Source organism: Roseomonas gilardii (genome assembly GCF_001941945.1).
Classification (GTDB): Bacteria; Pseudomonadota; Alphaproteobacteria; order Acetobacterales; family Acetobacteraceae; genus Roseomonas.
On record NZ_CP015583.1, the window covers coordinates 628,968 to 686,223 of the forward strand.

General features: G+C 72.6%; 44 protein-coding genes (2 of these 44 only partly in view). 14 read left to right on the plus strand and 30 right to left on the minus strand.

Going from position 1 to position 57,256, the window contains the following annotated elements; translation table 11 throughout:
- Together RGI145_RS02745 and RGI145_RS02750 are read right to left on the minus strand one after the other, a co-directional pair.
- Positions 1-1,057, minus strand: partial view of an anthranilate synthase component I gene (locus RGI145_RS02745; protein WP_075799772.1) — the 5' end (the start) only. Its footprint begins 1,127 nt before the window's first position; the window shows 1,057 of its 2,184 coding nt (coding positions 1-1,057); its start codon is at positions 1,055-1,057; the stop codon falls past the left edge of the window.
- A gap of 305 nt (positions 1,058-1,362) precedes the next feature.
- The gene (locus tag RGI145_RS02750; protein WP_075797140.1) at positions 1,363-2,358 is read right to left on the minus strand and encodes a Bug family tripartite tricarboxylate transporter substrate binding protein; all 996 of its coding nucleotides are present in this window, start codon (positions 2,356-2,358) and stop codon (positions 1,363-1,365) included.
- 142 nt (positions 2,359-2,500) lie between these two features.
- Between RGI145_RS02750 and RGI145_RS02755 the strand changes: the two genes are divergently transcribed.
- Entirely contained in the window at positions 2,501-3,301 is an 801-nt protein-coding gene (locus tag RGI145_RS02755) for an IclR family transcriptional regulator (RefSeq protein ID WP_075797141.1), read from the plus strand.
- A 10-nt stretch (positions 3,302-3,311) separates the two neighbouring features.
- Positions 3,312-4,187, plus strand: coding sequence for a sugar phosphate isomerase/epimerase family protein (locus RGI145_RS02760; protein ID WP_075797142.1), 876 nt, complete (start codon positions 3,312-3,314; stop codon positions 4,185-4,187).
- Positions 4,188-4,223: 36 nt separating this feature from the next.
- Here the strand turns inward: RGI145_RS02760 and RGI145_RS02765 are convergent, their stop codons facing one another.
- The 3 genes from RGI145_RS02765 to proV all read right to left on the minus strand — a co-directional run bounded on the left by RGI145_RS02765 (position 4,224) and on the right by proV (position 7,430).
- A complete protein-coding gene (locus RGI145_RS02765; RefSeq protein ID WP_075797143.1) occupies positions 4,224-5,111 on the minus strand; it encodes a glycine betaine ABC transporter substrate-binding protein in 888 nt (295 codons plus the stop codon).
- Between the two features lie 35 nt (positions 5,112-5,146).
- A complete protein-coding gene (locus RGI145_RS02770) occupies positions 5,147-6,076 on the minus strand; it encodes an ABC transporter permease (RefSeq protein WP_075797144.1) in 930 nt (309 codons plus the stop codon).
- 73 nt (positions 6,077-6,149) lie between these two features.
- Positions 6,150-7,430 carry a glycine betaine/L-proline ABC transporter ATP-binding protein ProV gene (gene proV, locus RGI145_RS02775; RefSeq protein ID WP_418314492.1) on the minus strand — a complete coding sequence of 427 codons (1,281 nt, stop codon included), beginning with the start codon at positions 7,428-7,430 and terminating at the stop codon, positions 6,150-6,152.
- Positions 7,431-8,163: 733 nt separating this feature from the next.
- On the opposite strand from proV, the gene RGI145_RS02780 reads away from it, so the two are divergent.
- Positions 8,164-8,958, plus strand: coding sequence for a DUF2189 domain-containing protein (locus tag RGI145_RS02780; protein ID WP_237183178.1), 795 nt, complete (start codon positions 8,164-8,166; stop codon positions 8,956-8,958).
- A 36-nt stretch (positions 8,959-8,994) separates the two neighbouring features.
- Here the strand turns inward: RGI145_RS02780 and RGI145_RS02785 are convergent, their stop codons facing one another.
- Positions 8,995-10,050 (minus strand): NAD(P)-dependent alcohol dehydrogenase, encoded by a 1,056-nt coding sequence (locus tag RGI145_RS02785; protein ID WP_075797146.1) that lies wholly within the window; start codon positions 10,048-10,050, stop codon positions 8,995-8,997.
- Between the two features lie 325 nt (positions 10,051-10,375).
- Between RGI145_RS02785 and RGI145_RS02790 the strand changes: the two genes are divergently transcribed.
- Complete coding sequence (locus RGI145_RS02790; RefSeq protein WP_208863914.1) at positions 10,376-11,287, plus strand: dienelactone hydrolase family protein; 912 nt, start codon at positions 10,376-10,378, stop codon at positions 11,285-11,287.
- Between the two features lie 94 nt (positions 11,288-11,381).
- Here the strand turns inward: RGI145_RS02790 and RGI145_RS02795 are convergent, their stop codons facing one another.
- The 6 genes from RGI145_RS02795 to phnC form a co-directional block, all read right to left on the minus strand.
- Entirely contained in the window at positions 11,382-13,040 is a 1,659-nt protein-coding gene (locus RGI145_RS02795; RefSeq protein ID WP_208863915.1) for an isocitrate lyase, read from the minus strand.
- 57 nt (positions 13,041-13,097) lie between these two features.
- Positions 13,098-13,352: a hypothetical protein gene (locus RGI145_RS02800; protein WP_075797147.1), complete on the minus strand. Its 255-nt coding sequence runs from the start codon at positions 13,350-13,352 to the stop codon at positions 13,098-13,100.
- A gap of 169 nt (positions 13,353-13,521) precedes the next feature.
- Positions 13,522-14,367 carry a phosphonate ABC transporter, permease protein PhnE gene (gene phnE / locus RGI145_RS02805; protein ID WP_075797148.1) on the minus strand — a complete coding sequence of 282 codons (846 nt, stop codon included), beginning with the start codon at positions 14,365-14,367 and terminating at the stop codon, positions 13,522-13,524.
- Positions 14,364-15,245, minus strand: coding sequence for a phosphonate ABC transporter, permease protein PhnE (gene phnE / locus RGI145_RS02810; protein WP_075797149.1), 882 nt, complete (start codon positions 15,243-15,245; stop codon positions 14,364-14,366). The genes phnE (RGI145_RS02805) and phnE (RGI145_RS02810) overlap by 4 nt, the downstream gene beginning before the upstream one ends.
- A gap of 46 nt (positions 15,246-15,291) precedes the next feature.
- The gene (phnD, locus tag RGI145_RS02815; protein ID WP_075797150.1) at positions 15,292-16,290 is read right to left on the minus strand and encodes a phosphate/phosphite/phosphonate ABC transporter substrate-binding protein; all 999 of its coding nucleotides are present in this window, start codon (positions 16,288-16,290) and stop codon (positions 15,292-15,294) included.
- Positions 16,291-16,306: 16 nt separating this feature from the next.
- Complete coding sequence (gene phnC / locus RGI145_RS02820; protein WP_075797151.1) at positions 16,307-17,083, minus strand: phosphonate ABC transporter ATP-binding protein; 777 nt, start codon at positions 17,081-17,083, stop codon at positions 16,307-16,309.
- A 378-nt stretch (positions 17,084-17,461) separates the two neighbouring features.
- On the opposite strand from phnC, the gene RGI145_RS02825 reads away from it, so the two are divergent.
- On the plus strand, positions 17,462-18,109 hold the full coding sequence (locus tag RGI145_RS02825; protein ID WP_075799776.1) for a LysE family translocator: 648 nt from the start codon (positions 17,462-17,464) through the stop codon (positions 18,107-18,109).
- Positions 18,110-18,363: 254 nt separating this feature from the next.
- On the opposite strand, the gene RGI145_RS02830 is transcribed toward RGI145_RS02825, so the two are convergent.
- From RGI145_RS02830 to RGI145_RS02880, 11 genes are all read right to left on the minus strand, one after another.
- On the minus strand, positions 18,364-19,518 hold the full coding sequence (locus tag RGI145_RS02830; protein ID WP_075797152.1) for a DegT/DnrJ/EryC1/StrS family aminotransferase: 1,155 nt from the start codon (positions 19,516-19,518) through the stop codon (positions 18,364-18,366).
- Between the two features lie 102 nt (positions 19,519-19,620).
- Positions 19,621-21,111 (minus strand): nucleotide sugar dehydrogenase, encoded by a 1,491-nt coding sequence (locus RGI145_RS02835; protein ID WP_075797153.1) that lies wholly within the window; start codon positions 21,109-21,111, stop codon positions 19,621-19,623.
- 61 nt (positions 21,112-21,172) lie between these two features.
- A complete protein-coding gene (locus RGI145_RS02840; RefSeq protein WP_237183179.1) occupies positions 21,173-23,068 on the minus strand; it encodes a polysaccharide biosynthesis protein in 1,896 nt (631 codons plus the stop codon).
- A gap of 84 nt (positions 23,069-23,152) precedes the next feature.
- Entirely contained in the window at positions 23,153-24,358 is a 1,206-nt protein-coding gene (locus tag RGI145_RS02845; protein WP_075797154.1) for a glycosyltransferase, read from the minus strand.
- Positions 24,355-25,581 (minus strand): non-hydrolyzing UDP-N-acetylglucosamine 2-epimerase, encoded by a 1,227-nt coding sequence (gene wecB, locus RGI145_RS02850; RefSeq protein ID WP_075797155.1) that lies wholly within the window; start codon positions 25,579-25,581, stop codon positions 24,355-24,357. Before wecB ends, RGI145_RS02845 begins: the two co-directional genes overlap by 4 nt.
- A gap of 4 nt (positions 25,582-25,585) precedes the next feature.
- Positions 25,586-26,845 carry a glycosyltransferase family 4 protein gene (locus tag RGI145_RS02855; RefSeq protein WP_237183180.1) on the minus strand — a complete coding sequence of 420 codons (1,260 nt, stop codon included), beginning with the start codon at positions 26,843-26,845 and terminating at the stop codon, positions 25,586-25,588.
- Positions 26,842-28,071, minus strand: a complete 1,230-nt coding sequence (locus RGI145_RS02860; RefSeq protein WP_237183181.1) for a DegT/DnrJ/EryC1/StrS family aminotransferase — start codon at positions 28,069-28,071, stop codon at positions 26,842-26,844. The genes RGI145_RS02855 and RGI145_RS02860 overlap by 4 nt, the downstream gene beginning before the upstream one ends.
- Before the next feature lie 141 nt (positions 28,072-28,212).
- Positions 28,213-28,878, minus strand: a complete 666-nt coding sequence (locus RGI145_RS02865) for a sugar transferase (protein ID WP_237183182.1) — start codon at positions 28,876-28,878, stop codon at positions 28,213-28,215.
- Positions 28,879-28,885: 7 nt separating this feature from the next.
- Positions 28,886-30,106, minus strand: coding sequence for an O-antigen polymerase (locus tag RGI145_RS02870; RefSeq protein WP_075797156.1), 1,221 nt, complete (start codon positions 30,104-30,106; stop codon positions 28,886-28,888).
- A gap of 4 nt (positions 30,107-30,110) precedes the next feature.
- Positions 30,111-31,304, minus strand: coding sequence for a hypothetical protein (locus RGI145_RS02875; protein ID WP_075797157.1), 1,194 nt, complete (start codon positions 31,302-31,304; stop codon positions 30,111-30,113).
- Positions 31,305-31,419: 115 nt separating this feature from the next.
- Complete coding sequence (locus RGI145_RS02880; protein WP_075797158.1) at positions 31,420-33,189, minus strand: heparinase II/III domain-containing protein; 1,770 nt, start codon at positions 33,187-33,189, stop codon at positions 31,420-31,422.
- A gap of 128 nt (positions 33,190-33,317) precedes the next feature.
- Between RGI145_RS02880 and RGI145_RS02885 the strand changes: the two genes are divergently transcribed.
- Positions 33,318-36,173: an SLBB domain-containing protein gene (locus tag RGI145_RS02885; RefSeq protein ID WP_075797159.1), complete on the plus strand. Its 2,856-nt coding sequence runs from the start codon at positions 33,318-33,320 to the stop codon at positions 36,171-36,173.
- A gap of 99 nt (positions 36,174-36,272) precedes the next feature.
- Here the strand turns inward: RGI145_RS02885 and RGI145_RS02890 are convergent, their stop codons facing one another.
- Complete coding sequence (locus RGI145_RS02890; protein WP_075797160.1) at positions 36,273-36,494, minus strand: DUF4170 domain-containing protein; 222 nt, start codon at positions 36,492-36,494, stop codon at positions 36,273-36,275.
- 191 nt (positions 36,495-36,685) lie between these two features.
- Here RGI145_RS02890 and RGI145_RS02895 point away from each other — a divergent pair, with 191 nt between their 5' ends.
- The 3 genes from RGI145_RS02895 to RGI145_RS02905 all read left to right on the plus strand — a co-directional run bounded on the left by RGI145_RS02895 (position 36,686) and on the right by RGI145_RS02905 (position 39,630).
- Entirely contained in the window at positions 36,686-37,237 is a 552-nt protein-coding gene (locus RGI145_RS02895; protein ID WP_075797161.1) for an MOSC domain-containing protein, read from the plus strand.
- An 85-nt stretch (positions 37,238-37,322) separates the two neighbouring features.
- Positions 37,323-38,501 (plus strand): DUF808 domain-containing protein, encoded by a 1,179-nt coding sequence (locus RGI145_RS02900; RefSeq protein ID WP_075797162.1) that lies wholly within the window; start codon positions 37,323-37,325, stop codon positions 38,499-38,501.
- A 145-nt stretch (positions 38,502-38,646) separates the two neighbouring features.
- Complete coding sequence (locus tag RGI145_RS02905) at positions 38,647-39,630, plus strand: ABC transporter substrate-binding protein (protein ID WP_075797163.1); 984 nt, start codon at positions 38,647-38,649, stop codon at positions 39,628-39,630.
- A gap of 24 nt (positions 39,631-39,654) precedes the next feature.
- Here RGI145_RS02905 and RGI145_RS02910 read toward each other — a convergent pair whose 3' ends face one another.
- Both RGI145_RS02910 and tcuC read right to left on the minus strand, forming a co-directional pair.
- A complete protein-coding gene (locus RGI145_RS02910) occupies positions 39,655-41,238 on the minus strand; it encodes an ABC transporter substrate-binding protein (protein WP_075797164.1) in 1,584 nt (527 codons plus the stop codon).
- A 376-nt stretch (positions 41,239-41,614) separates the two neighbouring features.
- Positions 41,615-42,919: an MFS transporter gene (gene tcuC / locus RGI145_RS02915; protein ID WP_075797165.1), complete on the minus strand. Its 1,305-nt coding sequence runs from the start codon at positions 42,917-42,919 to the stop codon at positions 41,615-41,617.
- Between the two features lie 192 nt (positions 42,920-43,111).
- On the opposite strand from tcuC, the gene RGI145_RS02920 reads away from it, so the two are divergent.
- Both RGI145_RS02920 and RGI145_RS02925 read left to right on the plus strand, forming a co-directional pair.
- Positions 43,112-44,476: a putative DNA modification/repair radical SAM protein gene (locus RGI145_RS02920; RefSeq protein ID WP_237183183.1), complete on the plus strand. Its 1,365-nt coding sequence runs from the start codon at positions 43,112-43,114 to the stop codon at positions 44,474-44,476.
- Positions 44,469-46,040 (plus strand): UdgX family uracil-DNA binding protein, encoded by a 1,572-nt coding sequence (locus RGI145_RS02925; RefSeq protein ID WP_075799781.1) that lies wholly within the window; start codon positions 44,469-44,471, stop codon positions 46,038-46,040. The genes RGI145_RS02920 and RGI145_RS02925 overlap by 8 nt, the downstream gene beginning before the upstream one ends.
- Before the next feature lie 338 nt (positions 46,041-46,378).
- Here the strand turns inward: RGI145_RS02925 and RGI145_RS02930 are convergent, their stop codons facing one another.
- Both RGI145_RS02930 and RGI145_RS02935 read right to left on the minus strand, forming a co-directional pair.
- Entirely contained in the window at positions 46,379-47,218 is an 840-nt protein-coding gene (locus RGI145_RS02930; protein WP_083670329.1) for an OmpA family protein, read from the minus strand.
- Positions 47,218-48,486, minus strand: coding sequence for a cupin domain-containing protein (locus RGI145_RS02935; protein ID WP_237183184.1), 1,269 nt, complete (start codon positions 48,484-48,486; stop codon positions 47,218-47,220). Before RGI145_RS02935 ends, RGI145_RS02930 begins: the two co-directional genes overlap by 1 nt.
- Positions 48,487-48,761: 275 nt before the next feature.
- Here RGI145_RS02935 and RGI145_RS02940 point away from each other — a divergent pair, with 275 nt between their 5' ends.
- From RGI145_RS02940 to RGI145_RS02950, 3 genes are all read left to right on the plus strand, one after another.
- Positions 48,762-53,471: an NAD-glutamate dehydrogenase gene (locus RGI145_RS02940; protein WP_075797167.1), complete on the plus strand. Its 4,710-nt coding sequence runs from the start codon at positions 48,762-48,764 to the stop codon at positions 53,469-53,471.
- A gap of 77 nt (positions 53,472-53,548) precedes the next feature.
- The gene (locus RGI145_RS02945; protein ID WP_075797168.1) at positions 53,549-54,805 is read left to right on the plus strand and encodes an MFS transporter; all 1,257 of its coding nucleotides are present in this window, start codon (positions 53,549-53,551) and stop codon (positions 54,803-54,805) included.
- A 71-nt stretch (positions 54,806-54,876) separates the two neighbouring features.
- Positions 54,877-55,521, plus strand: a complete 645-nt coding sequence (locus RGI145_RS02950) for a YjbF family lipoprotein (protein ID WP_237183185.1) — start codon at positions 54,877-54,879, stop codon at positions 55,519-55,521.
- Here RGI145_RS02950 and RGI145_RS02955 read toward each other — a convergent pair.
- The gene (locus RGI145_RS02955) at positions 55,502-56,560 is read right to left on the minus strand and encodes a glycosyltransferase family 4 protein (RefSeq protein WP_075797170.1); all 1,059 of its coding nucleotides are present in this window, start codon (positions 56,558-56,560) and stop codon (positions 55,502-55,504) included. The two genes, RGI145_RS02950 and RGI145_RS02955, sit on opposite strands and share 20 nt — an antisense overlap.
- Positions 56,561-56,573: 13 nt before the next feature.
- Positions 56,574-57,256 carry the 3' portion of an FkbM family methyltransferase gene (locus RGI145_RS02960; RefSeq protein WP_075797171.1) on the minus strand. 73 nt of this gene lie beyond the right edge of the window, so 683 of the gene's 756 nt are visible here — the last part of the coding sequence; the start codon falls outside the window, past its right edge; it ends in the stop codon at positions 56,574-56,576.

Below are 57,256 nucleotides of genomic sequence, written 5' to 3' on the forward strand. Positions count from 1 at the left end.
CGCTCTCCTCCTTGCGGGAGTTGAGCAAGGTGCGGATGTTCTCGGCATCCTCCAGCGCGTCGCGGCCGCGCCTGATCGTGCCGCTGATCGGGCAGGTCTCGATGCGCCGTCCCTCGACGCGCACGAACATCTCGGGGCTGGCGGCGACCAGGAACTCGCCCTCGCCGAGATTCATCAGCGCGCCATAGGGGGCGGGATTCACGCGGCGCAGCCGGTCGAAGAGCTCGCTCGGCGCATCGGCGCAGGGGGTGGCGAAGGTCTGGCCGAGCACGACCTCGAACAGGTCGCCGCGGGCGAAGGCCTCGCGCGCGCGCTCGACCATCGCGGCGTATTCGCCGGGGCCGTAGTCGCTGCGGATCTCGCCGTCCTTCTGCGTGCCGGGGCGATAGGGATCGGCGGGCGTCCCGCGCGGCAGGCCCTCGGTGGCGGCGCCGTCCAGGGTGAACTCGTAGCGGTGGCGCTCGGCGGTGCCGCGCATGTGGTCCACCACCAGCACCTCGTCCGGCAGGAAGAGGACGAGGTCGCGCTGGTCCGCGGCGCGGGGCAGGCGGAGGTTCATCGGCTCGAACTGGAAGACCAAGTCGTAGCCGAAGGCGCCGTAGAGGCCGAGATGCTCGTCCTCGCGCGAGCGGAACAGCTCGCCCAGGCGGCGCAGCACGGAGAAGACGGAGGGCTGGCGGGAGCGCTGCTCCTCCGGGAAGCGGCCTTCCGGCTGGCGCAGGCGGGCGAAGAGCCGGGTCGCGGAGGCTTCCGACTCCCCGACCTCGGCCATGCCGCGCAGGGCGGGGGCGATGGCGCGCAGCAGGATCTCGCCGCGCTCGTTGAGCGCCGTGACGGTGACCTCGCGACCCCGGGCGGTGAGCATCACCGGCGGGTCGGAAAAGCCCATGTCGAGGCGGGTGTAGCGGCCGGGGAACTCGAAGGAGGAGGAGAGCAGCACGCCGCGCTGGCGATCGAGGCGCTTCGCCAGATCCGGCATCAGCGTCGCGGCATCGGCGGCGAGGGTCTCCCGCCGGACGGTCAATCCGCCTTCGGTGCGGTAGCTGGTCTGGGACATCGTGGACGCCTGCATCTCGACTCCGGGGTGGCTGGGCGGCCTCGGGGTCCGGGAAGGCTGGCAGGGGATATGAGAAAGGCCGCCCGGATCTCCGAGGCGGCCTTGAAACGTGGGAACGCGCGGGCCGCCTGTTCTACAGGGGCCACCACCAGCGGCTGGAGGGTTTGCGCGTGATCATGGCGGATTAGGTAGCCCGTGGCGCGGGGCGGTGCAAGGGGGCACTCGTTGCATCGCGTCCTCGCCGATAATCACCGGCTGGGGGCAAGGCATAGCCTGGCTCGCGGACCTCACTCCGCCCGAACGCTTCATTCCAGCGTAATGCCACGGGTACGGATGACATCACCCCACTTCGCGGATTCCGTGGCGAGATAGGCGGGCCATTCCTCCGGCGTGCCGGGCTGGAGCACGTAGCCGTTGGCGAGCAGCTTGTCGCGCACGGCGGGGGCCTGGAGGGCGGCGGCGACGCCGGCGTTGAGGCGGCGGATGATGGTTTCCGGGGTCTGAGCGGGAGCGAAGAGGGCGTAGTCGGTGTTGCACTCGAAGCCGACGACGCCGGCCTCGGCGACGGTAGGGATCTCAGGCGTGAGGGCGAGGCGGTCGCGGCTGCCGATGGCCAGGGCGCGCATCTCGCCGGAGCGGAGATAGGGGAGCACGGTGACCACGTCGAGGAAGGCCATGTCCACTTCTCTCGCCAGCATGGCCTGGAGCATCGGAGCGCCGCCGCGATAGGTGATGTTCTCCACCTGGATGCCTGCCATCTTGAGGAAGAGCTCGGGGGCGAGGTGGCCGGAACTGCCGGCGCCGGGCGAGGCATAGGTCATCTTGCCGGGAGCGGCTTTGGCCGCCGCGATCAGATCGGCGACGGAGCGGATCGGCGAGTCCCTGTGGACGCAGAGGTAGGCGGCGATGGTGGCGATCCTGCCGACCGGGGCGAAGCTGCGCTCGTCGTCGTAGCCGCGGTTGGGGAAGAGGTGGCGCGCCATCGCATAGGTGGAGTTTACGCCCATCAGCAGCGTGTAGCCGTCCGGCCGGGCGCGGGCGACGCTGGCATGGCCGATGGTTCCGCTGGCGCCGGCGCGATTCTCCACCACGAAGCTCTGACCGAATTCCTTGGAAAACTGCTCGGCCAGGAGGCGGGCAACATAGTCCGTGCCACCGCCGGGCGCCCAGGCAACGACCGTGGTGACGGGACGTGCGGGATAGGTGTCCGTCTTCTGGCCGAAGGCCGTGCCGGGGGTGACGGCGGCGAGGCCCGCCGCGCCCAGGAAACCCGCGCCGAGGGCGCGCCGCGTCAGGATCATTTGGATCTCTTCTCCCTTTCGGTGCCTATGCCGGCATCTCCGTTTGCCAGACCTATGTTAACTGGAATGATATTCCAAGTGGAATATTGATCCATTTTAAGGAAGAGTGGCAAACTGTTGCGACAAGAGAGGAGGCCCGCCCATGACAGGTGTCCGCGAGCGGCCGCTCGCCATCCTGGAACTGCTCGCTCCACATCCCGGCGGGCTGGCGCTGCATACCGTAGCGGATCGACTGGACATTCCGCGCAGCGCCACGCATCGGCTGCTGGGGGAACTGCGATCCAGCGGCTACGTGCGGCAGGACGAGGAGGGCGGGCCTTACCGGCTGACGGCACGGATCGCCTCGTTGGCCTTCACCTATCTCTCGGCCAACGGGATCACCGACATCGCGCAACCGATCCTGGACGGGCTGGCGGAGCAGGCGGGCGAGCTGGCGCGGCTGGCGGTGATCGATGGTGACCGTCTGACCTGGGTGGGAAAGGCGCAGGGTGCGCGCTACGGGCTGCGCTACGACCCCGACCCGGATACGGGGGCGGAGGTCCTGCTGTCCTGTACCGCGAACGGTCATGCCTGGCTGTCCTGCCTCGAAGACGAGGCGGCGCTGTCCCTGGTGGCACGCCAGGGCTTTGCGCCGGAGCGCCGCGGCCCCGGGGCGCCCGCGACGGTGGCGGCATTGCTGGAGGCGTTGGGCCAGACGCGGGAGCGGGGCTTTGCCCTGGTGCGCGACGCCTACGAGGCCGGGACCTCGGCCATGGCAGCGCCGATCCGCCCACCCGCTGGGGGCGCAACCTGCGGCACAGTGAGCCTCGCCGGGCCGAGCGCGCGGATGACGGAGGCGCGGATGCGTGCGCTGGCGCCGCTCCTGTTGGCAGCAGCGGCGGAGCTGGGAGCTTCGGCAGGCGGCTCGCCGCTTTTCGCCCCGGCGCTGCGGCGTGTGGCGTGAGAGGAGCGCCATGAAGGTCGGGATCGATTCCTACAGCTTCCACCGCTTCTTCGGGGAGCACTACCCCGGGCTGGAGGAGGAGCCGGGCCAGCGGATGGAGGTCTGGGACTTCCTGCGCGTGGCGCGGGAGATGGGAGCGGAGGGCGTGTCGCTGGAGGCCTGCCACCTGCCCTCGGACCCAGCTTTCCTAGAGCGGCTTCGGGCGGCGCTGGACGAGGCGGGCTTCGCCAGGATCTGGGCCTGGGGGCATCCGGACGGGCTGGGATCGGGGCGGAAGCCCGAGGCGGCGGCGGACCTGCTGAAGCACCTGGCCGTGGCGCGCACCCTGGGCGCGCCGGCGATGCGGATCTGCTGCGGCGGGCGGCGCACGCGGCCGGAGCGGTGGGAGGAGCAGCGCGACCTGCTGCTGCCGCTGCTGCGCCAACTGGCCGATGCCGCCGGGGAGCAGGGCGTGGTGCTGGCGATCGAGAACCATCTCGACATGATGGCGGAGGAACTGGCCGAGCTGCTGGAGCGGGTGGATTCGCCCTGGCTCGGTGTCTGCCTCGACACCGCCAACAATGTGCGGCTGGGCGAGGATGCGCTGGCGGTGGTGCGGCGGCTGGCGCCCTGGGCGCGGGCGACGCATGTGAAGGACGTGGCGCCGCAGCCGGGGGCAGAGGGCAGCTTCGCCTCCTGGCCGAGCGTGCCGCTGGGCCAGGGGGTGGTGGATGTCGATGCCGTGGTGCGGGAACTGGCCCGCACCGGCTATGACGGGCTGCTGGCGGTGGAGATCGACTACCTGCACCCGCGCTTCGGGACGGATGAGGCGGCGGCGGTGCGGCAGAGCCTGGAGCGGCTGCGCCAGGCGGTGGAGGGGGCGGTGGACGAGGCGGCGCCGGCCTGAGAAGACGGGGGAGGCGCGGCCTCCCCCGGCGCGTGGTCAGGCCGTCTTCAGCCAGGACTCCACGCGATCCTTGTGGCCGGCGATGTAGTTCTCCACCGCCTTGTCGTAGCTGGTCTCCTGCGCGTCCAGCATGGCCTTCTGCAGCTCGTCCAGCGGCAGGTTCATGCGGGTGAGCAGGTTGGTGACGCCAGGGCTCTGCTCCTTCAGCCCCTTGCGGGCGATGGCATAGACCTGCTCGCTGCCGCCCATCGCCTTCTCCGGATCGGCGAGGTAGCGCAGGTCGTACTTGCCGAACATCCAGTGCGGGCTCCAGGCCGTCGCCACCACCCACTTCTTGCGGCGCATGGAACGCTCGATCATCGAGATCATCGCCGCCTCGCTCGACTCCTGCAGGCGGTAGGTGTCGTCGAGGCCGTAGGTCTTCAGCGCCTCCCGCGACACGCGGGTCAGGCCGGCGCCGGGCTCGATGCCCTGGACGATGCCGCCGAGCTTCTCGCGCACCTCGTCATTCTTGAGGTCGGCGAAGGAGTTCAGCTCCTCCTTCGGCACGTAGTTGGGTACCACCCAGCCCAGCTTGGCATCGGTGTAGAGCACGCCGAGGCGGTCCACCTTGCCCTCGATGCGCTTCCAGTAGTCGGCATGGGTCTCGGGCAGCCAGAGCTGCAGCATGGCGTCCACGTCGCCGCGGGTGATGCCCTGGTAGAGCGGGGCGATGTCGCTCTGCATCAGCGCCGGCTCGACGTTCAGCCGGTCCTTCATCAGCTTCGCCGCCAGCTTGGTGACGAATTCCGCATCGGCCCATGGGGCATAGCCGAGGGTGACCTTCTGGCGCGCCTGGGCCAGGGCCGGACGGGCGAGGCCGCCGGTGAGGAGGGCACCGCCGGTCGTGGCGGCGAGGGTGAGGAGGTTGCGCCGGTTCAGCATGGGGCGTCTTCCTTTCTGCGGTTCGTGTGGGACGGTCAGTGGCTGGCGAGGCGGGCGGCGGTGCTGCCCTGCTTCGCCTCGCCGTCATTCGCCCGCTGGGTGTTGCGCACGAAGAGCGCGCGCAGGCCGGGGAGCAGCGCGGGGCGCTTCTGGCCGAAGCTCTGGGTGATGCGGTCGAGCAGCACGGCGAGGATCACCACGGCGAGGCCGCCCTCGAAGCCGGTGCCGACATCGAGGCGCTGGATGCCGGTGAGCACGGTGTTGCCCAGGCCGCCCGCGCCGATCATCGAGGCGATCACCACCATCGACAGCGACAGCATGATGGTCTGGTTGATGCCGGCCATGATGGAGGGCAGCGCGTTCGGGAGCTGCACCTTCATCAGCAACTGCCCCGGCGTGCAGCCGAAGGCGAGGCCGGCCTCGATGAACTCGCTGTTCACCTGCCGCAGGCCGAGATTGGTCAGGCGCACGACCGGCGGCATGGCGAAGATCACCGTGGCGATGGTGCCGGGCACGGCGCCCAGGCCGAAGAACATGGCGGCCGGGATCAGGTAGACGAAGGCCGGCATGGTCTGCATCAGGTCGAGCACGGGGCGGACGAAGAGCGCCACGGCCTCGCTGCGCGCCATGGCGATGCCGAGCGGCACGCCGACCACGATGGCGATGACGGTGGCGGAGAGGACGAGGGAGAGGGTCTCCATCGTGCGTTCCCACAGATCCATGCCGAGGATCACGAAGAGCGCGGCCACGGCGAAGAGGGCGAACTTCCAGCCCACGCGCCAGAGCGCGAGGAGCACGATCACCGCCACGGCGGCCAGCGGCGGGACGCCGGTCAGGGCCGCCTTGATGGTGTCGGTGACGAAGCCGATCACCATGGCGATGCCGTCGAGGAACGGCATGAAGTGGTCGAGGATGTAGTTGACGACGGTGTCGGCGGCTTCGCCGATGCCGAGATGCATGTTCATGGGATGTGTTCCGGTGCTGTGGGCCAGAGGGGGCGCGGGAAACCCGCGGCACGGGCGCCGCGGGGGCCTCGCCTCAGGCGGCGCGGTCCAGGGTCATCAGCAGGGCGGACTTGCTGATGGAGCCGACATAGCGGCGCTGCGCATCGACCACGGGCACGGGCCAGGGGCTCTGCGCGACGCGGCCGAGCACGTCGGACAGCGTCTGGTCCGCGTCGATCGGCTCGATCTCCGACAGGAAGGCGCGGTGGTACGGGTCCGCCTCGCCGCTGCGCGCGGCACGGGCGAGGGATTCCGCGCTGACCATGCCGTGGTAGCGGCGGTCGCGCCCCACCACGATGGCGACGTCGCGGTCGTGCCGGCGCATGCGCTCCAGCGCGGCCGGGACGGCGAGGCCCTTGCGCTCGATCAGCACGACCTGCGCATCGCGGGCCACGTCGCCGGCGCGGAAGACCTGCGACACGTCCACGTTGCGGAAGAAGGAGCGGACATAGTCGTTGGCCGGGTTGGTCACGATCTCGTCCGGCGTGCCGACCTGCACCACGTTGCCGTGCTGCATGATGGCGATGCGGTCGCCGATGCGCATGGCCTCGTCGAGGTCATGGCTGACGAAGATGATGGTGCGGCTGTGCTCGGACTGCAGGCGCAGCAGCTCGTCCTGCATCTCCGTGCGGATCAGCGGGTCGAGGGCCGAGAAGGCCTCGTCCATCAGCAGCACGGTCGGCTCGCTCGCCAGCGCGCGCGCAAGGCCGACGCGCTGCTTCATGCCGCCGGAAAGCTGGTCGGGGCGGCTCTGGGCATAGGCTGCCAGGCCCACGCCCTCCAGCGCCGCCATGGCCTTGGCATGGCGCTCCGCCTCGCCGACGCCCGCGACCTCCAGCCCGAAGGCGGCGTTGTCGAGCACCGTGCGGTTGGGCAGCAGGGCGAAGGACTGGAAGACCATGCTCATGTCGCGGCGGCGCAGCTCGGTCAGCTCGCGCTTCGACATGCGGGTGATGTCCTGCCCATCCACCAGGATGGCGCCCGAGCTCGGCTCGATCAGGCGGTTGAGCAGGCGCAGAAGGGTGGACTTGCCGGAGCCGGAAAGCCCCATGATCACGAAGATCTCGCCGGCCATGATGTCGAAATTCGCGCCGTTGACGCCCAGCGTGCAGCCCGTCTCGGCATGGATCTCGTCCTTGCCCTTGCCCTGGCGCACCATCTCCATGGCGCGGTCGGGATGGTCGCCGAAGACCTTGTACACGTCGCGCAGGGCGATCTTCACCTGTGCTTCGCTGGCCGTATCGGCGGCGGTCGCCACCGGCAGGGAATCGGTCGCGGACATCCCGGGGGATGTCGCGGTCGTCGCCGTATCCATAATGCGTCTCCCAGTTGGCCATCCGCCCTGGGATGGCACTCACCTCCATGCGAGCGGCCGCCGGCAGGCACGGCCGCTATGAGCACAGAACGGGCGGAAGGTTCCGGATCGGACCTTCCTGCCCCGAAAATGACACAATGATGTGTCGCTGCCGTAAATAACCTTGGCCGCGATGTAGAATGGATGAACTGGATTGTCCACACCTAACGGCACAGACATGCGCTGTGCGGGAAGCAATCCGGAAAGATGATCGCCTGTGCATGGTCAGGAGATATGAGCCGGGACCATCGGAGGCAGGGCGAATTATTCTTGTGGCTTCCAGGGATATGCTCGGCGGATGACCGGTTGGCCTGTCCGGATTTCGCCGGAGAGGAAGGATTGACTGATCCGGTTCTGGGACACCTTATCACGATATTGTAACCCCGTGAAACAGCTTGGGTCACCAGGCGACTCGGGTTCGCCCTTCACTGCGAAATGACCAGCCATTTGCCAGCCCTCCGGCTGGAATCTTCTGGAAAAAGGCCCCGTTTCCGCCCAGATCAGGAGCAGCCGGACCGCCGCCTTCCACGACGGGCCCGGTGGCGGGCAGACCGATCGATGGAGCACGACGCCACAAGCGGCGATGGGTTCCCCGCAAGGGACCCTGACCGACCCGATCACTCTCCGGGCCGCCTCGGCCACGTGCCCCTCCCATGGTTCCCGCCGGGCCCATGCATTCGGGAGGGTAGAGAGAATGGTGACGAATCCGTCCGCGGCCACCGGCGGCATGAGGGTGCCCGCGCGTCCCGCCATCCGCCACATCGGCTATGACGACCTGCGCGCCGCGCTGTCCGACGGATGGCGGGATTTCCGGGAAACACCGACCCAGCTGGTCTTCCTGGGCGTGATCTATCCGCTGGTCGGCCTCATCGCCGCCCGCGCGGCCTTCGGCTACGAGCTGCTGCCGCTGCTGTTCCCCATGCTGGCGGGCATCAGCCTGCTCGGCCCCGTCGCCGCGCTGGGGCTCTACGAGATCAGCCGCCGTCGCGAGCGCGGCGAGCCGGCATCCTGGGTGAACGCCTTCGACGTGCTGCGCTCGCCCTCGCTCTTCTCCATCGCGGCGCTGGGCGTTGTGCTCTTCGCCGTCTTCGTCGCCTGGCTCTTCGTGGCCAAGGCCATCTATGTCGCCACGCTGGGCGCCGCCCCGCCGGACTCGATGGGCGAGTTCCTGCACGACGTGCTGCGGACGCGCGAAGGGCGCAGCATGATCCTGCTCGGCAACGGCGCGGGCTTCTTCTTCGCCCTGCTGGTGCTGAGCATCTCGGCGGTGTCCTTCCCGCTCCTGCTGGACCGTGATGTCGGCGTGGCGGAGGCGGTGCGCGCCTCGATGCAGGCCATGGCCACCAATCCGGGGCCGATGCTCGGCTGGGGCCTGATCGTGGCGGTGCTGCTGGTCCTGGGCTCGCTGCCCTGCTTCGTCGGGCTGGCCGTGGTCATGCCCGTCCTGGGCCATGCCACCTGGCACCTGTACCGGCGCATCGTGGCGTGAGGGGGATCGGCCGGGGCCTCGCGCCCCGGCCGGCCGTCAGGCGGCCTCGGGCAGGGTCGCCATGTCGATCACGAAGCGGTATTTCACGTCGGACCGGATCATGCGCTCATAGGCGGCGTTGATCTCGTCCATGCGGATCATCTCGATGTCCGAGGTGATCCCGTGCTCGCCGCAGAAGTCCAGCATCTCCTGCGTTTCCGCGATGCCGCCGATCAGCGACCCGGCGAAGCTGCGGCGCTTGAAGATCAGGCTGAACACGGCGACCGGCAGGGGCTGCTCCGGCGCGCCGACCTGCACCAGCGTGCCGTCGCGCTTCAGCAGGCCAAGATAGGCGTTGATGTCGTGCTGCGCCGCCACGGCGTCGAGGATGAAGTCGAAGCTGTTGGCCTCCCTGGCCATCGCCGCCTCGTCCCGCGACAGCACCACCTCATGCGCGCCGAGGCGCAGCGCATCCTCGACCTTGCTGGCGGAGGTGGTGAAGAGCACGACATGGGCGCCGAAGGCCCGGGCGAACTTCACCGCCATATGGCCGAGCCCGCCCAGGCCGACGATGCCGACTCGCTGGCCGGGGCCGACCTTCCAGTGCCGCAGCGGCGAATAGGTGGTGATGCCGGCGCAGAGCAGCGGCGCCACGGCGGCGAGGTCCAGGTTCTCCGGCACCTTCAGCACGAAGGCCTGGTCCACCACCACGGCGCGGGAATAGCCGCCGAAGGTATGGCCGCCGCCTTGCCTGTCCTCGCCGTTATAGGTGCCGACGAAGCCGCGCTCGCAGTACTGCTCCAGCCCTTCCTGGCAGCTCGCGCATTCGCGGCAGGAATCGACCATGCAGCCGACGCCGGCGAGGTCGCCCACCCGGAAGCGGGTCACGGCCGCGCCGACCGCCGTGACGCGGCCGACGATCTCGTGGCCTGGCACGCAGGGATAGAGGGTGTTGTGCCACTCGTTGCGGGCCTGGTGCAGGTCGGAATGGCAGACGCCGCAATAGAGGATGTCGATCCGCACATCCATCGGGCCGGGATCGCGGCGCTCGAAGGTGAACGGGGCAAGCGGCGCCGTGGCGGCTTCCGCGGCATAGCCGGTGCAGGTGAACATGCGGATGTCCTCGCACGAAGAAGGCATGGGAAGGCGCCGCGGCCGCCCCGGTGCGGGCGGCGCGAGACGCATGGGCGGCGAAAGAGCGGTCAGCGGGGGATCTGTGCCCGGGCCAGGGATTCGGCCAGGGCTCCGCGAGACCGGTCATGGCGGAAAGCATGGCGATCAATGGAACGTGAAGGCCGGACAGGCCGGCGATCGCTCCTGGCGGCATGGCGGAGGATGGCTAGACTGCCCGGCGCATCCCGGGCCGGATCATGGGCGCCGTTCCCGATCCCGGGCGACGGCCCGGAGGCTGGCCGGGAGCCAGACGAGGAGACGCCCGATGCCCGAGACGATGGAAGCCGGAACGCCGGTTCCGCCGCCACTGACACAGGCGGAGATCGACCAGCGGGTCTTCGACCTCTACGACGAATACTGCCATGGCCGGCTCGATCGCCGCGAATTCCTCGCCCGCGCCGCCATGATCGCGGGCGGGCTGGCAATGGCGCAGGCACTCCTGCCCCGCTACGCGCAGGCGCAGACCGTTTCCTTCACCGATGAGCGCATCCAGGCCCGGTATGTCACCTATCCCTCGCCCGGCGGTACCTCCGGCACGATGCGGGGCTATCTGGTGCGGCCCAGCGGAGCGGGACCTTTCCCGGCGGTGCTGGTGATCCACGAGAACCGGGGGCTGAACCCCTATATCGAGGATGTCGCGCGCCGCCTCGCGGTCGAAGGCTTCCTGGCCCTGGCGCCGGACGGGCTGTTCCCGGTCGGCGGCTATCCCGGCAACGACGATGACGGGCGTGATCTCCAGGCGGGGCTGGACCAGAACAAGCTGCGCAAGGACATGCGCAACAGCGCCATCTGGCTGAAGGCGCATGAACTGTCCTCGGGCAGGCTCGGCATCACCGGCTTCTGCTGGGGCGGCACCACCACCAATGCGCTGGCCGTCGCGCTCGGGGCCGAGGTGAGGGCCGCCGTGCCCTTCTATGGCGCGGCGCCGGAAACCGCCGGTGTCCCCGCCATCAAGGCGCCGCTGCTGATCCACTACGCGGAGAAGGACGAGCGCATCAACGCGATGTGGCCCGGCTACGAGGCGGCGCTGAAGGCGCACGGCATCCCCTACGAGGCCTATGTCTATCCGGGCACGCAGCACGGTTTCCACAACAACTCGACGCCGCGCTACGACGAGGCGGCGGCGAAGCTGGCCTGGGAGCGGACGCTCGCGCATTTCCGTCAGAACCTAGCCTGACGGCGCCGCATCCTGCGTTCCGCACCCGGAAGCCAGCGGACATGCGAAGGGCCGCCCCTCGCGGGACGGCCCCTCCTGCTCCGATGCCGCCTGTTCAGGCGAACTGGTTCATCGTGTTGTGGGCGCCGCCGGCCTTGAGCGCGGCCTCGCCGGCGAAATACTCCTTGTGCTCGTCGCCGACGTCGGAACCCGCCATGTTCTGGTGGCGGACGCAGGCCACGCCGCGCCGGATCTCCTGCCGCTGCACGTCCAGCACGTAGCCCAGCATGCCCTGCTCGCCGAAATACTTCTGCGACAGCGTGTCGGTGGACAGTGCGGCCGTGTGGTAGGTCGGCAGCGTGATCAGGTGGTGGAAGATGCCGGCACGCTTCGAGGCATCGGCCTGGAAACTGCGGATGCGGGCATCCGCCTCCTCCGCCAGATCGGTCCCGTCATAGTCCACGCTCATCAGCTTCGCGCGGTCATAGGTGGAGACGTCGCGGCCTTCCTTCTGCCAGGCATCATAGACCTGCTGGCGGAAGCTCAGCGTCCAGTTGAAGGACGGCGAGTTGTTGTACACCAGCTTGGCGTTCGGCACGACCTCGCGCACCCGGTCCATCATGCTGGCGATCTGCTCGACATGCGGCTTCTCCGTCTCGATCCAGAGCAGGTCGGCGCCGTTCTGGAGCGAGGTGATGCTGTCCAGCACGCAGCGGTCCGCGCCGGTGCCGGGGCGGAACTGGTAGAGGTTGCTCGGCAGGCGCTTCGGGCGCAGCAGCTTGCCCTCGCGGCGGATCAGCACGTCGCCGTCCTTCGCCTGCTCGGCGGTGATCTCCTCGCAGTCGAGGAAGCTGTTGTACTGGTCGCCGATATCGCCCGGCTCGCGGCTATAGGCGATCTGCTTGGTCAGGCCGGCGCCGAGCGAATCCGTGCGGGTGACGATGATCCCATCCGGCACGCCAAGTTCCAGGAAGGCGTAGCGGATGGCGCGGATCTTCTGGATGAAGTCCTCGTGCGGCACCGTCACCTTGCCGTCCTGGTGGCCGCACTGCTTCTCGTCGGAGACCTGGTTCTCGATCTGCAGCGCGCAGGCGCCCGCCTCGATCATCTTCCGGGCGAGAAGATAGGTCGCCTCCGCATTGCCGAAGCCCGCGTCGATATCGGCGATGATCGGCACCACATGGGTCTGGTGCTTCTCCGCCGAGGCCAGCAGCTCCGCCGCCTTCGCATGATCACCCGCCGCCCGGGCCTTGTCATAGGCGCGGAACAGGTCGTTGACCTCGCGCGCATCGGCCTGGCGCAGGAAGGTATAGATCTCCTCGATCAGCGCGGGCACGCTGGTCTTCTCGTGCATCGACTGGTCGGGCAGGGGGCCGAATTCCGAGCGCAGCGCCGCCACCATCCAGCCGGAGAGGTAGATGTAGCGCCGATCCGTGCCGCCGAAATGCTTCTTCACCGCGATCATCTGCTGCTGCGCGATGAAGCCGTGCCAGGCGCCGAGCGACTGGGTGTAGAGCGCCGGGTCGCGGTCATAGGCCGCCATGTCGGCGCGCATGATGCCGGCGGTATAGCGCGCGATGTCGAGGCCGGTGCGGAAGCGGTTCTGCAGGCGCATACGGGCGGCGGATTCGGGACTGATCGCGTCCCAGGTGCCCTGCCGGCTCTCCACCAGCTTGCCGATCTGCTCGACATCGCTGTGATAGGCACTGGCCGCGCCATCGCCGCCGGAGAAGCCGACGTTCAGACCATCCGGGGCGTAGTTGGGGGAAGACATGTCTCGGTTCCTGCTATGCTGTGAAATGCCCGGGGGCGGGAGGCGGGGGCGGTTCGGTCAGCTGTAGTGGAGGTCGTCGTGCACCGCGCTGCTCGGCGTGCGGATGCTGGACGCGTCGGCCACGGTCGCGCCCTGGCGCAGCCCCACGGGGCCGTCCTTCTCGCCCTGCGCATAGGCCCAGCTATGGCCGTGCACGAGGCCGTCGTCATGCTGCTCCGCGGACGGGTCCTGGCTGGCGGCGGGGGTGTTCTGCGGCAGGTCCCGCGACTGCGTCACGGAGGGGATGACCTGGGTCCTGGTGTTGATGAACATGTCTGCGTACTCCCTGATCGGAGGTGAACCTCTCACGGGAGATAGAACGCGCTCATCGGGCCGGAGGAAATACAGGATTTACATGAGGTGCTGTAAAGCTGTGACGAGATTTACTGTAAATCCATTACATCTGTAAAAGATGTAAATCCGCCGGGGCCGCCGGCCCCGCTCAGGCCGTGGCCACCTCGCGCCGGCCGATCAGGCGGCGGCGGATGCGGCCGGAGATGGCGTCGATCGCCGCGACGAGGAGGACCATCACGAGGATGATGAAAGCCACTTCGTCCCAGTTGCGGACCTTGATGCGCTCGGCGATCTGCAGCCCGATGCCGCCGGCGCCGACCACGCCCAGGATCGCGGCGGAACGGGTATTGCTCTCGAAGAAGTAGAGCGCCTGGGCCAGCATCACCGGCAGGACCTGCGGCCAGACGCCCCAGCGCAGCGCCATGAGGCGCGAGCCGCCGGCGGCGACCACGCCCTCGGCCTGCCGCGGCTCGGCATTCTCGATGGCCTCGGCATAGAGCTTGGCGAGCACGGCGGTGTCGGAGGTGACGATGGCCAGCACGCCGGCGAGCGGGCCGAGGCCGACGGCACGCACGAAGGCCAGCGCCCAGATGAGCTGGTCGATGCCGCGCACGCCGTCGAAGATCCGGCGCAGCGAGAAGCGCAGAAGGAAAATGGTGAGCCCGTTGCGCGCCCCGAGGAAGCCGAGCGGGATGGCCAGCGTCCCCGCGATGACGCTGCCGAGGAAGGCCATGGCGAGGCTCTCGCCGATGCCGCGCAGGATGTCCCACCACAGGGCGCCGGGCGAGGGCGGGATCATCAGCCGCACGATCACGCCCAGGCCCCAGAGCCCGTTCCAGAGCCGCTGGGGCGAGATGCCGAACCACCACAGCGCCCAGCCCAGCCAGCCGAGGAAGGCGAGGCCGCCGAGCCAGCGCAGCGCGAGGCCATGCGGGCCGGGGCCGAAGGCGGTGGGCTGCGCGGCTTTCCAGCGGGCGAGGTCGGCGGGGCTCATGCGCGGGGCCCGATCAGGCGGTGGCGCAGGCGCTCGCTGGCGAGATCGATGGCCATCACGGTCAGCACGATCAGCACGACGATGGCGCTGATCTCCTCGTAGTAGTTGGAGAGGATCACGGTGTAGAGTTCCTCGCCGATGCCGCCCGCCCCGACGAAGCCGATGACGCTGGCGCCCCGCACGTTGATCTCGAAGCGCAGCAGCACGTAGGACAGCAGCGACGGCCCGACCTGCGGCAGCACCGCCCAGCGGCAGGCCTGCACCCAGTGGGCGCCGGAGGCGCGCAGCCCTTCCCAGGGGCCCATCTCGGCATTCTCGATGGCCTCGGCGAAGAGCTTGCCCAGCGCGCCCGCCGTGTGCAGCGCGATGGCGATGATGCCCGGCAGCGCGCCGATGCCGAAGGCCCAGACCAGGATCAGCGCGAAGACCAGTTCCGGCACGGTCCGCACCGCCTCCAGCCCGCGCCGGGAGAGCTGGAAGGCCCAGCCGCCGGGCGAGATGTTGCGGGCGCCGAGAAAGGCCAGCGGCAGGGCGAGAATGGTGCCCGCCACGGTGGCGAGCGCCGCCATATTCGCCGTCTCGAAGAGCAGCCAGGCCCAGCGGTCGAGGCGGTAGAACCAGTAGGCGAGGCTGCCCTCGGTCTTCACCCCGGCGAACAGGCTGCCCCAGCGCAGGTCGGGCAGGGTGCGGAGGAAGTAGTCGCCCATGCGCGGGAAGCCGGCGGCGAGGATGGGCCAGCGGAACTCGCTGACCCAGGCGGCGAGCCAGAGGCAGGGCAGCAGCACCGCCAGCACCAGCAGCGCCCCCAGCCAGCGGCGCCGCCGGGCGGCCTGGAAAGCGGCCTCGCCGCGCGCGACGGCGCCGGCTGTCGCGCTCACGCGGCGGGCTCTCGCGGACAGGGGCGCGCGAAGGCGCCGCCCCGTCTCAGTTGCGCTGGCGGCGCGCGGCCGCCTCCTCGCGCCGCAGGGCGATGGGCAACTCGTAGTCGGACAGCGTGACGGTGCGGAAGCCGGTGCCCTCGCCGCGCTCGATCTGCCGGTAGATGTCGGGATGCACGCGCGGCAGGGCGAGCAGGAAGTCGCGCAGGTCGCTCCTGAAGCTCTCCGGCAGGTCGGCGCGGATGGCGATGGGGCCGGTGGGGATCAGGCCGGAATGCCAGATGACGCGGAGGTCGTTCATCCTCAGCAGGCCCTTGTCCACCATGGCGCGGAGATTGCCGCGGGAGTAGCCCTGCGCCGGATCGCCCTGGCCGGAGGCCCAGGTGCAGGCGGCGTCGTACTGCCGTTGCAGCACCGCCACCACGGCCTGTTCGTGCCCGCCGGCGAAGCCGGTGTGCGAGAAGTACTTCCCGTCCTCGGTCGGGATGCCCTGGGCGCGCAGCGAGGCGCGCGGCGCGAAATAGCCGGAGGTGGAGTTGGGATCGGCCCAGGCGAGGGACCTGCCCTTCATGCCGGCGATGCCGGTGATGCCGGAATCCGCGCGCACCACCATCACCGCGATATAGCCGATGGAGCCATCGTCCTGCTCCGCCGCCACCAGCGGCTCCACCCCGCCATTCGTGTCGATCCAGGCGCCGGCGAAGGCGGCGGCGCCCATCTGCGCGACCTCGACCTGCTTCGCCGCCATGGCCTGTCCGACGCCCGCGAAATCCGCCGCCGGATAGAGGCGGACAGGCACCTGGAAGGTCTCCTCCAGCAGCTTGCGGTAGCCGTCGTAGCGGCCGAGCCGGTCGGCCTCGTTCTCGCCGCCCGAAATGCCGATACGCAGCGTGGGGATCTGCGCCGCCCAGGCGCGCTTGCCGGGGCTGGGGAAGGGGCTGCCATCCGCCGTACGGCGCGGGGCCGGCTCGGCGCGAACGGGAAGGGCGCGCGCCAGGAGCGGCAGGGCCATGGATGAGGCCAGGAGGATGCGTCGCGTGCTCATGCCATTCGTCTTCCGTTCAGGCGGGGAGCGGAGCATCGGCGGGCGGCGCCGTCACCCCGTAGATCGCGCGCAGCCGGGCCGCGTCCAGGGCCTCCGGCGTGCCGTCGAAGACCACGCGCCCGGCCTGCATCGCGACGATGCGGTCGCAGTATTCCCGCGCGGTCTCGATATGGTGCAGGTTCACCAGCACGGTCAGCCCGTCCCGCCGGTTGATGTCGCGCAGCGCCGCCATCACCACCGCGGCATTGCGCGGGTCGAGCGAGGCGATCGGCTCGTCGGCCAGGATGAGCTTCGGCTGCTGCATCAGCGCGCGGGCGATGGCGACGCGCTGCTGCTGCCCGCCGGACAGCGTGTCGGCGCGTTGCAGGGCCAGATCGGCGAGGTCGAAGCGGTCGAGCGTGGCGAGCGCCAGGGCGCGCTCCTCCGCCGTGAAGGCACCGAGGAAGCCGGTGACCGCGCCCCAGGCGCCGGGGCGGCGGTTGAGGCGGCCCACCAGCACGTTGCGCAGCACGTCCAGGCGCGGAACGAGGTTGAACTGCTGGAAGACCATGGCGCAGTCGGCGCGCCAGTCGCGCAGCGCTTGGCCGCGTAGGGCGGTGACGTCGCGCCCGCCGAACAGGATGCGCCCGCCGCTGGGCTCGGTCAGGCGGTTGATCATCCGCAGCAGGGTGGACTTCCCGGCACCCGAGCGGCCGATCACCCCCACCATCTGCCCATCGGGAATGCCGAGGCTGACGCCGTCCACGGCCACGCGATTGCCGAAGCGGCGGGTCAGCTCCCGGATCTCCAGCATGGCGTAACACCCTCCGCGACGGCGGTGCGGGAGCATAGCGCCGTGCCTCATGGGTGCGAGCCCCCCCGGCAACCGGACAGGCCACGGAATGGTGCGGAGCAGCACGGAATTCGCGTTGACGCCATGGTCCGGCGCCATCCATGTTGTTCGCGGAATGTTGAGCCGACTCCTCCCCATTGCGCGACAAGCGCTGCAAGCGCAGCCGATCACGGCCTGCGCCGAGGGGATGTGTGTGACCTGCCCAGGCCCCGGCCCGGCGCAGGGCGGTGGCCGGAGACGATCCGCCCCCTAAGGACCCGACATCCACAACCCTCAGCAGGCCCCGCCGACACCATGTCGCGGGGCTTTTTCTTTGCCTGCGCCGGATGGGAGTTCCGCGTGGAACCGAGCGCCCCTCTCGCCCTGTTCCTCAAGGCCGCCGGCTTCGGCCTGGCCGTCGCCGCGCCGGTCGGGCCGATGAGCCTGCTCTGCATGCGCCGCTGCCTGGGGCAAGGCGAGGGGCAGGGCTGGCAGGCCGGGCTCGCCACGGGGGCGGGGATCGCGCTGGGCGACGCGTGCTATGCGCTGGTGGCGGCGCTGGGGCTTTCCGGCCTGTCCGGCTTCCTGCTGGCGCAGGAGAAGCCGCTGCACCTCGCCGCCGGGCTGTTCCTGCTCTATCTCGGCCTGCGAAGCTGGTGCCGCCGCCCCGCCGAGACCGAGACCGGAACCGCGCCCGAGGCAGTGCGGCTGCGGCCCTGGCCCACGTTGGCGAGCGCGCTCCTGCTGACGCTCACCAACCCACCCACGATCCTGATGTTCGCGGCGATCTTCACCGCCCTGGCGCCGCGCGGCGGATTCGACACGGCCACGGCCGTCCTCACCGTGCTCGGCGTCTTCGCCGGCTCGATGCTCTGGTGGTGCGGGCTGGTCGCGGCACTCACCCGCCTGCGCCACCTCCTCACCCCGCGCGCCCGCCTCTGGATCGACCGCCTCGCCGGCCTCGTCCTGGCTGGCTTCGGCCTCGTCACCCTGCGTCGGGGTTTCTGAGGATCTGCCCTGGGAACCGGGAGGCTCTGCCTCCCGGACCCTTTGCTGAAGAAGGGGCCGCTCAGGGGGATGGTATCCCCCCGAGACCCCGCCATGAGCGCTCCGCGAGGAGGGGGATTGGGACAGCGGTTGCCATTGGCACGCCGGCAGCCATCACCCCCTCCTCGCGGAGCGCTCATAGGGTTCCCAGGGACCAACGTCCCTGGGCGGGGTGTCCAGAGGGGCGGAGCCCCTCTGGCCCCGGTCCGATCCCCTCAGAGCGCCGACAGGATGGCGTGGCAGACGCGGTCGGCCTGGGACTCGTCGAGATAGGGGTGCATCGGCAGGCTGAGGATGCGGGTGCAGAGGTCCTCGCTGACCGGCAGGGAGGCGGCGCCTTCGTGGTGGGGGCGGTAGGCTGGCTGGTGGTGCAGGGGCAGCGGGTAGTAGATGCCGGTGGGCACCCCGGCGGCCTTGCAGGCTTCCTGGACGCGGGGGCGGTCGGCGGCCTCCGGCAGGGTGATGGAATAGAGGCCCCAGGCGCTCTCGGCGCCGGGGCGCTGGGCCTGGGTCTGCACGCGGTTGCCCAGGCGCTCCGCATACCAGCCGGCGATGCGGGCGCGGGAGCGGAGCTCCTCCTCGAAGAGCGGCATCTTGCACAGCAGGATCGCGGCCTGGATCGTGTCGAGGCGGCCGTTCATGCCGGTGCGCAGCACCTCGTAGCGCTGCTTGCCCTCGCCATGGGTGCGGAGCGAGCGGTAGAGCTCGGCCTTCTCGTCGCTGTCGGTCAGGATGGCGCCGCCGTCGCCGTAACAGCCCAGCGTCTTGGTCGGATAGAAGCTGAGCGCCGCCGCGCCGCCCCAGCGGCCCAGGCGCTTGCCGTCGAGGCTGGCGCCGAAGGCCTGGGCGGCGTCGTCGAGGGCGAACATGCCTTCCTCGGCGCAGATCGCCTCGATGGCCGGCCAGTCGGCGGGCAGGCCGAACAGGTCCACGCCCACCACGGCGCGCGGGCGCAGCCGGCCCTCGGCCTTCACGGTGGCGATGCGGCGCTTCAGGTCGGCGATGTCGATGTTGAAGCTCTGCGGGTCCACGTCCACGAAGACCGGGGTGGCGCCCAGCACCAGCGGCACCTCGGCGGTGGCGGTGTAGGTGAAGGCGGGCAGGAAGACGGCGTCGCCGCGCCCGATGCCCTCGGCCATCATGGTGATCTGCAGCGCGTCGGTGCCGGAGGAGACGCCAACCGCATGCTTGCAGCCGGCGAAGGCGGCGAGCTGCCTCTCCAGCTCGTCCACCTCGGGGCCCTGCACGAAGCGGCCGGAATCCAGCACCGAGGCGATGCGGCGGTCCAGCTCGCCACGGATCAGCGACTGCTGCGCCTTCATGTCGAAGAGGGCGATGGGGCGGGAGGAGGACTCGGGAGCGGCGGTCATGGCATTCCAGCTGGCTGGGGACCCGGCCCGGCGGCCAGGCCCCGTTCGGGGAGTGCGGGCCCACCCGGCCGCCGCCACGGGGCGGGAAGAGCCGGGGGGACCCTATGCGGGGACGATGTAGGCCCCGCCGGCCCCGGGGGCCAAGTCACCCTTCGTATCGCCCGGCAATCTTGCTCCCGGCGTCCCGGGCTGCGGGCCGAGGAAGCCCGCCTGTTCCTCCCGCATCCCGCCGACCGGCCAGGGCGCCGGAGGGAGCATGGCGGATTCCGGGTTCGACCGGGACAGGCCGGGCTGGCGCAGGGCGCCGCGCGTGTCCACCACCAGCCGGGCATGGCGGCGCACCAGCTCCAGCGGCATGTCGCTGTGGGGGGTCACGATCACCACCGCATCCTGCTCCGCCAGCAGGGCGGGGGTGAGGTCCTGGCTTTCGAGCGCCGGCGCCGTGCCGGCAAGCCGCCGCGTCGCCGGGAAGCGCGGCACCAGCGGGTCGTGATAGGCGAGATGCGCGCCATAGCCTTCCAGGATGCGGAAGATCTCCACCGCCGGGCTTTCCCGCGTGTCCGGCACGTCGGGCTTGTAGGCGAGGCCGAGCAGCAGCACACGGGCGCCGCGCAGGGTGCGGCCGCGCGTGTCCAGCGCTTCGCGCAGGCGGTTCACCACGTAATGCGGCTGGGCGTCGTTCACCCGGCCCGCCAGCTCGATGAAGTCGCTCGGCACGCCCAGCTCCCGCGCCTTCCAGGCAAGGTAGTAGGGGTCCACCGGGATGCAGTGGCCGCCGAGGCCGGGTCCGGGACGGAAGGGCATGAAGCCGAAGGGCTTGGTGGCGGCGGCGTCGATCACCTCGTGCACGTCGATGGCCATGGCGTGGCTGAGGCGCTTGAGCTCGTTCACCAGGCCGATGTTCACGGCGCGGAAGACGTTCTCGTAGCACTTGGCCAGCTCCGCCACGGCGAGCGAGGAGACCGGCACCACCGAGCCCGCCACGGGGGCGTAGAGCGCCTCGCCCACGGCGCGGCAGGTCGGCGTGGCGCCGGCCACCAGCTTGGGCACGCGGCCCACCGTGCCGTCCGGGTTGCCCGGGTCCTCGCGCTCGGGGCTGTAGATGCAGAAGGCGTCGCGCCCGACCTGGAGCCCGGCCGCGTCCAGCACGGGCAGCACATGTTCCTCGGTGGTGCCGGGATAGGTCGTGCTTTCCAGCGAAAGCGCCTGGCCGGGGCGCAGGAAGGGGCGCAGGGCGCGCAGCGTTTCGCGCACGGCGGCGAGGTCGGGCTCCTTGTGCGGGCCGATCGGAGTGGGGACGCAGATCACCAGCGCGTCGCAGGCGGCGGCCGCCGCCATCTCCGCATGCGCCTCGATGCCCGAGGCCGCCACGCGCGAATCGGCGATGCCGTGGATGGGCGAGCGCCCGGCCCGTACCGCCGCCACCTTGTCCGGGTCGATGTCGAAGCCGGAAACGCGGAAGCCCGTCTCGGCATAGCGCAGCGCCAGCGGGAAGCCGGCATAGCCCAGGCCGATCATGCCGATCCGCGCCTGCCGCGCCTCCAGCCGCCGGATCAGGCCGCGGGCGCGGGAGGGCAGGAAGGGGGCGTTCATCGCGGGCCTCCATCGGCCCGCCACATGCCGGTGGGGGCCGCGCGAGCGGCCCGGGGAGGGGTCAGGCCCCCCGCGCCGCCGCGTGATGCGGGTCGTGGTCGAATTCCGGCACCAGCCGCGAAAGCTGCGCCAGGGCGAGCTTGGGCTGGCCGGCGCGGCAGGCGGAGGCGATCTCGTCGATCGCCCGGCCCACCAGCGCCGGGTCGGCGGTGCGCGGCGTGGCCACGAGCAGGCCGGGGAAGCGCGTCGGATTCGGCGGCTCCTGCCCGTGGAACAGTTCCTCGTAGAGCTTCTCGCCGGGGCGCAGGCCGGTGAAGCGGATCTCCACATCCTCCTCCGGGCGCAGGCCGGCGAGGCGGATCATGCGGCGGGCGAGGTCCACGATCTTCACCGGATCGCCCATGTCGAGCACGAAGATCCCCCCCTCCCGCAGCTCCGGCGGCTGGTCGGCGCGGTCCTCCGCCCCCACCACGCTGGCCTGGAGCACCAGCCCCACGGCCTCCCGCACCGTCATGAAATACCGGCGCATGTCCGGATGGGTGACGGTCAGCGGCCCGCCGCGCTCCAGCTGGCGCCGGAACAGCGGCACCACCGAGCCGGTGGAGCCCAGCACGTTGCCGAAGCGCACGGTGACGCAGCGCATGCCGCCGCTCCCGTTCGCCGCGGCCTGGCGCGCCTGCATGTCGAGGCCCTGGCAGTACATCTCCGCCAGCCGCTTGCCCGCGCCCATCACCGAGGTCGGATTCACCGCCTTGTCGGTGGAGATGAAGACCATCTCCACCGCGCCCGCCGCCCGGGCCGCGTCGGCCACGATGCGGGTGCCCTGGGCATTGGTCAGCAGCCCCTCGGCCGGGTCGTTCTCCACCATCGGCACGTGCTTCAGCGCGGCGGCGTGGAAGACCAGCTCGGGTCGGGTCTCCTCCATCAGCCGCCGGATGCGGGTCTCGTCGCGTACATCCGCCAGCACCGCCCGGCGCGGCACGTCGGGGTGCAGCTCGCCCAGTTCCAGGTCGATCGAGTAGAGCGCGAATTCCCCATGGTCCAGCAGCGTCAGCATGGAGGGGCCGAGCCCCGCCACCTGCCGCGCCAGCTCCCCGCCGATGGTGCCGCCGGCGCCCGTCACCAGCACCCGCCGACCCTGCACCAGCCGCGCGATGCCCTCGCGGTCCAGCGGCACCTGGGGACGGTCCAGCAGCTCCTCGATGCCGATCGGGCGCAGCGTGATGCGGCGCTCCATCCCACTCGGGCGCTGCCGTTCCGGCGCCGTCGGGTCCAGCGCCGTGGGGCGCGGCGCGCGGCGCACCGTCACGCCGTGGCGGTCGGCCGCGTCCAGCAGCGCCTCCAGGTCCTTGCCCGAGACGTCGCTGCCCACCAGCACCAGCGTGGCCGGCAGGCGGTTCTGCTCCCGCAGCCGCTCCAGCACCTCGTCCGCATCGTCCAGCGCGCCCAGGATGGGCACGCCCAGGATGCGCCGCCCGGCCTGCCGCGCCCGCGGGGCCAGGATGCCCAGCACGCGGAAGCCCGGCATCCGCTGCGCCGAGAGGGCGCGCAGGAAGAGGTCGGCGGCCTCGCCGGAGCCCGCCAGCATCACCGTGCGGGCCGGGGCCTCGCCCGAGGACAGGGCGCGGGCGCCCCGGTAATGGGTGTGGCGCATCCGCACCGCCATGCGCGCCACGCCCAGCAGGGCGACCAGCGATCCGGCATGGAGGAAGGGGAAGGCGATGCTGGGCGGCCCCCAGCCGCGGACCGGACCGGCCAGAAACAGGCCCAGCGAGAAGAGTGCGGCCATGGTCACGGCGGCGGCCAGCACGGCCAGCATGTCCGGCAGGCCGGAGAATCGCCAGTACTGCCGCGCCAGGCGCAGCGGGACGGCGCCGAGCAGGAAGGCCGCCAGCCCACCCGCCAGGGCAGGGGGCCACCACAGGACGGGGGCCAGTCGCCGGGCGCGTCGAGCCACAGGGCGAGCGGCAGGGCCACCGCCGCCAGGGCGAGGTCCACCAGGAAGTTCAGCAGGATGCGTCTGGGCGCCATCCATCCTCGTCTAGCCCCTCCCGGGGAGAGGGGCCAAGCGCCCGTAAAGGCCGGTCAGACGTTCGGCTTCCGCAGCCCAGCCGTAACGCCCCAGGGCGGCCGCCCGTCCCGCCGCGCCCATCCGGGCCCGCAGGGCGGGGTCGCGCAGCGTTTCCACCGCCGCCGCGATGGCGCGGGGGCAGGCGGTGTTCACCAGCAGGCCGCAGCCGCTGTCCCGCACCACGGCGGCGACCTCGGTGGCGAAATCCGGCGCGATCACCGGCAGGCCGGCCAGCATGCAGTCGAACAGCTTGTGCGGCAAAGCGAGGCGGTGGTTCTCCACCCCAGGCTGGAACAGGACGAGGCCGATATCCGCCCCGGCCAGGGCCTCCAGCGCCGCCGGCTGCGGCATCCAGCCCAGCCGCTCCACCCGGTCCTCCAGCAGCAGCAGCCGGGCCAAGGCGAGGAACTCCGCCTCGCTGCCATCGGCGAAGCGGCCGATCAGCCGCAGCCGCGCCTGCGGCGGGCCGAGCGCCAGGGCCTGCAGCATCTCCTCCGAGCCCCGGCTGCGGGTCAGGCTGCCCAGATGCGCCAGGACCAGCGGGCCGGGGACGTGCCGGCGCGGGGCGAGCGGCAGGGGCTCGGCATAGTTGCGCACCGCGACCAGCCGGGGCGCGGCGCGGAAATCCGCGTCCAGCCCGTCCTTGGCCACCACCACCGCATCGGCCCGCGCCGCCATGGCGCGGCAGGCCAGGCGGATCGCCGCCCGCGCCAGGGGCGCCAGCGCGGGGCGCAGCAGCCGGGGCAGATGGTGGTCGAGGCGGGAGGGATAGTGCTCATGGACATCGAGCACCACCCGCGTATCGCGGCCGCGCGCGGCGATCAGCGCGGCCAGCCAGGAATCGGGCTCCGAGGCATGCAGCACCGCCGCGTCGCAGGCCCGGGCGCGGCGGGCCAGGGCGGGGATGCCGAGCAGCCGCCCCAGCCAGCCCGGGCGGCGGCGATAGGGTGCCAGGATCACGCCGCGCGACCGGCCCGGGGCGCCGGCGGCCGGCCGGGAGGGGACGGGCTGGGGGCAGAGATGCCACACCTGCCAACCGGCGGCGGCCAGCGCGGCGCCTTCCTTGCCGACGACGCGCACATCCTCCGGCGGATGGGCGGCGGACAGCATCACCACCAGCGGCGCCTGGGGCCGGCCCGTGCCGGCCCGCAGCGGGGAAGGGGCGAGGGCATTCACGCCGCCACCCCCGGAGCCATCCCCAGGGGAGCTTCCAGGGGAGTTCCCAGGCTGGGCAGAGCCTCGCGCAGATGCGCGGCCATGCGCGCCCCGGCCTGCCCGTCCCAGAGCGGGATCGGCCGCGCGGCGGGCCAGCGGCCGCCGAGGACCTCCTCCACCGCCCGGGGCAGATCATCCGGCCGGACCAGACGGTTGGCGCCGGACAGCAGCGTCACCGGCCGCTCGGTGGAAGGGCGCAGGGTCAGGCAGGGCAGGTCCAGCGCCGCCGCTTCCTCCTGCAACCCGCCGCTGTCGGTGGCGACCAGCCGCGCCCGCGCCATCAGCGACAGGAAGGCGCCGTAGCGCTGCGGCGGCAGGCGCAGGATGCCGGGGGGAAGCTCCAGCCGCTGCGTGGTCCCGAGGGCAGCCCCCTGCGCGGCTCCCTGGGCGGCCCCGAGCGCGGCGAGGCGGGCCGCCGTGCGCGGGTGCACCGGCCAGACGAGCGGCAGGCGGCGCGCGGCCTCGCCGGCGGCGCGCAGCAGCGCGGCCAGCGCGGCGGGGCTGTCCACATTGGCCGGGCGGTGCAGGGTCAGCAGCCCGTAGCCCCCGGGGCGCAGCCCCTCCGGAAGCGCCAGTCGACGGGCGGCGGGCAGGGCGCGGAGGAGGCTGTCCACCATCGCATTGCCCACCGCCCGGACCGTCCGGGGGGAATGTCCCTCGGCCAGGAGGCGGGCCGCCGTCTCCTGGTCCGGGGCCCAGAGGAGGTCGCTCACCGCGTCGATGGCGCGGCGGTTGATCTCCTCCGGCATGTCGTGATCGCCGCAGCGCAGCCCGGCCTCCAGATGCGCCACCGGGATGCCCAGTTTCCGCGCCGCCAGCGCGGCGGCGAGGGCGCCGTCCACGTCGCCGGGCACCACCACCAGGGCGGGGCGGCGCGTGTCCCAGAACGCCGCGCAGGCCATCAGGGTGCGGCCGGTCAGCTCGGCATGGCTGCCCCCGGCGATGCCCAGGGAAACATCCGGCGCCGGCAGGCCGAGATCTGCCAGATGGTCGCCGAACATGGCGGCGTCGTGGTGCTGGCCGGTGTGCAGGATCACTGGGCGCGCGCCCACCGGATGCTCCCGCAGGGCATGCCAGAGGGCGGCGATCTTGGGCAGGTTGGGCCGCGCGGCGACCACCAGATGCAGTTCGGGATGCCGTTCGGACGGCCGGGAATCGGCGGGGGCCGTGGCGGGGCGGGGCATGGCGTCAGGCCGGGGCCAGGGCGGTCCGTGGCAGCGGCCGCGCCGCCGCCTCCGCCACCGCGCAGAACTGCCGGACCTGCAACCGCCGGTCCCAGCGCCGCCGTGCCTGGGCGCGGGCCGCGGTGCCCATGGCGGCGCGCAGGCCGGGCCGCGCCGCCAGCCGCGCCAGGGCCTCGGCCAGGGCGCGGGCATCGCCCGGCGGGGTGGCGATGCCGCTCGGCCCCTCTGCGACGATGCGCGCGGCGCGGCCGGCGAGGTTGGTCACCACCGGCAGCCCGGCGGCCAGCCCGTCCATCAGCTTGTTGGGCGCCGTCCACTCGGCGAATTCCGGCACCGGGGCGAGGCAGTGCAGCGCCACCTGCGCGCCGGCCAGCAGCGAGGCCAGCCGGGGCTTGGGAAGCGGGTCCAGGAAGCTGACATTCCCCAGCCCCCGCCGCGCCGCCTCGGCCATCAGCCGGGGCTTCTCGCCCCCCTCGCCGACCAGCAGGATACGGACGCGGTTCTCGCCGGCCAGGCGCAGTTCGGCGGCGGCATCGAGCAGCGCGCCGAGCCCGTTGGCGCGGCCATGCGCCCCGGCATAGACCGCGAGGCATTCCCAGGGCGCGGCGCAATCGGGGCGCCAGGGGGCGCGGTGCGGGCCGAAGAGGTCGAGGTCGCAGCCATTGGGCACGACATGCAGCCGCGCGGGATCGGTGCCGCGCGCCCGCGCGGTGTCGGCCATGCCTTCGGTCAGGCCGATCACCGCCGCGGCCCGGCGGCAGGCGGCACCGGCCAGGGCCTCCATCCCCGTCAGGGCCCAGCCCGGAGCCTCGCCCATGGCACGCGGCAACTCGGGCCAGGGGTCGCGGATCTCGAAGACGAAGGGCGTGCCGCGCAGGCGGTGCGCGGCCAGCGCCGGGACCGCCACGGTCAGCGGGGTGGAGGAGGCGATCACCAGGTCCCAGGGGCGGGACAGCGCCAGGGCCGAGGCCGCGGCGGCATAGCGCCCGAAGGCCAGCAGGCGCTCCCTCCGGCCCTGGGCGTTGCCGCAGCGGATGTCGAACTCCACGAGGCCGAAGCCCGCCGCGCCGGGCGCGCGCCCCCGCCGCCGTCCCAGGCGGAAGCGTCCCCCCAGCCCGGTCTCGGCGCCGTCGTAGCGGCCGCAGGCCAGCGTCACGTCATGGCCCCGCGCCGCCAGCCCGGCGGCCATGGCATGGGCGCGCGTGGCGGTGCTGCCGGCCGGGGCGGAATAATGCTGGTGCAGGTAGAGGACGCGCAGCGTCACGGCCGCACCCTTCCGCGCGCGAAGCAGCCGTGGATGATGCCGATCACCCGGTCCTGATCCGCCGCGCCCATCGCGCCGGAAGGCAGGCAGAGCCCCTGCTCGAAGAGCGAGGCGGCGACGCCGCCGCCGGTATGGCTCGCCGCGCGGAAGGCGGGCTGCAGGTGCAGCGGCTTCCAGACCGGGCGGCTCTCCACCGAGGCCGCTTCCAGCGCCAGGCGGATGGCCTCCCGGTCCGTCCCCGCCTCGGCGGGATCGACCAGGATGGCGGTGAGCCAGCGCGAGGAGCGGCTCCAGACGGGCTCCGGCATCAGGCGCAGGCCCGGCAGACCCGCCAGCCCGGCGGCATAGCGGGCGAAGACGGCGCGGCGCTGGGCCACCCGCACCTCCAGGTGCCGGAGCTGCGCCCGGCCGACCGAGGCCAGCAGCGAGGAGAGGCCGTAGGAATAGCCCGTGGTCTCGTGCTGGTAGTGCGGCGAGGGTTCCTTGGCCTGCGCGGCCAGGTGCCGGGCACGGGCGACCAGCGCCTCGTCGTCCGAGGCCAGGGCACCGCCGCCGCCGCCGGTGACGATCTTGTTGCCGTTGAAGGAAAAGGCCGCCAGCCGCGCCCCCCGCCCGGCGGAACGCCCGTGCTGCAAGGCCCCCAGCGCCTCGGCGCTGTCGCTGAGCACCGGCACGCCCCAGCGGCCGCAGATCTCCGCGATCGCGGCGAGGTCGGCGCATTGCCCATAAAGATCCACCGGCACCACCACGCGCGGCAGGCGGCCCTGCCGGGCGGCTCGGGCCAGGGCCTCCCGCAACAGGCCCGGGTCCAGCGTCCAGCTTTCGGGCGAGACGTCGAGGAAGCCCAGGCGCGCCCCCATCTGCGCCGCCGGGGCCACCGTGGCGACGAAGGTCAGGGTGCTGGTCCAGACCTCGTCGCCCGGTTCGAGGCCGAGCAGCCGGTAGCCGAGATGCAGCGCCGCCGTGCCGGATGCCAGGGCGGCGACATGGCGGAAGCCGGTGCAGGCGGCGATGGCGGCCTCGAAGGCCGGCAAGGCGGGGCCGGCGGGGGCGAGCCAGCCGCTGGCCAGCGTCTCGCGCAGCGCCTGCTCCTCCTCCCCGCAAAGCTGCGGCGGGGAAAGGTGGATGCGGGCGGCGGGATGGCGGAACGGCCCGGACGGGCTGAGCAGCATGTCGGAGAAGGACAGGAGCGCTGTCTCCCCGGCGGCGCTCACGTCCATGCCCATGCTGCCCTGTCCATGCCGGAGACCCCTCGGCCAGCCGGACGATTCCGGCATTCAGGGTTGTAAATATATCGTGAACTGCAACTTAAGATATGTGTGCCGGGGATAGATTCTTCTTCCTTGGCGGAATGTTGCGGCGTTGCATCAGCGTGGCGCTGCGCCCCTCGCCTCCGGCGCCGCTGCGGACGGCGCGTCCTGGCCGGCGGGCGTGGTTCCGGTGAAGCCGGGGCTGCTGGCATGGCCGGGCGCGGTGGCGCCCTGCCCGCGCAGCAGCAGCGCCAGGCTGGCGAGGATGATGGCGATATCCCCCGCCAGCGTAACGCGGGCGACGTAGCGGGCATCCCATTCCAGCCTTTCCTCCCAGGGCAGGGCATTGCGCCCGCGCGCCGTCACCGGGCCGAGCAGGCCCGGCCTGACGGCGAGGCGGCTGGCCTGCCGCGCCGTGTAGAGCGGGGTATAGGCGGGCGGCAGCGGGCGGGGGCCGACAAGGCTCATCTCTCCGCGCAGGATGTTCACCAACTGAGGCAGCTCATCCAGCCCGCTGGCGCGCAGGCGGCGCCCGAAGCCGGTCAGCCGCGCCGAATCGGGCTCGCCCGGCCAGGCGGGGTCGCGCATCGAGCGAAGCTTGAGGATGGTGAAGCCCCGTCCCCGCCAGCCGGCGCGCTCCTGCCGGAACAGCACCGGGCGGCCGAAGGCCAGGGCGGTGGCGAGCGCGGTGCCGAGCAGCAGCGGCCAGAGCAGCGCCAGCAGCAGCGCCGCGCCCGCGAGGTCGAGCGCGCGCTTCACGCGGCGGGCATAGAAGCCTTCCACCCCCCGCTCAGGCACGCTGCGCCCGGATGCCCAGCGACAAGGCGAGGCCCAGCGCGAACCAGACCATGCGGTTGCCCAGATCGGTCGAGACCATGGCGCCGATCGCCACCGGGATCACCAGCGCCACGATCCGCCCCGCCCGCTCCGGCTCCAGGTCGTCCGGCAAGGCCAGCAGCCGGACCAGCACCAGCGCCGCGCCGCCGCCGAAGGCACCGAGCCAGAGCAGCAGGCCGAGCGGGCCTTCCTCGGCCAGGGATTCCAGGGCGTGGTTGTGCGGGTACATGCCGCGCCGCTCGCCATAGCCGGCGGCGACGGTGAAGCCCCCGGCGCCGAGGCCGAGCGGCATCGCCGCCCCCGCCCAGTCCAGCGCCGCCGACCAGAGCACGGGGCGGGCCGAGGCGGCGATGCCTTCCCCGGTGAAGCGTTCCAGCGTGCGCAGGCCCTGGCTGCGGCCGGGATCGGCATAGAGCAGGCCCAGGCCGAGCCCCCCGGCCAGGGCCATCGCGCTGATCCAGCCGGCGGCGGCCAGCGGGCGGCGGCCGGTCCAGAGCCGTGCCGCCGGGGCCAGCGTGACCGCCACCCCCAGCGAAAGCAGCGCCGCCCGTCCGCCCGGCAGCAGCGCGCCGAGCGCGAGGCCCAGCAGCAGCAGCGCCCAGAAGACCCGCCCGGCCGGACCCGCCTCCACCAGCCGCACCGCCGCCAGCCCGGCGCCGCAGGCCATGGCGAGCCCGGCGAGCTGGTACTGCACCCGCGTCGCATCCGTGGCCCCGACCAGGCCGCCGAGGACGACATCGCCGGAGGCGAGGCCCCAGGCCACGCCCGCCGCGACGAAGGGGCCGGTCAGCATCGCCGTGGCCACCAGCCAGCGCCGGGCCGCCGCATCCGCCCCCGTCGCCATGCCCGCCGCGAGCATGGCGGGGCCGAGCAGCACGGCTTCCGGCAGCTTCTGCGCCAGGATCTCCGCCGAGCTGCTCCAGGTCGCGGCCAGCACCATCCAGAGCCACAGCCCTCCCGAGGCGGCGAGCGGCAGCGCCACCGGGCGCAGCACCGTCCAGCGGCGCGAGGCCAGGAGCCAAGGGAAGAAGACGGCCAGCGCGCCGGCGGAGAGGATCGTGATGTCCGGCAAAGCGGCGGTCTGCGGCACGGATTTCAGCGCCCCGGCCAGGAACAGCACCGCCGCCGCCATGCCGGCCAGCGAGCCCGGCGCGGCGGCATCGAATCGCGGCACCGGCTCAGTCCTCGGCCATGGGGGAAGGAGGGCGCGGCAGGGGGGCGAAATCCGGATGGCCCCGGCGCTGGCCGAGGGGTGTCGTCTTCGTGTCCAACGGGGGAGCCGGGCGGCTAGGTGCCCATGGACCAGCCGACGCGCCCGGAGGGGAAGCGGAAGGCGCCGGCGACGGGTCGTTCCGCGGGTTTCCGCCGTTGGCATCCCGGGCGTCCCGTCTGCCATGGCCTCCCGGCTCCCGGCCCGGCTGGCCCGGATCGCCCACCGGATCGCCCCGCAACTCCGGCGGCAGGGCGACGGGCGGCAGGGGCGGCAGCACCATGCGGCCACCCGGGCCGGCACCCGACGGGGATTCGGGGGTGGCAGCGGGAAGCGCCTGACGCAACAGCACGAGACACGCCGCGCCCAGCAGCACCGCCAGCGGCACCGTCACCAGCAGCAGCGCGATCAGCAGCGGCCGGTTCGGCAGGCTGGGAGCGAGCGGCACGCTGGGGGCGGAAACCAGCCGCGCCGCCACCGCCTCGTCGGTCAGCAGCGCCAGCCCCGCCCGTTGGTGCTGCGCCAGCAGGTCGTAGAGCGGCGTGCGGGTGAAGACGTCCCGTTCCCGGCCCAGCCTTTCCTCCAACTGGGCGATGCGGTTCCGGGTCAGGCCGGCGAGGTCCGCGCGGACCTTGTCCTCGGCGAAGGCATGCAGGCGGGCCAGGGCATCGAGGGCCATGGCGCGGTCCGGATGCGGCAGGCCCAGCGTCACCGTCACCGTCTGCAAGGACTGCGTGACCGCGAAGTTCCGCTCCAGCCAGTTCTGCAGGTCGTCGGCATCGCTCTCGATCCGCAGGTCGAGCCATTGCCGCAGCAGGCCCATCGGGCCGCCGCCGCGCTGCTGCGTGAGCCAGGCGGGCAGGGCGGTGTCGCGCATCAGCATCGCCGCCGCCTCGGGCGAACGCAGCAGGGCGAGATACACCGCGAAATTGCCGCCCGAGCGATTGTCCAGCAGCCCGCCGGCCTGCAACACCGCATTGGCCTGGATCAGCGTGGACACCGCGAGCCCGGTGGTCTCGGCGGGTGTCACCACCGCTTCCGCCACATACTGGCGCGGCCAGGTCAGGACCAGGGTGACACCGGCCGCCAGCAGCACGAACCAGGTCCCGAGGATCCTCCAGCGCCAGAGCCAGAGGGCGCGCAACAGTTCCGGAAGCGGCATCCCCAGACCCAACGTCAGTTAACGCAACTATCGAGTTTGTTAACGAAATGTTCAACCCTGGATTGAAATCACGCCCGCAACCCTGCCGTGTCCGCCATGAAAAGGGATGGCCCGATCAGCCGGGCAGGCGGATCACCGTCAGGATGCGCGAGACCGGTGCCCGGGCGCGCAACTCCAGCACGGGAACCGGGCGCGCCTCGCCATAGTGGGGAGCCTCCCACCCCTCGGTGAGCGTGATATCGAGCGGCACATCCGCCGAGGCGGCGATACGCCCCAGCGGCGAGGCGACGCCCTGGGCGATACGTTCCCAGGCGGCGGGGGCCAGCCGCCAGCGCAGCGTGACCTGGCGGAAGGGGCCGGACACCTCGTCCAGCACGCTCCAACGACGGCCCAGGCCCAGGACGCGCCGGTCCTGGCGGTTGCCATGCCGGTCGCAGGCCCAGGCACCATCCGCCAGCAACCCGCTCCGGCTCCAGCGGGCGCGCAGGAAGCGCCCGGCGCGGGGCATCGGCTCCGCCTCGTCGAAGAGGATGGCGTTGTGCCCGACGGCATCCTCCAGCCCCAGCGCCACCGCCCGCCATCCGGGAGCGGGGTTGTAGGACAGCGTGCCGCCGTCACGCAGCAGGTTCACCGGCCCGTCCCAGAGGTCGAGGTTCAGCAGGTCCGAATGCCCCGGGCGGAATTCCAGGGGGCCGGTGCGCAACAGGGCGCGGGCGCGGCCGACCGTCCAGCCGCGGCTGCCACTGGCCTGCCAGCGCGCCTCGGGGCGCGGCACGGGGGCGGCGGGCAGGCCGAGCCAGAGGCAGCCCGGATCGCCCGCCACCCCGGCCGAGGCGCCCAGGAAGAGCCGCGTGGCGCGCTCGACGCTGCCGCGCGCATCGCCCGGCCCGCCCAGCGACAGGTCCGCCACATGCGAGCCGTCCTGGTGCCCGAGGCGCGGCAGGGCGCCGGTCGCAGGCTCCAGCAGCCGCGCGAGCCAGCGGCTGGCGGCGGCGGCACGGGCGGCGAAGGGCGGCGGGAAGGGCAGGGCCCCATAGCTGCGCCGCAGCCATTCGGCGGTGGAAAGCACGTCCAGTAGCAGGCGGTGATAGCCCGTCGAGACCTGGGCGAAGCCGCCATCCGGCGCCACCAGCCGGTCCAGCGCGGCGGAAAGCCGGGCCATGGCGGGGGCGGGGTCCTCGCCCAGCAACAGGTCGCAGGCAAAGAGCCCGGCGGGCTCGCTGACCGTGTGGTTGTTGTCCTGCGCCTCGGCATAACGAGAAGTGGCGGCGATGCGCCGGCGGTGCTGGGCCAGGAGCGCGCGCAGCCCGGGTCCCGCCGCCTCGCCGCCCAGCAGCGCATGGGCCAGGGCGAGGTGCAGGGCGCGCAGCGCCGCCTCCTGCCCGCAGGCCCAGTTCGGCCCGCGAAAGGGCGGGTTGGCGCGGCACCAGGCGGCGAGCCGCACCTCGGCCCGGTCCCGGTGGCCGCCCCGCGGGTCGAGCCGGTGCGCCAGGGCGAGGAGCGGGATCTCCCCCAGCCGGTTGGCCTCCCAGACCGGCCGCACATCGCCGGGCGAGAAGAGGTCGAGCGCCAGCCCGTGCGTCCGGGGCGCGAAGGGGCCATGACGGGCGGCATCGCCGGGTTCCGTCTCGGCCGGGGGGAGGTCCGCCACCGCCAGCAGCACGGCCAGCGCTTCCGCCCGCAATTCCGCGGGAACCGGGGGGGTGCCGCCGGGCAGGAAGGGGCCTTCGGCGGGCGGAAGGTCGGGCAGGGCGTGCCGGGAAAGGCCGGTCGCCGTCCGGAGCCGATGGTGCAGCAGCAGGCCCACCGGCCGCAGGCCGAGCCGCCGGGCGGCATCGAGGCGAAGCAGCAGGCCGGACAGGAAGGGTCGCGCTCGAAAATCCATGCCGTCCCGCGTCAGGGCAACCTCAAATTGCTGTGAAAAGTATTGATGATAACTTAAAGTTGCACATCGAGACCACGGAACGCATCGGCTGCCCAGGGTGTGGCGCGCCGAATCGGGAATACGCCAGATTGAGCCTCCTTCACCCTTCCGGATCGCGCCACGCCCGGCCGCCGTTCCTGCTCGTGGCCCCACTTCTGGCAGTCCTCGCCACTCCGGCGGCCCGGGCGCAGTCGAACCTGCTGATGCCGCCCTCGCTGCCGTCCACCCTGCCCGGCGGGCAGCCCTTGCCGGGCGCCCTGGCCAACGGTCTGTCCGGTGGCCTGGCGGGCGGGGCCCAGGGGGACCTGGTGCAGCGCCTGCTCGACGCCGCCTCGGGGCGCAGCACCACCACTCTTGCACCCCCGGCGCCCCTGCCGCCGGCCGCGCCCACCCCCGCCATGCCCCCCGCCACGGCCGGCGCCTTCCCTGGTGGGTCCTTCCCCGGCATGACGCCGCCGCCCGAGCCGCTCTCCAACACGGAGAGCTTCTTCGCCGCCCGCCTGCCGGAACAGCAGCCGCCGCTGCGCCAGTTCGGCTATGACAGCTTCCGCCAGGCGGCGATGCCCGGCCTGACCACCGGCGCCATGCCGGAGGGCTACCTCCTCGGCCGCGACGACGAGGTGGTCATCGCCGTGCGGGGGCGGGTGCGGACCTCCTACACCCTGCGGGTGGGGCGGGACGGGATGCTGACCCTGCCCGACCTCGCCCCCATCCCCGCCGCCGGGCGCAGCCTGGGCGAGCTGCGCGCCGAGATCGAGGCGCGGGTGGCGCGGGAGCTGGGCGGGTCGGAGGCCTATGTCTCCCTCGGCCAGACACGGCAGATCGCCGTCTTCGTGGCGGGGGAGGTGGTGCGCCCCGGCCTGCAGACCCTGCCGGCTCTGACCAGCGTGCTCGACGCGCTCAGCCTGGCGGGCGGGGTGCGCCGCACCGGCTCCCTGCGCGCCATCCGGGTCGAGGGGCCGGGCGGGACGCGGATCGTCGATCTCTACGGTGCCATCGCCGGCACCGGCGCCACGCCGGACCTGTCGCTGCGGGAAGGCGAGCGCGTGGTGGTGCCGCCGCTGGGCGGGGTGGTGGCGCTGGCGGGGGAGGTGACGCGCCCCGGCATCTACGAGCTTCCGCCCGGCGCGGCGCAGCAGCCCCTGGCCGGCGTGCTGCGCCTGGCGGGGGAGGCGTTGCGCCCCTCCGGCAACCGCTTCCTGCTCCTGGGCACGGATGCCGGGGGGCGACGGGCCTATGCCGAGATCGCCCCCGCCGCGCCGCTGCGCCGGGGCGACGCCGTGCTGGTGCAGCCGGGGGCGGATGTCGCCGCCAACGCGCTGCGGCTGGCCGGGCATGTGGCGGTGCCGGTGATGCGCTCCGCGGGCGGCGGCTACGGCAAGGCGGGCTTCTCGCTGCGCCAGCTCCTGGCCGATTCGCGGCAGATCAGGCCCGACCCCTATGTGCGCCTCGGCGTGGTCTGGCGGGTGGACCCGCAGACGCGGGTGCGGCGCTTCCTCGGCTTCGACCTGGGCCGGGTGCTGCAGGGGCAGGCCAACCTCCCGCTCGCGGAATCCGACGAGGTGATCATCCTGGCGCAGGGCGACATCCTCTGGCTCTCCTCGCCCCCGGTGCAGCGCGCCCTGCGCGGCGAGATGCCGACCCCCCTGCTGGTGCCGGTCACGGTCTCGGCCGGCACCGCCCAGCGCCCGCCCGATGGCGGCCCCACCGCCAACACCGCCGTCTCCGCCGGGCTGCCCGCCTCGGTGCCGGCGCAGCCGGACTGCCCGGCGCTGCAATCCCTGGCCGTGGCGGCGAAGGGCAGCCCGATGCGCTATGCTCATGCGCGCGGCGCGGGCTTCCCGGATCTCGGCAACCCGCCCTGCCCGCAGGTCTTCATCGACTATCCCGCCCTGCTGCCCTTCCTGCTGGACCAGAGCGTGCTGCTGGGCGGGGAGGTGGGGCTGCCCGGCCTCTATCCCGTGCTGGAGGATACCGGGCTGGACCAGGTGCTGGCGGCGGCGGGCGATGTGGGGGAAACGGCGGACCTCGCCGCGGTGGAATTCTCGCGGGAGCCGCTGGACCAGGCCGGGGCGGTGCCGCTGACCCGGCTGCGGCTCGACCTGCGCTCGCGCAACTTCGCCGCCGTGCGCCTGTCGCCGCGCGACGGCATCCGCATCCCGCGCGGCTTCGGCGACCGGGAGATCGGCTCGGTGACGCTGGCGGGGGAGTTCGTGCGGCCCGGCACCTATGACATCCGGCGGGGCGAGCGGCTGTCGGAGCTGATCGGCCGCGCCGGGGGGCTGACGCCGCAGGCCTATCCCTATGGCGCCGTCTTCACGCGGGAAAGCGTGCGGCAGCGTCAGCAGGACGGCTTCGAGCGCACGGCGCGGGAGCTGGAATCCAGCCTGCTCCAGGTCGCGGCCGGGCAGGCGGTGGCGGGCAGCCGGGCCAGCGGCGACCTCGGCGGCGCCATCACCGCCGGGCGGCAGATGGCCTCCGCGCTGCGCGAGGCCAAGGCGGCGGGGCGCATGTCGGTGGAGGCCAATCCGGCGATCCTCGCGGCCCGGCCGGAGCTGGACTCGCTGCTGGAGCCGGGCGACCTGATCGCCATCCCCAAGCGGCCGAACGAGGTGACGGTGGTGGGCGCGGTGCTGAACCCCGGCAGCGTGCAGTTCGCCACGGGGAAGAAGGCGGTGGACTATGTCCGCGCGGCGGGGGGCGAGCAGCGCTTCGCCGATGCCGGCCGCGCCTTCGTGGTGCTGCCCAACGGGCAGTCCGTGCCGGCGGGCATCGGCTCCTGGCAAGGCGGTGGGCCGCCGGTGCCGCCGGGCAGCCTCGTGGTGGTGCCGCAGGACCCCAGCCCCTACGAGACCTGGGGCTTCATCCGCGACATCACGCAGGTGCTGGGCCAGGTGAGCGTCAGCGCCGCCGCCCTGGCCGTGATCTCGCGGCAGGCCCAGTAGGCCGGGCCGCGAAGGTTCCGGCTTTCACGGCCCGGCATGGCGCCGGGCCGGCAAGGGCCGCCCCCGGGCTGGAAGCGGGGGGCCGCGCCGTGCGGGCGGTCAGGCCGCCAGGGCGGAGGCGCCGGGGCGATCGACCGACAGCACGAAGAGGCGGTGCGCGGCGATGTCGATGTTGCGCCGGGCCTTCTCGTTCCAGATGCGCTCGGCCTGCTGGGGGTCGTGATAGGGGCCGTAGCATTCCTCGGTGCCGGGCTCGAGTTCCTGCCAGTTCGGATCGGTGAAGACGCCGCCCCAGACGAAGTAGAGCTTCTGGTCTGCCATATGAGCCTCCGGAGTATCGCGGTGCGGCATATCTAGGCCGCCGCACCGCCAAAGGGCAGTCCCGATCGGGGTCCCGGGACCATCGGATTGGCCAAATCTGCCATGTCCTGATCAGGATACCGTCAAAAGGCCCGAAGGAATCCCCCGCCCCCTTGATCCCCGGCATCGCAGCGGCTTCAGCATCGGCCCCGATGCTGAACCCCGCCTCCCCCCTGTCCCGCCTCTTCGACGCGCCGGTGCGGCCCGGCCGGGTGGAATGGATCGGCCTGCGCCCCGCCCGGCGCGCCACGCCGCGCCCGGTGCTGCTGGCGGGGATGGGGCCGGAGGAGGGGCTGGCGGGGGACCACTACAGCAACCGGCAGAGCCGGGCGCGGCAGGTCACGCTGATCCAGGCGGAGCACCTGGCGGCCATCGCCGCCTTCCTGGGGCGGGACCGGGTGGCGCCGGAGGAGATGCGCCGCAACGTCGTGACCGCCGGCATCAACCTGCTGGCGCTGAAGGGGCGGCGCTTCCGGCTCGGCAGCGCGGTGCTGGAGATGACGGGCGAGTGCCATCCCTGTTCCCGCATGGAGGAGGTGCTGGGCCCCGGCGGCTACAACGCCGTGCGCGGCCATGGCGGCATCACCGCGCGGGTGCTGCGGGCCGGGGAGGTGGCGCTGGGCGGGGCCATCCTGCGCCTGGACGGCGCGGACGATCCCGGCCCCGGCGGCACGGGCGCATCCCCGCCGGCCCTGGGCGGTTAGCCTGAGCGGTTAGGGGGTTCCAGGCGGAAAGGTCCGGACTGGGGCCTGGACTGGGGCTGGGACCGGAAGAGCGGAAGGACCGGATGTGAGCACGGGTTTGCTGGCGCTGCTGGACGACATCGCCGGGCTGGCCAAGATGTCGGCCGCCTCGCTGGACGATGTATCCGCCCAGGCGGCGCGGGCCGGGATCAAGGCGGCGGGGGTGGTGGTGGACGACGCGGCGGTGACGCCGCGCTACGTGACCGGCTTCGCGGCCTCCCGCGAACTGCCGATCGTGTGGAAGATCGCCGTCGGCTCGGTGAAGAACAAGCTGCTCTACCTGCTGCCGCTGGCCCTGGTGCTGAGCTTCGTGGCGCCCTGGAGCATCTCCGTGCTGCTGATGCTGGGCGGCGCCTATCTCTGCTACGAAGGCGCCGAGAAGGTCTGGCACGCGATCCACCCCCCATCCGGCGGGGAGGAGCATGAGCCGGCATCCGCGAACCCGGCACCTGCCACGCCATCGCCCGGCTCGTCGGTGTCCGGGGCTCCATCGCCCGGAACCTCGGCGCCCGGAACCTCGGCGTCCGGAGGCGCGGCCGGGGCGAGCCGGCGGGAGGAGGCGCGCGTCCGCAGCGCGATCCAGACGGACTTCATCCTTTCCGCCGAGATCATGGCCCTGACCCTGGCCTCCCTCACCACGGATTCCGTGGTGGCGCAGGCGGTAATCCTGGCGGTGGTGGGGCTGGGGCTTACGGTGCTGGTCTATGGCGGCGTGGCGCTGATCGTGAAGGCGGATGATGTGGGCATGTCGCTGGCAGCCAATCCGTGCCCGGTCTCCAGCCTGCTCGGGCTGCGGCGGCTGCCGCTGGCGCGGGAGCCCTCCGGCGCCGACCGGGCCCTGGCGCCGGTGACGCGGGCGATCGGGCGGGGGCTGGTGCGGGGAATGCCGCCCTTCCTGCGGCTGCTCGGCATCGTCGGCACCGCCGCCATGCTCTGGGTCGGCGGCGGCATCCTGCTGCACGGGATGGAAACCTTCGGCCTGACCCTGCCGGAGCACTGGGTGGAGGCCGCCGCCCATGCGGTCGCGGCGCTGGTGCCCGCCGTCACGGCGGCGGCGGCGTCCTGGATCGTCACGGCCGCGCTGTCCGGCCTGCTGGGGCTGGCGGTGGGCAGCCTGCTGCTCCCCTTCGTCGAGCATCTGGGCGGGCCGGCGCTGGCCTGGGCCGGAGGTCTGTTCGGCCGGAAGCGGCCGGTCGGGGTGGATGCGGGCGGCGGCGGGGGCTGAGGACCGAAGGAGCGGGTCGGGCGGGGAGAGCCGGAAAGCCCTTCTCCGGCCATGCGGCGCGGGAGCGGAATTCTCCTCGTTTCCGTCCCAACTTTGCCAGACTGGACTACTCGGGATCGGGACCCGGACGGTCCAGAATGCGGCCATGACGACGCTCTCCGCCGCCCCGGTCCCCCGCCCCCTGCGCCGCCGTTCCCTGATCGCCGCCGGGCTGCTCGCCGCCCCGGCGCTGCTGAGCCTGCCCCGTGCCGCCAGGGCCGCACCGGTGCTGCGCGTGGGCAACCAGAAGGGCGGGCTGCGCTCGCTGCTGGAAGCCTCCGGCGCGCTGGAGGGCGTGTCCTACGCCATCGAATGGAGCGAGTTCCCCGCCGCCGCGCCGTTGCTGGAGGCGCTGTCGGCCGATGCGCTGGATGTCGGCTCCATGGGCGACCTCGCCTTCTTCTCGGTCTTCGCCTCCGGTGCGCCGCTCCAGGCCTATGCCGCCACCCGGGCCGATCCGCGCTCCCAGGCCATCCTGGTGCGCGGCGACGCACCCTTCCACACACTGGCCGACCTGCGCGGCAAGCGGGTGGCGGGCAATCGCGGCGGCTGGGGCCAGTTCCTGGTGCGGGCCGCGCTGCAACGGGCCGGCCTGCCCCCGGATGCGGTGGAGCATGTCTTTCTCGGCCCCGCCGAGGCGGCGCTGGCCTTCCGCTCGGGCTCCGTGGATGCCTGGGCGATCTGGGAGCCCTATGTCTCCATCGAGGTGGCGCAGTTCGGCGCCCGCGTGCTGGAGGACGGCACGGGCCTCACCCCCACCGTCAGCTTCCTGGCGGCGCACCGCAACGCGCTGCGCGACCGGCACGGCGAACTGGCCGACCTGATGCGGCGGCAGCGCTCGGGCTGGAACTGGGCCACCGCGCACCTGCCGGACTACGCCGCCTACAACGCGAAGCTGATCCGCCTGCCCGAAAAACCCGTGCAGCAGGCCTTCGAGAAGCAGCGGACCCGCGCCGTGCCGCTCGACGAGGCACTGCTGGCGGAGTTGCAGCAGGCCGCCGACCGGGCGGTGGAATTCGGCGTGCTGAAGCAGAGGATCGACGTCACGGCGGCCATCGACAGGGGCTTCCCGCTCGACGCGGCGGGGTAGGGCCGGAGCGTCCGGAACGGCGCCTCAACCCTTCCGCACACCCCAGAACATGGTGCCGCTGGCCTGCACCACCCCGTCGAGGTTGCCGCGCAGCGCCGAGGGCAGGCTGTAGGAGCCGACCGGGACGAAGGGCACCTCCTCCAGCGCGATGCGCTGCATCCCGGCGCAGATACGCTTCTGTTCCGCGAGGTCCGACGCCTTGAACCAGGCGTCGCGCAGGGCCTCCAGCCTGGGGCTGGTCGGCCAGCCGAACCAGCCGCCCTTGCCGTTGCCGCGCAGCGGGAAATGGCTGCCGGGATTGCTCAGGCTGAGCCCGGCCCAGGAGGTGCAGAAGGCGTTCCAGCCTCCTTCGGCGGCCGGCTTGTCGCTGGCCCGCCGCCCGACCAGCGTGCCCCAGTCCATGGTCTGGAAATCGACGTTGAGCCCGATCTGCCGGAACAGGCTCTGCCCCACCTGGGCGATCGGCACCAGCGCCGCCTGGTCCGAGGCGGACAGGAAGACCACCGGCTCGCCCTTGTAGCCGCTCTCGGCCACCAGCCGCCGCGCCAGGGCGAGGTCGCGCTTTCCGGTCAGCGCCTCCATCCCCGCATCGCTCGCCATCGGCGTGCCGGGGGTGAAGACGCCCGTCGGAACCGTCATCAGGTCGGTCTGGTCGCCGACCACGGCGGTCATGAACTCCGCCTGGTCGATGGCCGGCAGGATCGCGCGCACCAGCTTCGGGTTGTCGAAAGGCGGCTGGGTGTGGTTCAGCGCGATCACGCCCGGCGTGGGCAGGGAGGAGGTGGAGACCAGCTTCACCCCCGGCTGCCGGCGCAGCGTGGACAACAGATCGAAGAGCGGGCTTTCCAGCCAGTCCACCTCGCCCTGTTGCAGGGCATTGGCGGCGGTGGCCGGGTCGGGGATGACGCGCCATTCGACCCGCGCCACATTCGCCACCTTGCCGCCCGCCCAGAAGGAGGGCGGCTCCTGCCGCGGCTGGTACTTCGCGAAACGCTCCCAGGCCGAGAAGGAGCCGGAGACGCGTTCGCCCGGCAGGTAGCGGAAGGGGCCGCTGCCGATGGCGTCGGTGATCTGGGCGAAGGCATCCACCTTCGCCTGCCGCTCCGGCATGATCATGCAGATATCCGGCCCGCCCAGCGCGAAGGTCATCAGCGGGAAGGGCGCCTTCAGCCGGATGCGGAAGCGCCGGTCGTCCAGCGCCGCGATCTCGTCGGCCAGGGCCAGGAGCTGTTGCCCGAAGCCCTTGCGTTTGCCCCAGCGGTTGATGGAGGCCACGCAGTCGGCCGCGCGCACCGGCTCGTTGTCGTGGAACAGCAGCCCGTCCCGCAGGGTGAAGGTCCAGCTCAGCCCGTCATCCGAGACCTCGTGCCCCGCCACCATCTGCGGCTGTGGCGTCAGCGACGCGTCGATGCCGTAGAGCGTGTCGTAGACCATCATCCCGTGGTTGAAGGCGACCGTCGCCGTGGTCCACACCGGATCGAGGCTCGACAGGTCGGCCTGCGGCACGAAGCGCAGCGTGCCGGCGGGGGTGGCCGCCAGGGAAGGCCGCGCGAGGCCGGTGCCCGCCGCCAGGGCCGCACCGCCCGCGAGGAACTGTCTGCGCCGCATCGCCCGCCCTCCTCCGGATCGCCGGAGAGCGAGCTTGACGGCGTGGCGGCCCCGGAGGCCAGCGAAATAGAGACGCTCTCCCACCGGCATGATGGCGCCGCGCGGCGTGGTTGATGCCGTCCTGTGCAGGATCGCGCGGCAGCCCGGGCGTTCGCCGCGAAAGCGGGCGAGGCCCTGCGTCCCCGCCCAGCTCCACGCCAGTTCCCTGGGGACCGGACCCCAGGCTGACGCCCACCACCGGCGCCAACTCAGGCCCGGGGTCCGGGGGCCGGCGTCGGTCCCCGGCGGAGAGGGTCCGGGAGAGGCAGAGCCTCTCCCGGGGGCGACGAGCAGGGTGCCACGCCCCCGGGGCCCCCGGGGGAGCGCGGTTGTTCCGTCAGGGCACCAGGACGCCGGCGGCGCGTTCCGCCGCCATGGCGCGGCGATGCGACAGCAGGGTCGCCACCAGCCCCAGCACCGCCGCGACGGAGAGCCAGAGGCCGGGGATGGCGCGGTTGCCGGTGACCTCGATCAGCCAGGTGCAGATCGCCGGGGTGAAGCCGCCGAAGGTGGCGGTGGCCAGCGAATAGGCGAGCGAGAAGCCGGAGGTGCGGACCTCCGCCGGCATGATCTCCGTCAGATAGACCACCATGGCGCCGTTGTAGGAGCCGTAGAGGAAGGACAGCCACAGGAGCGACAGCAGCAGCCGGTCGAAGGAGGGCGCGGCCACCAGCCAGGAGATCACCGGATAGGCCGTGGCAATGGCCAGCACGGTGCAGGCCACCAGCACGGGAAAGCGCCCCAGCCGGTCGGAGATGGCGCCGCCGATGGGCAGCCAGATCAGGTTGGAAACGCCGACGCAGAGGGTGACGATCAGCGCGTCGGTGGAGGCGAGGTGCAGCACCTCCCGCCCATAGGTCGGGGTATAGGCGGTGATCAGGTAGAAGGACACGGTGGTCATCGTGACCATCATCATGCCCAGCAGCACCACCTGCCAGTTGGCGGCCACCGAGCGCAGGATCTCGCCCGCCGTCGGGCGGCGGTGCCGCGTCTGCTCCAGGAAGGCCTCGGTCTCGGGCAGGGAGCGGCGGATATAGAAGAGGTAGGGCACGATCAGGCAGCCCACCAGCAGCGGCACGCGCCAGCCCCAGGCATCCATCTGCGCCGGGGACAGCAGGCTGGCCAGCGTCACGCCGAGCAGCGCGGCGAAGATCACCGCCACCTGCTGGCTGCCCGACTGCCAGGAGACGTAGAAGCCCTTGTTGCCGGGCGTCGCGATCTCCGAAAGATAGACGGACACGCCGCCCAGCTCCACGCCGGCGGAGAAGCCCTGCAGCAGCCGGCCGATCAGCACCAGCACCGGCGCCATCAGCCCGATCGTCGCATAGCCCGGCACCACGGCGATGGAGAGCGTGCCCACCGCCATCATCGCCAGCGTCAGCAGCAGCCCGTTGCGGCGGCCGTGCCGGTCGATATAGGCGCCCAGCACCAGCGCGCCGAGCGGGCGCATCAGGAAGCCGACGCCGAAGGCCGCGAGCGACGCCATCAGCGAGGCGAAGGGGTTCTGCGAGGGAAAGAAGGTCCGGCCGATGGCGGCGGCGTAGTAGCCGTAGACCGTGAAATCGTACATCTCCAGGAAGTTGCCGGAGGCAACCCGGAAGACGTTCTTGATCTGGTCTTTTCGGGAGGAGGGGGTGGGCAAGAGGGCATGCTCCCAGCAGGCAGTCTTCTGTCAGCTAGACCTCATGGCCATCCGGAAACATGGGCCGGAAGATTACGGAAAATTTGCATGCTTCTGTCCGTCAGGTCATTCCGGCTTCCGGCCGCCGGATTTCCGCCGACGGAGCCCGTCGCGGCGCTTGCCGGCGCCGTTCGGAACATAATATGAACATTCATGCAGAGCCGTGCCATGGACCTCCGCCGGAAGCTGGAAATCCTCGCCGACGCGGCGAAATACGATGCCTCCTGCGCCTCCTCCGGCTCCGAGAAGCGGGACAGCCGCGACGGCGGCCTGGGCAGCACCGAGGGGATGGGCATCTGCCACGCCTATGCGCCGGACGGGCGCTGCATCTCCCTTCTGAAGGTGCTGCTGACCAATGCCTGCGTCTATGACTGCGCCTACTGCATCAACCGTGCCTCCTCGAACGTGCCGCGGGCGCGCTTCACGGTGGCGGAGTTGGTCGGGCTGACGCTCGACTTCTACCGGCGGAATTATATCGAGGGGCTGTTCCTGTCCTCCGGCATCATCCGCTCGCCGGACTACACGATGGAGCAGATCCTCCGCGTGGCGCGGGAACTGCGGGAGGATCACGGCTTCCGGGGCTATATCCACCTCAAGACCATCCCCGATGCCGATCCGGCGCTGCTGGCGCAGGCGGGGGCCTATGCCGACCGGCTGAGCATCAATGTCGAGCTGCCGAAGGTGGAGAGCCTGGCCCGGCTGGCCCCGGAGAAGGACAGCGGCGCCATCAAGCGCGCCATGGGCGACCTTCGGCTGCGCATCGAGGGTGCGGCGGAGGCAAGGCGGGAGCACGAGGCCGGGCGGGTCCGGGCCACGCCGCCGCGCTTCGCCCCGGCGGGGCAGAGCACGCAGATGATCGTGGGCGCGGATGGCGTGGACGACCGCCAGATCCTGGGCACCACGGCGGCGCTCTACGGCTCCTACCGGCTGCGTCGGGTCTATTTCTCCGCCTATTCGCCCATCCCCGACGCGCCCGCCCTGTTGCCGCCCATGGCGCCGCCCCTGGTCCGCGAGCACCGGCTCTACCAGGCGGACTGGCTGATGCGCTTCTACGGCTTCGAGGCCGGGGAGATCGTGGCGCCAGCCGGGGAGGACGGCGCCGCGCCGGGCATGCTGGATCTCGACATCGATCCCAAGCTCGCCTGGGCGCTGCGCAACCGGCACCGCTTCCCGGTGGACCTGAACCGGGCGGGGCGGGAGATGCTGCTGCGCGTACCGGGGCTGGGGGCGAAGACGGTGGAGCGCGTGATCGCCGCACGGCGGCACCGGACGCTGCGGCTGGAGGATCTGGCGCGGCTGCACATCCCGCTGCGGAAGGTGGCGCCCTTCTTGATCGCCGCCGGGCATCATCCGCGCACCGGGTTGCTCGACCGCGCCGACCTGCGCGCCCTGCTGTCGCCGGAGGGAGGGCTGGCCGCCTCCCTGCCCATGGCGCCGCCGGGGCGCCCCCGCCAGCTTTCGCTCTTCGCCGTCCTCCCTGGCCCGGAAGGCGCTCATGGAGAAGGCGCGCATGCATAGCGTCGCCCTGGAGGCGCCCGACGACTTCGCCGGCTGGCGGGCGGCGGCGCGGGCGCTGGTGATCGCCGGCATCGCGCCGGAACGGGTCTCCTGGTCCAGCCCCGCCGATCCGCCCGCCCTGCTGGCCGGGCCACCGCCGCCGGAGGCACCGGAGGACGCCCCGGCGCCGCGCGTGCCAAGGGCCTTCCCGGAACTGGCCGAACAGGTGATCCGCCACCGCGATCCGGAGCGCTTCGCCCTGCTGCACCGGCTGCTGCACCGGCTCCAGGCGGAGCGGGGGCTGCTGGAAGTGGCCTCCGACCCCGATGTGGGGCGCGCCGAGGCCATGGCCCGCGCGGTGCGGCGGGACGCACACAAGATGCATGCCTTCGTCCGCTTCCGGGAGATGCGGGTCGCGCCGGGCGAGGACGGCGCCCGCTTCGTCGCCTGGTTCGAGCCGGGGCACCACATCCTACGCGCCGAGGCGGGCTTCTTCCGGCGGCGCTTCGCGGCCCTGCGCTGGAGCATCCTGACGCCCGGAGGCTCGGCGCACTGGGAGGGGCCAGGAGAGGGACCGGGGGAGGGACCGGAAGGCGGAGAGGTCCGCTTCGGCCCCGGCGCCCGCCGCGCCGATGCCCCGGCCGAGGATGCGGCGGAGGATCTCTGGCGCACCTACTTCGGCGCCATCTTCAACCCTGCCCGGCTGAAGACCGGCGCGATGCTGGCGGAGATGCCCCGCCGCTACTGGCGCAACCTGCCCGAGGCGCGCGACATTCCCCGCCTGATCGCCGAGGCCCCCGCCCGGGTCGCCGCCATGGTGGAGCGCGGCGCCACCCCGCCCGCCCCAAGGCGCCAGCGGACGGCGCATCTTGTCTCCCTCCCGGGCGGCCGTCCGGATGGCCTGCACCCGGTGGCCCCCTCGCGCGTTGGAACCGCCGCCATGCCCCATGCCCAGACCCAGGCGGACAGCGACGTCCCCGCCGCCCTCGCCGCGCTGAAGCGCGAGATCGAGACCCGCAACGACCTGCCGGACTGGGCCGGGCAAGCGACGCAGCTCGTCTTCGGCGAGGGGCCTCCCGCTGCCCTGCTGATGTTCGTGGGCGAGCAGCCGGGCGACGAGGAGGATCTCGCCGGCCGGCCCTTCGTCGGCCCCGCCGGGCGGCTCTTCAACCGGGCGATGGAGGAGGCGGGCGTCGCGCGGGACGAGGCCTATGTCACCAACGCGGTGAAGCACTTCAAATTCGCCCCGACCGGCAAGCGGCGCCTGCACCAGACGCCGGATGCCGGAGACATCACCTATTACCGGCCCTTCCTGGAGCACGAGATCGCCCTGGTGGCGCCGCGCCTGCTGGTCACGCTCGGCGCCACGGCGCTGCGCGCCGTCACCGGCCGCGCCATGCCGGTGACCAAGGTGCGGGGCAACGTGCTGCGCGCGCCGGACGGGCGCCTCTTCTACCCGACCGTCCACCCATCCTATCTGCTGCGGATTCCCGATTCCGCCATGAAGGCCCGCGAATACGACCGTTTCGTGGAGGATCTGGCCAAGGCCGCCGCCACCGCGCGCAGCCTGCCCGCCGCGGCCTGACGCCGCCGGATGGGACACCGGGGCAGGCTGTCCTCCGCAGGCAGGCCGTCTGCCCCGGAGGCCTGACCCCGCCACGCGGTCCCCAACGCCCTTGCTTCCTCGGTCCGGCTCAGGCTATGGGAATAAAATCAACGCCCCGGCACGACGCAACTGGCCCCTGAATACGAGAGCCCAGGAAGCATTCTCCCTCCCTGTGCCGTCAGGAGAACCCCACCTCCATCCGTGCGGATAAAGGCCTAAAATCCTAAAATCTTAAAGCCCTAAAATCCGCGATGGCATGAGGGTGGACAGCACCGGACCGTGACGCTTCCGATGATCCATGCCCTCCGCCCTTCGCATCAGGGAGCCGGTTTCGGAGCTTCGTTGGTGCCGGGCCGGTCGGGTTTCTTCTCGTCCGTCGGGGGCGTGGCACCGTCGCCCGCGGCGGCAGGCGGGGTCGCGGCCGGCTTCTCGCTCTCCGGACGGCTCTCCGGCGATCCGGGTTTCGGTTCGGCGGTGGGCTTCGGCACCTCCTGCTTCTCCGCAGGCGGCTTCGCCGGCGCGGCGGGCTGGGAGGCCGGCAGCTGAGACGCGGGCGACCGGGAGTCGGCGGGCGGCGCGGCCGGGGTCTCGGGCTTCGTCTGGGGTGCCGGCTGAGGCACCGGCTGAGGCACCGGCTGAGGCGCCGGCTGAGGCGCCGGCTGAGGCGCCGTCTGGGGCTTCGGCGCCGGTTCGGGCGTGGGCGCACGGGCCGGCAGCACCACGATGGTGACGTTGCGCTGGTTGCGGTTCTCGGTGCTGCGGCTGAAGCCGGCGACGCGCGCCTCGCTCCGCAGGCGCCCGGCGGGGATGCCGTACTGCGCCGTCAGCGCCTCCGCCACCGCCCGCGCGCGGCTGGCCGCGAGCCGGACATTGCTGGTCTGGCCGCCCTCCCGGTCGCTGTGGCCCAGCACGCAGACATCGCGGTCCGGTTCCGCCTTGATCAGTTGGGCGGCGGCGGCGAGTCCGCTGCGGGCCGCCTCCGTGACCTGGGCATTGCCGGAGCGGAAGGGGATGGCGAAGACATCGTCCTCCAGCCGTTCCGCCCCGACGCAGCTGAAATCCCGCCGCGGGGCCTGGGCCGTGGCCTGGGTGGCCGCCAGGGACAGGATCGCGGGGGCGAGGATCGCGGCCAGCAGGCCGGGCAGCAACGGAACCATCACGAGGCCGCCTGGGCGAGCAGCCCGGCCCCGGCGAGGCGCTGGAGGAAGCCGGCGGCATCCACACCCGGATGCGCCCGGCTGAGCCCGGCCTCGTCCACCTCCCGCCGCGACAGGATCCAGCCGGCGGCCTCGGCCTCGGCGGGGGACAGGGGCAGGGTGCCGGACCCGGTCTTCAGCAGCCATTCGCTGCCGCGCCGCACGGGCTTCGCGCCCTCCGCCACGACGCGGAAGCCACCCTCGCCGCTCTCGGCCGGGGCGGCCGCTTCCTCGGGCACGCTCAGCCCCCGGGTGGCGAGGAGGCTGTTGCCGCCGCGGTGGAAACGGTGCTCGGCGACGAGGCGGCCCAGCATCTCCAGCACCCGCGGTTCGCGGCAGTATTCCGACAGCCGGGTGCCGAGCTGCCCGGCCCGCGTGTTCAGGGCGAATTGCGCGGCGGGGGTGCCGTCCTGGCGGGGCAGGGGCTGGCGGAAGAGCGGGTCCTGGATCGCACGCTCGAACAGCATCGACAGCAGGTCCAGCCCCAGCGGCGCATTGGCGCCATAGGCGACATGGACGGAGGTGTCGGCCTCGGTGATCGCGTCGTGATACCAGCCGCGCGGCAGGTAGAGCAGGTCGCCGGCCTTCAGCACCACCTTCTCGCGCAGCGGTCCCTTGGCCTGCTCGTGATGCGCCTGGCCGAGATTGCGGAAGGAGGGATGGCTGATCGGCCATTCCGCCCGGTTGCTCCAGATGTTCCAGACCTTCTCGCCCTCGACCTGCACCGCCCAGACGTCGTGCGTGTCGAAATGGGCCGGGAAGGCCTTGTGCTGGCGGAAGGAGATATAGACGTTGGCCTGCGCCTTGCCGAGCCCGGCATCCTCCAGCGCGTCGCTGACCGAGGCGAGGCCGGGGGTCAGGCTGTCCACGTCGTTCATGACGATCGAGGCGCCGCGTGCCACCCAGTCGCGCAGCTTGCGGGAATCGGGCTGCTGCACCGCCTGCCCGTCGCGGCCGGTGGCGCGGATGCAATAGGCCTCCGGCGGCACGGCCTGGGTGTCCATCATCACGCGCAGCGACTGGCTGGACCAGATATGGGTCATGTCCAGCAGCCGGTCGATCGCGCGCCAGGACAGCACGGCGGCGAACTTCGCCGCGCCGCCCGGGATGTGCAGCGGCTGCCGGTCGTGGAACTCGGCGAAAAAGCGTTCCGGCGTGACCGGCGACAGCAGATCGGAAAGCGACAGGGCCATGGCGCGCAGCCTAGCCGAGGGCCGGGCGGCCGTCATCGTCACCTCCGGGGGCCGTCACCCCGCATGCCGCGCATCGCCGGCATCTGTGGCGTGGTTGCATCGGCGGGCCGCTCCGCCACCGGCCCGCCGGTGAGGCGAAGGCCGGGAGATGGGGCCGGGGAAGATGAGGTGCGGTGCGCGGAAGCGTCACCGGCGCGTGCCTTGCGTCCCCCGGACAGGGCGCCGATACCAGCGGGGACGCCAGGAACCGCCCTGTGCAACCGGACCGCAGCAAGCAGGCCGGGGCAGGGCAGAGCACAAGGACGAGGACCATGCCGCAGGACGCCAGCCCCGCCGGACGTGGAGTGGAACAGGGAACCGGATCGGACCGGCTGCGGGTGGAGATCCTCGGCGCCGCCGGGGAGGCGGCGCGGCGGCTCGCGCCGGCCCTGCCGGAAGACCTGCCGGTGCTGCTGCGCCATCTCTTCGAGGCCCTGCCGACCGCCGAGCTGGCGGCCGAATCGCCCGAAGCGCTGGCCGCGGCGGCGATCTCGCTCTGGTCCCTGGCCTCCGAGCGGAAGCCCGCCGAGGCGAAGCTGCGGCTCCAGCCGCCGGGCCCAGGGCGCGGCGGCGCGTTGCTGGAGATCGTGACGGACGACATGCCCTTCCTGGTGGACAGCGCCATGGCGGCGCTGACCCTGTCCGGGCGCACGGTGCGGCGGCTGCTGCATCCGGTGATGACGGTGCGCCGCGACGCCGGAGGGCGGCTGCTGGGCTTCGACCCCCAGGAGACAGCCGAGCGGGGGACGGCCGAGAGCATGATGCGCATCGAGGTGTCGCCCGCCCCCGCCCGGCTGCTGGGCGAGGACGCCGCCCCGGCGGAGGACTGGCCCGGCGTGGAGGCCACGCTGCGGCGGACCCTGGCCGATCTGCGCCAGGCCGTGTCCGACTATCCCGCCATGCGCGCGCAGCTCCGTCTCGCGGCCCAGGACGTGGCGGGCGCGCCGTCGGGGGCGGAGGTCAGCGATTTCCTGCGCTGGCTCGACGAGGACAATTTCGTGCTGCTCGGCCATCGCCGGCTGCGGCTGGAAGCCCCGGACGGGGCCGCGCCCAAGGCCACGCAGGAGGATGAGGGGCTGGGCCTGCTGCGCGACCCGGCCCTGCCGGTCTTCGATGCCCTGCCCCCCCTGCCGGAAGGCGAGGCGGCGCGGACCACGATCCCCGCCCTGACCGTGGCCAAGGCGGGGACGCGCGCCCGGGTGCACCGGCCGGTGCATCTCGACCTGATCCTGACGCCGGTGGTGCTGGAGGGGCGGGTCGTGGCCGTCCACGGCTTCCTCGGCCTCTTCGCGGCCACGGCCTACAACCGCAACCCGCGCTCCATCCCCTGGCTCTCCTCCAAGGTGCAGCGCATCCTCGACGCCGCCGGCGCCATGCCGGAGAGCCATGACGAGCGGGCGCTGCGCTTCATCCTCGACACCTGGCCGCGCGACGAGCTGTTCCAGGCGGGCGAGGCGGAGATCCTGGCGGCGGCGCGCCGGGTGCTGGACCTGCAACTGCGCCCGCGCCCGGCGCTGATGCTGCGGCGCGACCCCTCGGGGCGCTCGGTCGCCGCCATCGCCTGGCTGCCGCGCGACACCTTCGACACGCGGCTGCGGGAACGCGTGGGGCGGCTGCTGGCCGGGGCCTTCGACGGGCGGCTCGCCTCGGTGGGCGTGGCGCTGGGCGACGGGCCGCTGGCGCGGGTCCACTACATCATCGCGACAACCCCCGGTGCCGTCCCCCAGGTGGACGACACGGTGCTGGAGGCGGCGATGGCGCAGGCCGCGCGCTCCTTCGCCGACCGGCTGGGCGACGCCTTGGCGCGCGACCGGGGGGAGGACGAGGCGGCACGGCTGCTCGCCCGCTGGGCCGAGGGCTTCCCGCCCGCCTATCGCGAGGAAACGCCCGCGGCGCTGGCGGTGGCCGACCTGCGGCTGGCGGAGGAGGCGATCGGCCAGGGACGGCTGGCGGCGCGGATCGAGCGCGCGCCGGGCGATGACGCGCGGCGGCTGACGCTGCGGCTGGTGCGGCCGGGCGGGCCGCTGCCCCTGGCCGACGCGCTGCCGCTCTTCGAAGCGCTGGACCTGCGGGCGCTGGAGGAGGTGCCGCACCGGCTGGCCCCGGCGGGTGCAATGCCGGCGGTGCTGCATGTCTTCACGCTGCAGGCCGGTTGCGAGGCGCGTCCGGAGCGCTTCCCGGCGCTGCTGGTGGCACTGGAGGCGCTGCTGACCGGCCGGGCCGAGGCGGACGGCTTCAACCGGCTGGTGCTGCGCGCCGGGCTGGACTGGCGGGAGTGCTGGCTGCTGCGAGCCCTGTTCCGCTGGCTCAAGCAGGTGGGCTTCGCCTTCAGCCAGGAGGCGGTGACCGGCGCGCTGGCGGCGCAGCCCGAGGCGGCGCGGCTGCTGGTGGACCTGTTCAACGCGCGCTTCGATCCCGCGCGGCCGCGCGACGAGGCGGCCGAGGCGGTGCTCGCGCGGCGCTGGGATGCGCTGCTGGAGGCGAATGCGGACCCGGACGCGGACCGCATCTTCACCCGGCTGCGGCGCCTGCTGGATGCGGTGCTGCGCACCAACTACTTCCAGGAGCGCGACCGGCTGGTGCTGAAGATCGACAGCGCCGCGGCGGGCGAGATGCCGCTGCCGCGGCCCTGGCGCGAGATCTTCGTGCATGCCGCGACGATGGAGGGCTGCCACCTGCGCGCCGGCCCGGTGGCGCGGGGCGGCATCCGCTGGAGCGACCGGCGCGAGGATTTCCGCACCGAGATCCTGGGGCTGATGAAGGCGCAGCGCCTGAAGAACGTGGTGATCGTGCCGACCGGCGCGAAGGGCGGCTTCGTGCTCAAGGGCAGCGTGCCCACGGAGCGCGAGGGCTTCATGGCGGCGGGGCAGGCGGCCTATCGCCAGCTCGTGCGCGGCATGCTCGACGTCACCGACAATTACGGCGCCGATGGCGGCGTGGTGGTGCCGGACCGCGTGGTGCGCCGCGACGGCGACGATCCCTATATCGTCGCTGCCGCCGACAAGGGCACCGCCACCTTCTCCGACATCGCCAACGGCATCTCGGCGGAATACGGCTTCTGGCTGGGCGACGCCTTCGCCTCGGGTGGCAGCCAAGGCTATGACCACAAGGCGATGGGCATCACCGCCAAGGGCGCCTGGGTGATGATCGCGCGGCATTTCCGCGAGATGGGGCGCGACATCCAGCGCGAGCCCTTCACCGTGGCGGGCGTCGGCGACATGAGCGGCGACGTCTTCGGCAACGGGCTGCTGGTGTCGCGCCAGACGCGGCTGGTGGCAGCCTTCGACCACCGCCACATCTTCCTCGACCCGGACCCCGATCCCGAGGCGTCCTACAACGAGCGCGAGCGGCTCTTCCGCCTGCCGCGCTCCTCCTGGGCGGATTACGAGGCGCGGCGGATCAGCGAGGGCGGCGGCGTCTTCCCGCGCAACGCCAAGTTCCTGCCGCTGAGTCCGCAGGCACAGCGGCTGCTGGGCCTCGCGAAGGAGCGCGCGGAGCCGGCCGAGGTGATGAAGGCGATCCTGACGCTGGATGTGGACCTGCTCTATTTCGGCGGCATCGGCACCTATGTGAAAGGCGCCGGCGAGACCCAGGCCGAGGCGGGCGACCGCGCCAACGACGCGCTGCGCGTCAATGGTGGCCAGTTGCGCGCCCGTGTGCTGGGCGAGGGCGCCAATCTCGGCATCACCCAGGCAGGGCGGATCGAGGCGGCTCGAGCCGGCGTGCGGCTGAACACTGATGCGCTCGACAATTCCGCCGGCGTCAGCACCTCCGACCACGAGGTGAACATCAAGATCCTGCTGGCCGACGCCACCGCCTCCGGTGCGCTGACCATGCAGGGGCGCGACACGCTGCTGGCGGAGATGACCGACGAGCTGGCGGGGCAGGTGCTGGCCGACAATGTCGAGCAGTCCCTGGCCGTCAGCCTGGAGGAAGCGGCGGGCGCCGAGGCGCTACCGGCGCATGCGCTGCTGATGACGCGGCTGGAATCCGCCGGGCTGCTGGACCGCGCCGTGGCGGGCCTGCCGGATGCGGCGGCGATGGCGGCGCGGATCGCCGCCGGGGATGCGCTGACGCGGCCCGAGATCGCAGCGCTGCTGCCGGTGGCCAAGCTCTGGCTGACGGATGCGATCGAGGCGAGCGACCTGCCGGACGACCCGGCGTTGCTGCCGCTGCTGGTGGACTACTTCCCGACGCCGCTGCGGCGCCGCTTCTCGGCCGAGGCGCAGCGGCACCGGCTGCGGCGCGAGCTGATCGCGACGGTGCTCGGCAACCTCGTCGCCAACCGGATCGGGCCGGCGGGGCTGGCGCGGCTGACGGCGGAATCCGATCCGGCCACCGTGGCCCGGGCGGCTTGGCTGGCGGGCGCGCTGTTCCGCACCGACGCGGCGGCGGATGCGATCGACCGCTCCGACGCGCCCTGGCCGCGGCGGCGCGACGCGCTGCTGGCGCTGCGGACCCTGCAGGAAACGGCGGCGCGCGGGCTGCTCACCGGCCGGGAGATGCGCCGGCCGCTGGACGAGGCGCTGGACGGGTTGCTGCCCGGCACGGCAGCGCTGGTGGCGGCGGTGCCGGCGGGCGAGGTGGACCCGCTGCTGCCGCCCGAGCCCGCGCGGTTGGCGGCGGCTGCTCCGGCCCTGCTGCCGGCACTGGGCGTGCTGCGGCTGGCCGCGGCCGCCGGGGCCGCGCCGGGCGAGGCCGCGCAGGCCTGGGCCGAGGCGGGGCGGCGCATGGGGCTGGACGCGCTGCGCGGCGCCGCCCAGTCGGCCCCGGCGGGCGGGGCCTTCGGCGCCCGCGCCCGGGCGGCGCTGCTGGACGAGCTGGACGGGCTGCAGGCACGCTTCGCCCGGGTGCTGCTGGAAGGGCGCGATCCGGCGGCGGGCGCGGAGGCGGCGCTGGCCACGGCGCGCGAGGCAGCCGCGGTGCCGGACCTGGCGGCCGTGACCGTGGCGCTGCGGGTGCTGGCGCGCCTGCCGGGGTGAGGCGGGGCGGGGGGGGGTATCGGCTACCCCTCCCTGTCCGGGGACCATGCCCGCACGGATCGTGCGGAGGGGGATGATTGGACCGACGAGCTTTCGCCTGGGCGCTCTATGACTGGGCGAACAGCGCCTTTCCCACGATGGTGTCCACCTTCGTCATCGCCGCCTATTTCACTCAGGCCGTGGCGCCCGACCCGGCGCAGGGGCAGGCGATGTGGGGCTGGATGCAGAGCTCGGCGGCGGTGGCGATCGCGCTGCTCTCCCCCGTGCTGGGCGCGGTGGCCGATGCCGGTGGGCGGCGGCGCCTGCTGCTCGGCCTCTGCACGCTGCTGGCGGCGCTGCTGACGTCGCTGGTCTGGTTCGCCCGGCCCGACCCGTCCTGGACGCTGTGGCTGCTCGCCTGCGTCGGGGGCGCGACCGTGGCCTTCGAGGTCGGCACCGTCTTCTACAACGCCATGCTGCCGCAGGTGGCGCCGCCGGAGCGGATCGGGCGGGTCTCGGGGCTCGCCTGGGGGCTGGGCTATGCCGGCGGGCTGGCCTGCCTCGCCTTGGCGCTGGTGCTGCTGATCCGACCTGACCCGCCGCTCTTCGGGCTGGACAAGGCGAGCGCCGAGCCGGTGCGGGCGGCGGCATTGCTGACCGCTGCGTGGCTGCTGGGCTTCGGCTGGCCGGTGCTGCTCGCCGTACCCGATCCCGGGGGGCCGCGCCGGGGCTGGGCGGCGGCGGCGCGGGGCGGGCTGGAGGAGCTGGTCTCCGTGCTGCGCCGCCTGCCGCGGCGGCGGGACCTCTGGCGCTTCCTGCTGGCCAACATGCTCTACACCGACGGGCTGAACACGCTCTTCGCCTTCGGGGCCATCTTCGCCGCCGGGGTGCATGGCATGGCGATCCAGGAGATCCTGCTTTTCGGCATCGCGCTGAACGTCACCGCCGGGATTGGCGCGGCGGCGGGCGGGCTGATCGACGACCGGCTGGGCTCGAAACGCACGGTGCTGTTCTCGCTGGCCGCGCTGCTGTTATTGAGCGCGGCGCTGGTCGTGGTGCCTTCGAAGACGGCCTTCTGGGCCCTGGCGCTGCTGCTGGGGCTGTTCTTCGGCCCGGCCCAGGCCTCCTCGCGCACGCTGCTGGCGCGGCTGGCCCCGCCCGGGGAGATGGCGGCGCATTTCGGACTCTTCGCCCTGTCGGGCCGCATCACCGGCTTCCTCGGCCCGGCGGTGCTGGCACTGGTGACGGGCTGGACCGGCAGCCAGCGGCTCGGCATGGCGACGATCGGCGTGTTCCTGGGGCTCGGCGCGCTGATGCTGCTGACGGTGCGGGCGCCGCGCCGGGCCGGGACCTGATCGGAGAGCCGCTCCAATGCCAGTTCCAGGAGATCTCCACGCAGGCGGAATAACAACCTATGGTCGCGTTCATGCGATTCCTCCTCGCGTTTCCGCTCCTGTGCCTCGCCGCCTGTGGCGATACGGTGATGGCCGACCTGATGCGCCCCGTCCTGGGTGGGCCGGCGGAGGAACTGGCCGGGGAGCCGATCCCGCGCAGCCGCCTGCCCACCCCTCCCGCTGATGGCCTGCCCGCCGAGCCGGCGCTGTCCGTGCGGCAGGGGTCGCGCCACGCGGTGGCGGTGCTGGTCGAGGAGAATGGCGAGCGCCGGCTGTGGCGAAGCCCGGACGGGCTGGTGGTCGCGACGGATGGGGCGCGGGTGACGGCGACGGCGGGGGTCCGGACCTATCTGGCCGCCACGCGGCTGGACGGGCCGGACCCGCTGGACGACCCGACGGCACTGGCGGAACGCCCGGCCACGCTGCGCCGCTGGGTGGACCTGATGCGCCCCGACCGCTCGCCCGACCACATGCGCTTCGGCCTGGGATTGGAATGCCGGCTGCGGGCGGCGCGGAGCGGGGAGGCGCTGCTGGTGGAGGAACGCTGCGGCGGCGGCGCCTCCTTCACCAACCGCTACTGGGCGGTGCCGGAGACCGGGGCGATCTGGCGGTCCGAACAGTGGGTCGGGGAGGAGCGTCCGATGGTGATCGAGGTCCTTACGCCGCCCGCCAGCTGAGCCCCGCCCGCTGCACCCGCCGCGCCACCAGGAACAGCCAGCCGAGCTGCACCAGCAGAGCGGGCAGCAGGACCAGCGGCTTGGCCCAGGGTGCGAGTTCCAGGAAGAGCAGCGCGAGCAGGCCCTGGAACACGGCGAAGCCCCAGTGAGCGGCGGCGATCCGGGCGGTCGGGATGCCGGCGCGCTGGGCCATCTGGTACAGGTGGGTGCGGTGCGCCTGGGCCACGCGCTCCCCCATCGCCATGCGGCGGAGCAGGGTGAAGCCGCTGTCGAAGAGCAGCGCGAAGAGCAGCAGCGGCACGATCAGGAAGGAGACCTGGGTGTATTCGAAGCGGGCGGCGGCCACGGCCAGCACCGCCATCATGAAGCCCAGGAACTGCGAGCCGACATCGCCCATGAAGATGCGCGCCGGGGTGAGGTTGAAGGGTAGGAAGCCCAGCAGCCCGGCGGCGAGGAAGAGCGCGGCGGCATAGACGAACCAGCCGCCCAGCAGCGCCGCGATGCCGCAGAGGGCGATGGAGGCGATAAGGACCGCGCCGCCGACCAGCCCGTCCAGCCCGTCCATGAAGTTCACCGCGTTGGTGCAGGCGAGGATCCAGAACAGGGTCAGCACCGGGCCGAAGGGGCCGAGCTCGGTCAGGCCGATCTCCGGCAGGGCGACGCGGCTGATGACGAGGCCGCTGCCCATCGCCACCAGCGCCGCCGCGCCCTGGGCGGCGAGCTTGAGGGAGAAGCGGAAGTTCACGACGTCATCGGCCAGCGAGACGGCGGCGATGGCGACGGCGGCCAGAATCACGCCGATGAACTGCGGCTCGGCGATGCGGGCGTATTGCGCGCCGGAATAGAGCACGATCATGCCTGCGACGAAGGCGGCCACCACGCCGACACCGCCGCCGCGGGGCGTCGGCACCACATGGGCGGAGCGGGCATTGGGGCGGTCCAGGATGGGGAAGGCGATCATCGCCCGCACCAGCGCCGCCGAGAGGAGGGCGAGCATCGCGGCGAAGCCGAGATGCTGAAGGAAGGCTTGGAACTGCATCGGGGCCAGGAATTCAGGAAGAGGGGGTCAGGCGCTCGGGGTCGAGGCTGGCATAGATGTCGCCGCTGTTGGCCGCCTGCGGCAGGGCTTCGAGCCATTCGGCCGTCTCCGCCGCGCCACGCGGCCGGGGGAAGAGGAAGCGGGCATCCTCCCCGAGGCAGGCGTTGAAGCGGTAGGGACCAAGGCTCGCCAGCCGGTCGAGGCAGCGGCGCGCGACGTCGCGCTGGATGGTGGTGAACTCGAAGCTCAGGGCGCGCAGGGGGCGGCTCAGCCCGGCCAGGGCCTCGGCCTCATAGCCTTCCACATCCAGCTTGGCGAAATGCGGCGGGCCGTGCCGGGCGATCAGCGCGTCGAGCGTGGTGACGGGGCGGCGGAGCGTGCCGTCCCAGCGCTGCTCCGCCCAGCCCTCGGCATCCCGGGCGGCGGCCACGAAATCGGCGGAGGCGGTGGCCACGGTGGGGTTGGCGCTGTTCAGGCGCAGCTCGGCCTCGCCCTCCGCCGCGCCGACCAGGGCGGCGAGGACGGTGACGCCGGGATCGCTGCGGAACAGCAGGCGCAGCAGCCGGGCGAGGCGGGGCTGGGGCTCCACGGCCAGGGCGCGGGCGCCGAGGCGGCGGAAGCTCGCCGTGCGGTCGCCGACATGGGCGCCGAGATCGAAGCCCAGTTCGCCAGGGCCGAGGAAGCGGCGCAGATGCG

What these genes read in the sequence shown, in the direction of transcription:
- RGI145_RS02750 (WP_075797140.1), bottom strand. Translation starts at nt 2,358, where the DNA reads ATGATCCTGACGCGGCGCGCCCTCGGCGCGGGTTTCCTGGGCGCGGCG.
- RGI145_RS02755 (WP_075797141.1), top strand. Translation starts at nt 2,501, where the DNA reads ATGACAGGTGTCCGCGAGCGGCCGCTCGCCATCCTGGAACTGCTCGCT.
- RGI145_RS02760 (WP_075797142.1), top strand. Translation starts at nt 3,312, where the DNA reads ATGAAGGTCGGGATCGATTCCTACAGCTTCCACCGCTTCTTCGGGGAG.
- RGI145_RS02765 (WP_075797143.1), bottom strand. Translation starts at nt 5,111, where the DNA reads ATGCTGAACCGGCGCAACCTCCTCACCCTCGCCGCCACGACCGGCGGT.
- RGI145_RS02770 (WP_075797144.1), bottom strand. Translation starts at nt 6,076, where the DNA reads ATGAACATGCATCTCGGCATCGGCGAAGCCGCCGACACCGTCGTCAAC.
- proV (WP_418314492.1), bottom strand. Translation starts at nt 7,430, where the DNA reads ATGGATACGGCGACGACCGCGACATCCCCCGGGATGTCCGCGACCGAT.
- RGI145_RS02780 (WP_237183178.1), top strand. Translation starts at nt 8,164, where the DNA reads ATGGTGACGAATCCGTCCGCGGCCACCGGCGGCATGAGGGTGCCCGCG.
- RGI145_RS02785 (WP_075797146.1), bottom strand. Translation starts at nt 10,050, where the DNA reads ATGTTCACCTGCACCGGCTATGCCGCGGAAGCCGCCACGGCGCCGCTT.
- RGI145_RS02790 (WP_208863914.1), top strand. Translation starts at nt 10,376, where the DNA reads ATGCCCGAGACGATGGAAGCCGGAACGCCGGTTCCGCCGCCACTGACA.
- RGI145_RS02795 (WP_208863915.1), bottom strand. Translation starts at nt 13,040, where the DNA reads ATGTCTTCCCCCAACTACGCCCCGGATGGTCTGAACGTCGGCTTCTCC.
- RGI145_RS02800 (WP_075797147.1), bottom strand. Translation starts at nt 13,352, where the DNA reads ATGTTCATCAACACCAGGACCCAGGTCATCCCCTCCGTGACGCAGTCG.
- phnE (WP_075797148.1), bottom strand. Translation starts at nt 14,367, where the DNA reads ATGAGCCCCGCCGACCTCGCCCGCTGGAAAGCCGCGCAGCCCACCGCC.
- phnD (WP_075797150.1), bottom strand. Translation starts at nt 16,290, where the DNA reads ATGAGCACGCGACGCATCCTCCTGGCCTCATCCATGGCCCTGCCGCTC.
- phnC (WP_075797151.1), bottom strand. Translation starts at nt 17,083, where the DNA reads ATGCTGGAGATCCGGGAGCTGACCCGCCGCTTCGGCAATCGCGTGGCC.
- RGI145_RS02830 (WP_075797152.1), bottom strand. Translation starts at nt 19,518, where the DNA reads ATGACCGCCGCTCCCGAGTCCTCCTCCCGCCCCATCGCCCTCTTCGAC.
- RGI145_RS02835 (WP_075797153.1), bottom strand. Translation starts at nt 21,111, where the DNA reads ATGAACGCCCCCTTCCTGCCCTCCCGCGCCCGCGGCCTGATCCGGCGG.
- wecB (WP_075797155.1), bottom strand. Translation starts at nt 25,581, where the DNA reads ATGCCCCGCCCCGCCACGGCCCCCGCCGATTCCCGGCCGTCCGAACGG.
- RGI145_RS02860 (WP_237183181.1), bottom strand. Translation starts at nt 28,071, where the DNA reads ATGGGCATGGACGTGAGCGCCGCCGGGGAGACAGCGCTCCTGTCCTTC.
- RGI145_RS02875 (WP_075797157.1), bottom strand. Translation starts at nt 31,304, where the DNA reads ATGCCGCTTCCGGAACTGTTGCGCGCCCTCTGGCTCTGGCGCTGGAGG.
- RGI145_RS02880 (WP_075797158.1), bottom strand. Translation starts at nt 33,189, where the DNA reads ATGGATTTTCGAGCGCGACCCTTCCTGTCCGGCCTGCTGCTTCGCCTC.
- RGI145_RS02890 (WP_075797160.1), bottom strand. Translation starts at nt 36,494, where the DNA reads ATGGCAGACCAGAAGCTCTACTTCGTCTGGGGCGGCGTCTTCACCGAT.
- RGI145_RS02895 (WP_075797161.1), top strand. Translation starts at nt 36,686, where the DNA reads ATGCTGAACCCCGCCTCCCCCCTGTCCCGCCTCTTCGACGCGCCGGTG.
- RGI145_RS02905 (WP_075797163.1), top strand. Translation starts at nt 38,647, where the DNA reads ATGACGACGCTCTCCGCCGCCCCGGTCCCCCGCCCCCTGCGCCGCCGT.
- RGI145_RS02910 (WP_075797164.1), bottom strand. Translation starts at nt 41,238, where the DNA reads ATGCGGCGCAGACAGTTCCTCGCGGGCGGTGCGGCCCTGGCGGCGGGC.
- RGI145_RS02920 (WP_237183183.1), top strand. Translation starts at nt 43,112, where the DNA reads ATGCAGAGCCGTGCCATGGACCTCCGCCGGAAGCTGGAAATCCTCGCC.
- RGI145_RS02925 (WP_075799781.1), top strand. Translation starts at nt 44,469, where the DNA reads ATGCATAGCGTCGCCCTGGAGGCGCCCGACGACTTCGCCGGCTGGCGG.
- RGI145_RS02930 (WP_083670329.1), bottom strand. Translation starts at nt 47,218, where the DNA reads ATGGTTCCGTTGCTGCCCGGCCTGCTGGCCGCGATCCTCGCCCCCGCG.
- RGI145_RS02935 (WP_237183184.1), bottom strand. Translation starts at nt 48,486, where the DNA reads ATGACGGCCGCCCGGCCCTCGGCTAGGCTGCGCGCCATGGCCCTGTCG.
- RGI145_RS02940 (WP_075797167.1), top strand. Translation starts at nt 48,762, where the DNA reads ATGCCGCAGGACGCCAGCCCCGCCGGACGTGGAGTGGAACAGGGAACC.
- RGI145_RS02950 (WP_237183185.1), top strand. Translation starts at nt 54,877, where the DNA reads ATGCGATTCCTCCTCGCGTTTCCGCTCCTGTGCCTCGCCGCCTGTGGC.
- RGI145_RS02955 (WP_075797170.1), bottom strand. Translation starts at nt 56,560, where the DNA reads ATGCAGTTCCAAGCCTTCCTTCAGCATCTCGGCTTCGCCGCGATGCTC.